The 57,671-nt window shown below is 36.2% G+C and carries 54 protein-coding genes, 1 tRNA gene and 5 pseudogenes (1 of these 60 running past the window's edge); 22 read left to right on the forward strand and 38 right to left on the reverse strand.

Going from position 1 to position 57,671, the window contains the following annotated elements; translation table 11 throughout:
- Positions 1-334: 334 nt before the first annotated feature.
- The 4 genes from I5776_RS15315 to I5776_RS15330 form a co-directional block, all read right to left on the reverse strand.
- Positions 335-1,957 carry an OPT/YSL family transporter gene (locus I5776_RS15315; protein WP_202777243.1) on the reverse strand — a complete coding sequence of 541 codons (1,623 nt, stop codon included), beginning with the start codon at positions 1,955-1,957 and terminating at the stop codon, positions 335-337.
- 39 nt (positions 1,958-1,996) lie between these two features.
- Complete coding sequence (locus I5776_RS15320; protein ID WP_202777244.1) at positions 1,997-2,761, reverse strand: IclR family transcriptional regulator; 765 nt, start codon at positions 2,759-2,761, stop codon at positions 1,997-1,999.
- A gap of 181 nt (positions 2,762-2,942) precedes the next feature.
- The gene (locus I5776_RS15325; RefSeq protein WP_107920323.1) at positions 2,943-4,676 is read right to left on the reverse strand and encodes a hydantoinase B/oxoprolinase family protein; all 1,734 of its coding nucleotides are present in this window, start codon (positions 4,674-4,676) and stop codon (positions 2,943-2,945) included.
- Between the two features lies 1 nt (position 4,677).
- A complete protein-coding gene (locus I5776_RS15330; protein WP_202777245.1) occupies positions 4,678-6,723 on the reverse strand; it encodes a hydantoinase/oxoprolinase family protein in 2,046 nt (681 codons plus the stop codon).
- Positions 6,724-7,542: 819 nt separating this feature from the next.
- On the opposite strand from I5776_RS15330, the pseudogene I5776_RS15335 reads away from it, so the two are divergent.
- Positions 7,543-8,703: pseudogene (locus tag I5776_RS15335) on the forward strand (IS256 family transposase).
- A gap of 632 nt (positions 8,704-9,335) precedes the next feature.
- Here the strand turns inward: I5776_RS15335 and yhbH are convergent.
- The 4 genes from yhbH to I5776_RS15355 form a co-directional block, all read right to left on the reverse strand.
- Positions 9,336-10,502, reverse strand: coding sequence for a sporulation protein YhbH (gene yhbH / locus I5776_RS15340; protein ID WP_107958376.1), 1,167 nt, complete (start codon positions 10,500-10,502; stop codon positions 9,336-9,338).
- Between the two features lie 749 nt (positions 10,503-11,251).
- Positions 11,252-13,147, reverse strand: coding sequence for a PrkA family serine protein kinase (locus I5776_RS15345; protein WP_202777246.1), 1,896 nt, complete (start codon positions 13,145-13,147; stop codon positions 11,252-11,254).
- Positions 13,148-13,504: 357 nt separating this feature from the next.
- On the reverse strand, positions 13,505-13,978 hold the full coding sequence (gene trmL, locus I5776_RS15350) for a tRNA (uridine(34)/cytosine(34)/5-carboxymethylaminomethyluridine(34)-2'-O)-methyltransferase TrmL (RefSeq protein WP_246483809.1): 474 nt from the start codon (positions 13,976-13,978) through the stop codon (positions 13,505-13,507).
- A 57-nt stretch (positions 13,979-14,035) separates the two neighbouring features.
- The gene (locus tag I5776_RS15355; protein ID WP_202777248.1) at positions 14,036-14,911 is read right to left on the reverse strand and encodes an amidase domain-containing protein; all 876 of its coding nucleotides are present in this window, start codon (positions 14,909-14,911) and stop codon (positions 14,036-14,038) included.
- A gap of 184 nt (positions 14,912-15,095) precedes the next feature.
- On the opposite strand from I5776_RS15355, the gene I5776_RS15360 reads away from it, so the two are divergent.
- The 7 genes and pseudogenes from I5776_RS15360 to I5776_RS15385 all read left to right on the forward strand — a co-directional run bounded on the left by I5776_RS15360 (position 15,096) and on the right by I5776_RS15385 (position 20,300).
- Positions 15,096-15,563 (forward strand): MarR family transcriptional regulator, encoded by a 468-nt coding sequence (locus I5776_RS15360; protein WP_202777249.1) that lies wholly within the window; start codon positions 15,096-15,098, stop codon positions 15,561-15,563.
- Positions 15,564-15,719: 156 nt separating this feature from the next.
- On the forward strand, positions 15,720-17,141 hold the full coding sequence (locus I5776_RS15365) for an MDR family MFS transporter (protein WP_202777250.1): 1,422 nt from the start codon (positions 15,720-15,722) through the stop codon (positions 17,139-17,141).
- A gap of 186 nt (positions 17,142-17,327) precedes the next feature.
- On the forward strand, positions 17,328-17,615 hold the full coding sequence (locus tag I5776_RS15370) for a hypothetical protein (RefSeq protein ID WP_202777251.1): 288 nt from the start codon (positions 17,328-17,330) through the stop codon (positions 17,613-17,615).
- Between the two features lie 44 nt (positions 17,616-17,659).
- Positions 17,660-17,842 (forward strand): annotated as a pseudogene (locus tag I5776_RS21815) (DUF86 domain-containing protein); the annotation flags it as partial.
- A gap of 566 nt (positions 17,843-18,408) precedes the next feature.
- Positions 18,409-18,759 carry an ArsR/SmtB family transcription factor gene (locus I5776_RS15375; RefSeq protein ID WP_202777252.1) on the forward strand — a complete coding sequence of 117 codons (351 nt, stop codon included), beginning with the start codon at positions 18,409-18,411 and terminating at the stop codon, positions 18,757-18,759.
- Positions 18,760-18,776: 17 nt separating this feature from the next.
- On the forward strand, positions 18,777-19,775 hold the full coding sequence (locus I5776_RS15380; protein WP_202777253.1) for an NADP-dependent oxidoreductase: 999 nt from the start codon (positions 18,777-18,779) through the stop codon (positions 19,773-19,775).
- A 291-nt stretch (positions 19,776-20,066) separates the two neighbouring features.
- Positions 20,067-20,300, forward strand: a complete 234-nt coding sequence (locus I5776_RS15385) for a DUF2651 family protein (RefSeq protein ID WP_202777254.1) — start codon at positions 20,067-20,069, stop codon at positions 20,298-20,300.
- An 89-nt stretch (positions 20,301-20,389) separates the two neighbouring features.
- On the opposite strand, the gene queG is transcribed toward I5776_RS15385, so the two are convergent.
- The 7 genes from queG to I5776_RS15420 form a co-directional block, all read right to left on the reverse strand.
- Entirely contained in the window at positions 20,390-21,532 is a 1,143-nt protein-coding gene (gene queG / locus I5776_RS15390) for a tRNA epoxyqueuosine(34) reductase QueG (protein ID WP_202777255.1), read from the reverse strand.
- 793 nt (positions 21,533-22,325) lie between these two features.
- Positions 22,326-22,399 (reverse strand) — tRNA-Gly (locus tag I5776_RS15395).
- 142 nt (positions 22,400-22,541) lie between these two features.
- Positions 22,542-23,285 carry a GTP cyclohydrolase II gene (locus I5776_RS15400; RefSeq protein ID WP_202777256.1) on the reverse strand — a complete coding sequence of 248 codons (744 nt, stop codon included), beginning with the start codon at positions 23,283-23,285 and terminating at the stop codon, positions 22,542-22,544.
- A gap of 355 nt (positions 23,286-23,640) precedes the next feature.
- Positions 23,641-24,834, reverse strand: a complete 1,194-nt coding sequence (locus I5776_RS15405) for a class I SAM-dependent rRNA methyltransferase (protein WP_202777257.1) — start codon at positions 24,832-24,834, stop codon at positions 23,641-23,643.
- 34 nt (positions 24,835-24,868) lie between these two features.
- Positions 24,869-25,849, reverse strand: coding sequence for a DUF2705 family protein (locus tag I5776_RS15410; RefSeq protein ID WP_202777258.1), 981 nt, complete (start codon positions 25,847-25,849; stop codon positions 24,869-24,871).
- Complete coding sequence (locus tag I5776_RS15415; protein WP_202777259.1) at positions 25,842-26,756, reverse strand: ABC transporter ATP-binding protein; 915 nt, start codon at positions 26,754-26,756, stop codon at positions 25,842-25,844. The genes I5776_RS15410 and I5776_RS15415 overlap by 8 nt, the downstream gene beginning before the upstream one ends.
- A complete protein-coding gene (locus I5776_RS15420; protein ID WP_202777260.1) occupies positions 26,753-27,550 on the reverse strand; it encodes an SGNH/GDSL hydrolase family protein in 798 nt (265 codons plus the stop codon). The genes I5776_RS15415 and I5776_RS15420 overlap by 4 nt, the downstream gene beginning before the upstream one ends.
- Before the next feature lie 197 nt (positions 27,551-27,747).
- Between I5776_RS15420 and I5776_RS15425 the strand changes: the two genes are divergently transcribed.
- Positions 27,748-28,656, forward strand: coding sequence for a DUF4349 domain-containing protein (locus tag I5776_RS15425; RefSeq protein ID WP_202777261.1), 909 nt, complete (start codon positions 27,748-27,750; stop codon positions 28,654-28,656).
- Positions 28,657-29,404: 748 nt separating this feature from the next.
- On the opposite strand, the gene I5776_RS15430 is transcribed toward I5776_RS15425, so the two are convergent.
- From I5776_RS15430 to I5776_RS15440, 3 genes are all read right to left on the reverse strand, one after another.
- Entirely contained in the window at positions 29,405-29,701 is a 297-nt protein-coding gene (locus tag I5776_RS15430; protein WP_202777262.1) for a hypothetical protein, read from the reverse strand.
- Between the two features lie 159 nt (positions 29,702-29,860).
- Complete coding sequence (locus I5776_RS15435; protein WP_202777263.1) at positions 29,861-30,838, reverse strand: ring-cleaving dioxygenase; 978 nt, start codon at positions 30,836-30,838, stop codon at positions 29,861-29,863.
- A gap of 144 nt (positions 30,839-30,982) precedes the next feature.
- The gene (locus I5776_RS15440) at positions 30,983-31,810 is read right to left on the reverse strand and encodes a DUF2935 domain-containing protein (protein WP_246483811.1); all 828 of its coding nucleotides are present in this window, start codon (positions 31,808-31,810) and stop codon (positions 30,983-30,985) included.
- Between the two features lie 178 nt (positions 31,811-31,988).
- On the opposite strand from I5776_RS15440, the gene I5776_RS15445 reads away from it, so the two are divergent.
- The 10 genes from I5776_RS15445 (at position 31,989) to I5776_RS15490 (ending at position 36,429) form a co-directional block, all read left to right on the forward strand.
- Complete coding sequence (locus I5776_RS15445) at positions 31,989-32,456, forward strand: hypothetical protein (RefSeq protein WP_202777264.1); 468 nt, start codon at positions 31,989-31,991, stop codon at positions 32,454-32,456.
- 33 nt (positions 32,457-32,489) lie between these two features.
- On the forward strand, positions 32,490-32,957 hold the full coding sequence (locus I5776_RS15450; RefSeq protein WP_202777265.1) for a hypothetical protein: 468 nt from the start codon (positions 32,490-32,492) through the stop codon (positions 32,955-32,957).
- Positions 32,958-33,068: 111 nt separating this feature from the next.
- Positions 33,069-33,557, forward strand: a complete 489-nt coding sequence (locus I5776_RS15455; RefSeq protein ID WP_202777266.1) for a spore germination protein — start codon at positions 33,069-33,071, stop codon at positions 33,555-33,557.
- 43 nt (positions 33,558-33,600) lie between these two features.
- Positions 33,601-33,846 carry a hypothetical protein gene (locus I5776_RS15460; RefSeq protein WP_202777267.1) on the forward strand — a complete coding sequence of 82 codons (246 nt, stop codon included), beginning with the start codon at positions 33,601-33,603 and terminating at the stop codon, positions 33,844-33,846.
- A 135-nt stretch (positions 33,847-33,981) separates the two neighbouring features.
- Positions 33,982-34,284, forward strand: coding sequence for an Hsp20/alpha crystallin family protein (locus I5776_RS15465; protein WP_202777268.1), 303 nt, complete (start codon positions 33,982-33,984; stop codon positions 34,282-34,284).
- A 120-nt stretch (positions 34,285-34,404) separates the two neighbouring features.
- Positions 34,405-34,599, forward strand: a complete 195-nt coding sequence (locus tag I5776_RS15470) for a hypothetical protein (RefSeq protein ID WP_202777269.1) — start codon at positions 34,405-34,407, stop codon at positions 34,597-34,599.
- Positions 34,600-34,628: 29 nt separating this feature from the next.
- On the forward strand, positions 34,629-34,988 hold the full coding sequence (locus I5776_RS15475) for a hypothetical protein (RefSeq protein WP_202777270.1): 360 nt from the start codon (positions 34,629-34,631) through the stop codon (positions 34,986-34,988).
- On the forward strand, positions 34,981-35,316 hold the full coding sequence (locus I5776_RS15480; protein WP_246483812.1) for a hypothetical protein: 336 nt from the start codon (positions 34,981-34,983) through the stop codon (positions 35,314-35,316). The genes I5776_RS15475 and I5776_RS15480 overlap by 8 nt, the downstream gene beginning before the upstream one ends.
- Positions 35,317-35,439: 123 nt before the next feature.
- Positions 35,440-35,883 carry a DUF3888 domain-containing protein gene (locus tag I5776_RS15485; protein ID WP_202777271.1) on the forward strand — a complete coding sequence of 148 codons (444 nt, stop codon included), beginning with the start codon at positions 35,440-35,442 and terminating at the stop codon, positions 35,881-35,883.
- Between the two features lie 141 nt (positions 35,884-36,024).
- The gene (locus tag I5776_RS15490; RefSeq protein ID WP_202777272.1) at positions 36,025-36,429 is read left to right on the forward strand and encodes a GNAT family N-acetyltransferase; all 405 of its coding nucleotides are present in this window, start codon (positions 36,025-36,027) and stop codon (positions 36,427-36,429) included.
- 132 nt (positions 36,430-36,561) lie between these two features.
- Here the strand turns inward: I5776_RS15490 and I5776_RS15495 are convergent, their stop codons facing one another.
- Both I5776_RS15495 and I5776_RS15500 read right to left on the reverse strand, forming a co-directional pair.
- A complete protein-coding gene (locus I5776_RS15495; protein WP_202777273.1) occupies positions 36,562-37,359 on the reverse strand; it encodes a class I SAM-dependent methyltransferase in 798 nt (265 codons plus the stop codon).
- A gap of 336 nt (positions 37,360-37,695) precedes the next feature.
- Positions 37,696-38,277 (reverse strand): DUF4405 domain-containing protein, encoded by a 582-nt coding sequence (locus tag I5776_RS15500; RefSeq protein ID WP_246483813.1) that lies wholly within the window; start codon positions 38,275-38,277, stop codon positions 37,696-37,698.
- Positions 38,278-38,573: 296 nt separating this feature from the next.
- Between I5776_RS15500 and I5776_RS15505 the strand changes: the two genes are divergently transcribed.
- Entirely contained in the window at positions 38,574-39,119 is a 546-nt protein-coding gene (locus I5776_RS15505; RefSeq protein ID WP_202777274.1) for a hypothetical protein, read from the forward strand.
- A gap of 382 nt (positions 39,120-39,501) precedes the next feature.
- On the opposite strand, the gene I5776_RS15510 is transcribed toward I5776_RS15505, so the two are convergent.
- The 5 genes from I5776_RS15510 to I5776_RS15535 all read right to left on the reverse strand — a co-directional run bounded on the left by I5776_RS15510 (position 39,502) and on the right by I5776_RS15535 (position 43,078).
- Positions 39,502-40,518 (reverse strand): oxidoreductase, encoded by a 1,017-nt coding sequence (locus I5776_RS15510; protein WP_202777275.1) that lies wholly within the window; start codon positions 40,516-40,518, stop codon positions 39,502-39,504.
- A 488-nt stretch (positions 40,519-41,006) separates the two neighbouring features.
- Complete coding sequence (locus I5776_RS15515; RefSeq protein ID WP_202777276.1) at positions 41,007-41,552, reverse strand: NADPH-dependent FMN reductase; 546 nt, start codon at positions 41,550-41,552, stop codon at positions 41,007-41,009.
- Positions 41,549-41,983 carry a MarR family winged helix-turn-helix transcriptional regulator gene (locus I5776_RS15520; protein WP_202777277.1) on the reverse strand — a complete coding sequence of 145 codons (435 nt, stop codon included), beginning with the start codon at positions 41,981-41,983 and terminating at the stop codon, positions 41,549-41,551. Before I5776_RS15520 ends, I5776_RS15515 begins: the two co-directional genes overlap by 4 nt.
- A 437-nt stretch (positions 41,984-42,420) precedes the next feature.
- Positions 42,421-42,492 (reverse strand): hypothetical protein, encoded by a 72-nt coding sequence (locus I5776_RS15530; protein ID WP_202780823.1) that lies wholly within the window; start codon positions 42,490-42,492, stop codon positions 42,421-42,423.
- A gap of 37 nt (positions 42,493-42,529) precedes the next feature.
- Positions 42,530-43,078 (reverse strand): TetR/AcrR family transcriptional regulator, encoded by a 549-nt coding sequence (locus I5776_RS15535; protein WP_202777279.1) that lies wholly within the window; start codon positions 43,076-43,078, stop codon positions 42,530-42,532.
- A gap of 170 nt (positions 43,079-43,248) precedes the next feature.
- Here I5776_RS15535 and I5776_RS15540 point away from each other — a divergent pair, with 170 nt between their 5' ends.
- The gene (locus tag I5776_RS15540; RefSeq protein ID WP_202777280.1) at positions 43,249-44,718 is read left to right on the forward strand and encodes a DHA2 family efflux MFS transporter permease subunit; all 1,470 of its coding nucleotides are present in this window, start codon (positions 43,249-43,251) and stop codon (positions 44,716-44,718) included.
- Between the two features lie 252 nt (positions 44,719-44,970).
- Here I5776_RS15540 and murI read toward each other — a convergent pair whose 3' ends face one another.
- From murI to I5776_RS15580, 9 genes and pseudogenes are all read right to left on the reverse strand, one after another.
- Positions 44,971-45,765 (reverse strand): glutamate racemase, encoded by a 795-nt coding sequence (gene murI / locus I5776_RS15545; protein WP_202777281.1) that lies wholly within the window; start codon positions 45,763-45,765, stop codon positions 44,971-44,973.
- 236 nt (positions 45,766-46,001) lie between these two features.
- The gene (locus I5776_RS15550; protein ID WP_202777282.1) at positions 46,002-46,718 is read right to left on the reverse strand and encodes a dihydropteridine reductase; all 717 of its coding nucleotides are present in this window, start codon (positions 46,716-46,718) and stop codon (positions 46,002-46,004) included.
- Positions 46,719-46,926: 208 nt separating this feature from the next.
- Entirely contained in the window at positions 46,927-47,301 is a 375-nt protein-coding gene (locus I5776_RS15555; RefSeq protein ID WP_202777283.1) for a YczI family protein, read from the reverse strand.
- Between the two features lie 61 nt (positions 47,302-47,362).
- Positions 47,363-47,520, reverse strand: a pseudogene (locus tag I5776_RS21820) (SdpI family protein); the annotation flags it as partial.
- Positions 47,521-47,641: 121 nt separating this feature from the next.
- The gene (locus I5776_RS15560; protein WP_202777284.1) at positions 47,642-47,917 is read right to left on the reverse strand and encodes a hypothetical protein; all 276 of its coding nucleotides are present in this window, start codon (positions 47,915-47,917) and stop codon (positions 47,642-47,644) included.
- Between the two features lie 263 nt (positions 47,918-48,180).
- Positions 48,181-48,561: pseudogene (locus I5776_RS15565) on the reverse strand (VOC family protein).
- A 315-nt stretch (positions 48,562-48,876) separates the two neighbouring features.
- On the reverse strand, positions 48,877-49,344 hold the full coding sequence (locus I5776_RS15570; RefSeq protein ID WP_202777285.1) for a DinB family protein: 468 nt from the start codon (positions 49,342-49,344) through the stop codon (positions 48,877-48,879).
- Positions 49,345-49,600: 256 nt separating this feature from the next.
- Positions 49,601-49,750, reverse strand: a complete 150-nt coding sequence (locus I5776_RS15575) for an anthrone oxygenase family protein (protein WP_202777286.1) — start codon at positions 49,748-49,750, stop codon at positions 49,601-49,603.
- Between the two features lie 310 nt (positions 49,751-50,060).
- Positions 50,061-50,318 (reverse strand): hypothetical protein, encoded by a 258-nt coding sequence (locus tag I5776_RS15580; RefSeq protein ID WP_202777287.1) that lies wholly within the window; start codon positions 50,316-50,318, stop codon positions 50,061-50,063.
- Between the two features lie 226 nt (positions 50,319-50,544).
- On the opposite strand from I5776_RS15580, the gene I5776_RS15585 reads away from it, so the two are divergent.
- Positions 50,545-51,429: a GNAT family N-acetyltransferase gene (locus tag I5776_RS15585; protein WP_202777288.1), complete on the forward strand. Its 885-nt coding sequence runs from the start codon at positions 50,545-50,547 to the stop codon at positions 51,427-51,429.
- Between the two features lie 64 nt (positions 51,430-51,493).
- On the opposite strand, the gene I5776_RS15590 is transcribed toward I5776_RS15585, so the two are convergent.
- The 4 genes and pseudogenes from I5776_RS15590 to I5776_RS15605 all read right to left on the reverse strand — a co-directional run.
- A complete protein-coding gene (locus I5776_RS15590; RefSeq protein ID WP_202777289.1) occupies positions 51,494-52,849 on the reverse strand; it encodes an MFS transporter in 1,356 nt (451 codons plus the stop codon).
- 835 nt (positions 52,850-53,684) lie between these two features.
- Positions 53,685-54,725, reverse strand: coding sequence for a DUF3231 family protein (locus I5776_RS15595; RefSeq protein WP_202777290.1), 1,041 nt, complete (start codon positions 54,723-54,725; stop codon positions 53,685-53,687).
- Positions 54,726-54,879: 154 nt separating this feature from the next.
- Positions 54,880-56,552, reverse strand: a pseudogene (locus I5776_RS15600) (ribonuclease J).
- 793 nt (positions 56,553-57,345) lie between these two features.
- Positions 57,346-57,671, reverse strand: the 3' end of a protein-coding gene (locus tag I5776_RS15605; RefSeq protein ID WP_202777291.1) for a DUF4317 domain-containing protein. Its footprint extends 835 nt past the window's final position; the window shows 326 of its 1,161 coding nt (coding positions 836-1,161); its start codon lies off the right edge, out of view; the stop codon is at positions 57,346-57,348.

The following is a 57,671-nucleotide window of genomic DNA, read 5'->3' on the forward strand; positions in this document are numbered from 1 at the left end:
CAATCATATGCCTCATAAACACTTTATGATGCACTTCTTCTTTTAATTCAGACGATCATATGCCTCATAAACACTTTATGAAGCACTTCTTCTTTTAATTCTGCCGATCATATGCCTCATAAACACTTTATGAAGCACTTCTTCCTTTAACTCTACCGATCATGTGCCTCATGCACGTTAATCAAAACTCTCTGAAAAACAAAACAGCCTTAGAACCAGTAATCATGAAGGTTCAAGGCTGTTTTTCCGTCATTTTAAGCTGGAAAGCCAAGCTTATTCTATTTAATTGTTAAACTTGTATACTACATAAAATTCTCCTAACAGTACTAACTCTTTACTTTCCAATTTTAAAAATTGAAGTAAAGAAGCTATATAATGCATCTCCGGCAATGAAGCCCGCAGCTAAAATGGTCATAGGTGTCTCCGCTTCTTTTCCCTTCCATTTTAAAACTGAAAATCTGATTATGATTCCTGCTAAAACGGCCCATCCGGCAATGGGATTAGTCAATAATAAACCCGTTGCGAACAAAACACCCAATTGTCTCTTTGATCCGCCAATTAATTGAAGCAAGGCACCTGGGATTGCCCAAATCAATAATTGTTTTGCGATATCAGGAGAAACACCTGATTGGATTGTTGCGGCATATACATGATTAACCGGAGGTATCATCCCACGCGAGAAGAAGTTTTCATAGGTTAGCAGAACAACAATAGCTGCCACAGAAAATCCAATCATCCCCGCGAAAAGCTGCTGACGTCGTCCTTTCTTTTCAAACTCTGGATCTTGTCCATTCCCTCGAAGAATATAGCCAGTCTTTAAATCATAACCCATATCTGCAAACGCTACTCCTGTGGAAGCACTGAATCCAACTAGAAGCGCAAGCGCAGGGGCAGGAAAGCCAATTAATATGCCAATTATAAGGGTAATTAAAGCAACTGCAAATGCAGGAAACCACCCGGCATGCATTGCCGCAATTCCAACGATTAACTCGTGGGCAAATGCCGCAATAGCTGCAAATAATAAGAATCCTGCAATCATTCCAGGAGACATGTCCGTCAAAACTCCGCCCATAAATGCCAATGCCAACGCTATCAATAAATAGGCAATGAAACCATAGCCAAAGGCTTGTCCAATATCCTTTTCAGATCTGGTAAGAGGCACTGCCTCCAAAGATGCAGCAGTCTCATTCTTTGTTTTATCCAAAACAGTATTTACCTTATTCTTTTTAAAGATAAGGAAAACGACTTGTATTAATGCAACCACTCCGGCACCGATCATAAATCCATGTGGAATGTAATGCTCACTTATATCGAAGCCAAACAACGGAACAGAATATCCTTTTAAAAGCAGCCCTATCCCAAACATTGTTAGAGCCCAAATATTACCGATGAAAGCGACCCCGAAGGCTGACATAGGAATTTTAAAAATCGATCCTAATATCCCAATTCCTATACCAACACTCAATAATTTTGCTCGTTTTCCGCCTTCATCGCCAGCCTTAATTGATTCAGCTGTCGCAATTCCCGGCGGCCATGCTTCCTTAGCAGGAAAAACCTTCGTGTCAAAAAATTTATAAAGCAAGATGGCATCAGCGAACATAGCAAGCGTAACACCAATAAACAGTGGAATAACCAGTTCTTTTAAGCCTAAAACATATGGAATGCCAATAGGAAGAATCAAGCTGCTTGCCGCCCCAAATGTAGCCGCAGAAATTGAGGATTGCACTAAATTTTGCCTATGGACGGATTTAAACTTAAGGAATGCTTGAAGCGGAATCCTTGCAATCAGCATTGCAAAGATGGCACCTATAATTGAAGTATTTGCTGAAATCCCCAATGATGTAATTAATTGAACCCCAATTATTGCCCCAAAAATAGCCGTTGCAACGGTGATTAAAATGACCATTGGTTCAAATGCTGACGGATGCTTCTTTTCTATCATCCTCTTGTCTTTCATACACATCCTCCTGATTCTATCGTTTGTTGGTTTCAAGCTTTATTTATAATGGCTGCTGAAATGATTAAGATAGCCCTGTATTTCTTTTGCTTCCTGTAGTAGATGTGTTAGTGCCACTTCAAAATCCATTTCCTCTACACGATATTCCGGGCCGCTAATTGTAAGTGAAGCAATAATCTCATTTTGGCTATTGAAAAGAGGCACCCCCAAGCCAAAAACCGCATCGGAAAACTCCCCAACTGAGTAGCACCAGCCCTTTTTCTTTATTTCGTCTAAATCGGACAATAAGATTTCTTCATCCAATATCGTGTTTTTTGTAAAGGCTTTCATACCTTCCCTAGTTATTTCTAACTGCTTTTCTTTAGAGAGGTAGGCCATAATGACCTTACATGAAGCACCGACATAAAGGGGGGTTCTAGTTCCTAAAGAAACCTCATACTTAATTCGATGAGTGCTTTCCGCTATTTCAACAGTAACTCCATCCGACTTATCCAGCCAGGTTAAGAAGATGGACTCCTCAACCTTACCCGCAAGTCTTTTCATAATAGGATAGACATGCTCAGAGAGTCGCATCTTTTCCTTGACCATTTGACCAAATTCTAAAAATCGTAAACCGAGTTCATACCTTTTGGTTTTTGGATCTTGTTCCAAAAAACCGTATTTCTCAAACGAAGCAAGGGTTCTATAGACAATGGAATGGCTAATTCCCATTTCCTTTGCTAACTCCCTAACCCCCCATGAGGGTGTCTCTTTTGAAAAATAATTAAGTAGTTCTAAAGAATTATCCAACGTCTTTAACGACAAAAGCCCGCCCCCTCGAATGTGTCTCTTTATTAGAGACAGCGTTTCATTTAATAAAATAATTATATAATAATACCACTAGTTCAACAATAGGGAATTTTCTAAATAATAGATTAAACTAATCTGGGGACCTTCCCATCGTATGAATGCCTTTAATTTACCGTGGGACTGTCCCCTATTATTCTTATCTCTTTATTTCTAAAACCGTGTATGTTAATGGATCAATATCAACGCCATATTTTTCTTTAGCTTGGGCAACCGATATATAGCCATTTTTCACATCGCTTACGACTTTTTCGATTGGTCGTTTTAATGGGTTGCCGTATCCGCCGCCAGTAGCAGTAACTAATTGGGCTATATCTCCTTTATTTAGAGGATATCTTGCGGTAACGCCTATTGGCCCAATGATTTCACCATTCTTTTTCAAAATTCGAATATAGCTGGAAGACCCGTTTTCTCCGCCTTTCATACCCCATGGGGAAAATTGATGCCGCCCAAAGGTTGCAGAAAGCTTCTGGTTATCACTTAATGCCTGATAGGAACGAATGACGCCAGAACCGCCGTTAAACTCACCTGCTCCTGCTCCATCACAACGAAGGTTATACTCATCAACGAGAACACCATATCTTGTCTCAGCTACTTCAATTGGAATATTATAGGTCTCGCCATCTCCCATACAGAACTGTCCGCGCTGACCATCCATGCCTTCACCTGCACCCCATCCCCCAACAGATGGCTCAACAATTAGGAAAGGGGCATTTGTATCTTGATGCTGTCCAGATAATACTACCGAACATACGGACAATAAATGACCGGCGGTTAAACGTTCTGGTAAAAGAGGCGCCAATGCTTTCCATATCAATTCCGCACCGCCAATCCGCCCTTCGAAATTCATAGATACCGGTGCAGGACGTTCAGCTGAAATAATCGAGCCTTTATCAGCTAATATCTTTAATGGAAAAAATACCCCTTCATTTATACTGTTCTGATCTGGATTCATAATGGCTAAATACATAACACGTACACTTGCAAGCAATCCAAAATAGGAACAGTTTACCGGATTTGTCACCTGTGGATGGCTTCCGCGAAAATCACAAATGAATTTGTCTTCTGTGATTGTAATCTTGACCTTGATTGGGTATGGTCCCCCTTTTTCAGGATCTCCCTCGATAAAATCCTCCGCAGTAAAGGTTCCTTTTGGAAGGAGCTCAAGCTCTTTTTTTGCAAGCTGCTCCCCCTGTTTTAATAGATTATCAATAGCGGCCATAAGTAAATCTTTTGAATGTTTATTGCATAATTCTATAATTCTTTTTGCTCCTGTTTTTAGAGCAGCCACTTGAGCCCACATATCTCCTAAGGACAAATCCGGAAGGCGAACGTTGGCTGAAATAATATCAACAACGGCTTGGTTTACTTTTCCTCCATCAAAAAGCTTTACCCCAGTTAATTGCAGCCCTTCTTGATAAATTTCCGTTGAATCACTTGTAAATGAACCTGGATCCTTTCCACCCACCTCCGTCCAGTGGCCCTTGTTGGCAGAAAACGCCACCAATTCCCCGTTATTGAAAATTGGCATTACAAGACCTACATCAGATAAGTGAGACCCACCACCGACATACGGGTCATTAATAATGATAATATCTCCGTCATTTAATCCTTTGCCGTTATCAAATTTTTCGATGACATGCTGAACCATCGGACTTAGCATGCCTATGAAACTAGTAACACCATTTCCTTGGCTGATTAACTGACCTTTGGAATCAGTTAAACCACAAGCATAATCAAGCACTTCATATATAATCGGACTCATTGATGTTCTAGCAAGAGCGAGAAACATTTCATCACCAATCGACATGAGCGAATCCTTAATCACTTCAATTGTAAATGGATTTACTTTTACATTATTAGCAGTTATCATCTTATTCCACCCCCGTATCAATCACTAAGTTTCCATATTGATCCATTTCTAAAGATTGATTAGCATAAATAACAGTAGTCGCTGAACGCTCTTCAATGATTGCTGGACCTGCAATTTTCATGCCCGGCTCCATTTGTCCGCGGTCATATACAGGTGTTTCTGTCCATCCCTCATTCTTAAAGAACACCGGTCTATTTTCCTTTAAAGCCTCATGAACTGGTTTTCCTGTCTGCTGTAATTTTTGTAGAACTGGTTTTTCAACCTTACCGAAGCCTGTTAAATGCAGATTGACAATTTCGGTTTGTGCATCAGGCAATTTAAACGTGTAATTTTGTTCGTGAAGCTGATGGAATCTAGCAATAATTTCTTCTATGATTTCTTCTGTCCATTCAGTATTTGGGACAGGAACCTTCACTGTATGCTCTTGGCCGATATATCTCATATCGGCAAAACGATTAAATACAATCTGACCCTTATCCATACCTTCTTCGATAAACTGATGATAGGCTTGGTCAATCATTATCTCCCATTCTTTATTGATTGCCGTTAAATCAATATCGTTTAATTGCTTAATATGTGTTTGAATATAATCGTGGCGAAGATCAGTCATTAACATTCCCCAGGCTGAAAAAACAGATGAGGCGACAGGGATAATGACCCTCTTCACTCCTAATTCCTGCGCAAGTGCTGATGCATGCATGGAGCCTCCGCCCCCAAAGGCAATCATTGTGAAATCCTTAGGATCATACCCTTTGCGAATAGAAATTAATTTAAGTGCGTTGAGCATATTAGAATTAGCAATGTCAATAATACCCATTGCTCCTTCTTCCATTGTCAGGTCATAGTGAGAAGAAACCTTGTTCTCTATTGCCTGTTCTACTTTTGCTAAGTCAACTTCATAATCAAAGTTTTTCTTTGAAAGACGCCCGGTCACTAGATTAGCGTCTGTTGTTGTTGGCTCTTCACCACCTTGCCCGTATGCAACAGGACCAGGAATAGCTCCTGAAGATTGCGGTCCGACCTTTAAAGATCCCGTAGGATCAATCCACGCAATTGAACCGCCGCCATTTCCAATTTCGACAATATCAACAACCGGGACCTTAATAGGATAGCCCGCAGACTTTTCAGTTTTTTCGATGTAATAGTCTGTTGAAACCTTAACCTCACTATTAGTAATTAGTGAACACTTTGCTGTTGTCCCGCCAATATCAAATGCAATAATATTTTTCTCACCTAAAATTTGACCAAGTATCGCTGCTCCATATATCCCTGCAACAGGTCCCGATTCAACCATATTTATAGGTGAATGCTTTGCACCTTCAAAGGTAGTTGCGCCACCATTTGATTGCATGATATAGGTACTGCCGTTAACCCCATGGTTTTCCAGTTTTTTATTTAGCTTATCAATATAAGTGCCTGCAATTGGTTTCACATAGGAATTGAGAACCGTTGTGTTCGTTCTTTCGTATTCACGCCATTCCTTGGTAATCTCATAGGAAGCGGTTACAGCAATCTCGGGCCATAATTGCTTAATTAGTTCAACCGTTCTTATCTCATGAACAGGATTTATATAGGAGTGCAAGTAACAAACTGCAATTGCATCTACTTTTTCTTTTTTAAACAATGATAGAATGTCGGGAATTTGATCCTCATTTAAAGGACTTAGAACCTCCCCTTTATAATTTAAACGTTCATCTACTTCCAATCTTAAATACCTTTCGACAAATGGCTTAGGCTTTTGATAGCGAAAATTGTACAAATCTGGCCTGTTTCCCCTAGCAATTTCCAGAACATCTCTAGTTCCTTTTGTTGTGATCAGTCCAACCTTTACACCCTTCCGCTCCGTTAATGCGTTAATAACTACTGTTGAGCCATGAATAAACATATCAATGGATTTTGGTGTGATTCCGCTTTTTTCAATTACATCTATTACCCCTTTTTCAAATTGAGAGGGTGTTGTATGAGCCTTCGCTACTCCAAACGTTCCATTATCATCAACATACACAAGATCAGTAAATGTTCCCCCAATATCTGTAGCAACTCTCATGTAAAAACCACCTTTGTTAAATTTTTTGTGGGATAAAACTTATGTCTCTATATTAGAACCATTGGTTCATATATTATATATTCCTATTATATTTAATTTATAGAAAGTTATCAATATTTTAAGTAAGTTGATTATTTGAATGCATATTCGAATTTTCTAAAAAAGATATTATGGAGGTTCTTGAAATGATACAGTCTGATGTTCCACTTCCGTTATGCATTTTTAGGAATTCTGTGGGGGGATGAAAGAAATGCTTTCTATAATGTGTTAATGATGAGTATTTGATCACAAAAACGTATTTACCCGTCCATAAAAGGAACGGGTAGAAATAATGATATTTAATTTTTGGATTAATTAACAATAAGAGTACGATTGAGGATCACGAAAGGTAAGTTGTCTCACTATCTCGTTTTAATATTGGGGTTTCCATCTTTTTTGCAGTTGTTTTCGGATGTAAAAGCTAGGATCATTCTCATTTGCTAACAAGATCAATCAAAATATCTCTTGAATGCATTATGAAGTACTTTTTCCTCTAATTACGTTAACCATGTTCCTTTTGGATGCCTTATGAAGCACATCTTCTTTTTATTTTGTTTATCATGTACCTCCTTAACGCTTTATGAGGCACTTCTTTCTTTTATTTTGTTTATCATGTACCTCCTAAGTGCCTTATGAAGCACTTCTTTCTTTTATTTTGTTAATCATGTATCTCCTTAACGGATTAAGTCCATATAATTGTGTAAAAAGAAAAGAGTCATTTTAATCCCTCTTGGAAACAATGTTTTCAACGACGATAAACAATGAAAAGAGGAATATAGAATGACCCAATTACAGTTTAACCTAGATATGGATCTTTTAAAAGAATCTGTTTTGAATTCCAATATTGACGCAGTTATTAAATCAGCGATTGTTTTAGTTTTAAATGAGTACATGGAAAAGGAAAGAGATGATTATTTACATGCGGACGCTTATGAACGCTCTCCTGAACGTCTAGATTACCGCAATGGCTACTATGAAAGAGAACTAACCATGAGTATCGGTAAAATAAAACTAAGAGTGCCTAGAACTCGAAATGGGGAGTTTTCATCTTCCGTTTTTGAAAAATATTCTCGGTGCGACCAGGCTTTAGTTCTCTCTATGCTGGAGATGGTTATCAACGGGGTTTCTACCCGTAAGGTTACGCACATAGTAGAACAACTTTGTGGCGAAAATATCTCGAAGTCATTCGTTTCTTCCCTTACTCAGAAGCTTGATCCTATCGTCAATGATTTAAAACTACTTTTAAATATAACATACTATCCATTTTTTTTTGGATGCAATGTATATAAAAGTAAGAGAACATAACCGTGTAGTCTCTAAAGCTGTTTATATTGCCACAGCTATTACGGATCACAAAAAGCGTGAAATACTTGGTCTAAGTGTAGATCACGCTGAAAGTTTTGAGAGTTGGAGCCATTTTTTAAACAACTTAAATCACGAGGTCTTCAATCTCCAAAGTTAGTGATTTCAGATGCTCATCAAGGACTACAAAAAGCCATTCAACGAGAATTCATTGGAACTAGCTGGCAAAGGTGTAACGTACATTTTAAACGAAATATCATTGAAAGACTACCTAAAAAAGACTCCGCCGATATTCGAATGATGATAAAGCGTATTTTTGAAGCGGTCACTATCGAAGACACCCGGAAATGTAAAGAGGAGCTGATGGATCAGTTTGGTGAAAATTCTAAGTATAAACAGGCACTCTCTATTTTAGATGAAGGGTTCGAAGATACCATTCAATACATGGAGTACCCGGAAGATATACGATGTCACATTCGTAGTACAAATTCTCTTGAACGTTTAAACCAAGAAGTACGTCGAAGAGAAAGAGTTATCCGTATCTTTCCAAATACACAGTCTGCTTTTCGTTTAGTTGGAGCTGTTTTAATGCATTATCAAGAGACCGTATATTCAAAACAAAAATCTATTAAGAGATAGCTATGTTTCATTTTTAAGGTAACTTCCATTCTTGGATTATTCCATATCCAGTCAAGGCTATCAAAGGAAAACCACCTTTGACACCCTTGACTGGATATGGAGTAAAAGACGCATGGAAGTTTCGCTCAAAAAATGTAAAGGGGAAGGATTAACCCCAAATATCATAACAGGTTGAAAACATTGTATAAGGATTTTACACAATATTAAGGACTTGACTCCTTAACGCTTTATGAGGCACTTCTTTCTTTTATTTTGTTCATCATGTACCTCCTTAACGCTTTATGAGGCACTTCTTTCTTTTATTTTGTTAATCATGTACCTCCTTAACGCTTTATGAGGCACTTCTTTCTTTTATTTTGTTTATCATGTACCTCATAAGTGCTTTATGATGCACATCTTCTTTTTATATTGTTAATCATGTACCTCCTTAACGCTTTATGAAGCACTTCTTTCTTTTATTTTGCTAATCATGTACCTCATAAGTGCTTTATGAAGCACTTCTTTCTTTAATTTTTATTATCATATATCTTATGAACATTCCATGAGGTACATTTTCATAAAATATTGTTTATGATATGATTCCAGCAGCAAAAATAAGCCCTCTCACCGAGAAGGGCTTTTCATTTTACTTTTCAATTAAATACTTTTTCCTCTTCCTGCTTAAAAAAGCTTTTCATCGCATGGAAGACGTCTGCTTTTTGCTTTAATATGAAGTATCGGAATTTATCATTTTTAATATTTTTATAGGCAGACATAAGAGTCGAATGGCGATTATATTGATTTACCTCACCGTAACCAAACATATTTGATACTTTCATTAATTCCTCAACTAGTTTGACACAGCGCGGATTGTCGGAGGTAAGATTATCCCCGTCTGAGAAGTGGAATGGATAAATATTGTATCGGGATGGTTCGTATTTTTCGTCGATTAAACTGATTGCTTTCCGATAGGCCGAGGAACATATCGTTCCACCACTTTCACCTTTGGAAAAAAAGTCTTCTTCTGAAACAACTTTTGCTTCCGTATGGTGGGCGATGAATTCGATATCGACCGTTTCATATTTTGTCCGTAAGAAGCGGGTCATCCAGAAGAAGAAGCTCCGGGTCATATATTTTTCCCAGACGCCCATGGAACCACTTGTGTCCATCATGGCGAGGACGACGGCCTTAGATTCAGGTTTTTGAATTTCATTCCATGTTCTAAACTTCAAATCTTCTTGGACGATTGGATGAAAACTTGGTTTACCGCTTATCGCATTTCGTTTGAATGCCGTCATCATCGTTCTTTTTTTATCAATATTGCCCATTAATCCGGTTTTGCGGATATCATTGAATTCGATGTCTTCAATTGTATTTAAATCTTGCTCTTTTCGTTGTAAATTCGGTAATTCCAATTGTTTAAATAATTCCTCTTCAAGCTCCATTAACGATACTTCTGCTTCATAATAATCTTCACCCGGCTGGTCGCCTGCCCCATCGCCTTTACCTGGCCCTTTTTGTGGCGCACCATCTCGTGCGACAACATCACCTACCTGACTCTCGCCGTCCCCCTGACCGACATGCTTATTCTTATCATAATTATAGCGTATTTTGTATTCATCCAATGATCGAATCGGAATTTTGACCACATCACGGCCATCTGACATGATGATGCTTTCTTCTGTTATAAGGTCAGGCAAATTATTACGAATCGCTTCCTGTACCTTTTCTTGATGTCGTTTTTGATCATCATGTCCTTTACGGTGGAGGGACCAATCTTCACTTGAAATAACAAACTGCTTGTGCTCTGATTCAGTCATAATATTCCCCTCCTACATTTTTTTTAAAAACTTTCACCATATCTCCCTTATATGCATACAATATTTTGGCTGTGTATTTAAGGAATGTATAAAAAAATTATGGATTACTTTATCCTATGCAAGAAGTTAAGATTATTTACAAAAAATTATTATAATAAGGTAATTGTCTAATATGATTGGACGAGCTATCATTAATAATTTCTATTAAAAAAATCAGCCCTGTTTAATACGCAGACAATTGTTCAGGAAATCAAATAAACGTAGAAAAAACCAGGCAACGATGCCCGGTCCTTTTTTTACTCTGTTTGCATAAAAGCATGGGGGGTAAATGATTGCCAATTAGCCAAGTTTTTGCGATCAGGTGCATGGGGCGGTTCTTCCATCCATTCCCGTTCGACTATCATTTCCATGATCATCAATATAAGCGGAAATTTTCCGGTTATATAGCAGAATAGAGCCCGGTTCGGAGTATATAAGCGGATGTTTTCCGGTTAAGCAAAGCAAAATTACTTATTTTCACGTTTTTAGCGTTAATAGTCGGAATCCTTCCGCCTATTTAAAGTATTTTCAGTGCTATTTACTATTTAAGAGAAATTTCTCCGCTTATTATCAAACTCAATTTTGCTTCTAATGAACTTATACAACTTCTCCTTTAATTAAGCAAAAAAGACAAAATGCTAGACATCCTATGTTATTTGTACTGCGATTTTAGATTTACCGGACCTACTTCCCTATAGACTGATTATAAATTATCGATTTAACAAACTTCCTACGTATCTTAACAATTCATTTGCAGATGTTGAATTATAGCCATGCTCATCAACTAGTCGTGCAACCACTTCATTAATCTTTTTCAGCTGTTGTTCATCAGGAGTTTTCGAAGAGGTCGTGATTTTTACAACATCCTTTAAGTCGGCGAAAAGTTTCTTCTGAATCGCTTCACGGAGACGATCATGGGAATTATAATCAAATCGTTTTCCTTTTCTTGCATAGGCGGAAATACGGATAAGAATTTCTTCTCTAAATGCTTTTTTGGCATTTTCGGATATGCCTATTTGTTCTTCAATTGATCTCATTAGCTTTTCATCCGGATTGATTTCTTCACCAGTTAATGGATCATACAGCTTTGCCTTGTTACAATACGCTTCGACATTATCAAGATAGTTATCCATTAATGTTTTCGCGGATTCCTCATAGGAATAAACAAATGCTTTTTGGACTTCTTTTTTCGCAATTTCATCGTATTCTTTTCGAGCTAAAGAAATAAAGTTTAAATATTTTTCTTTTAATTCGGTCGTGATTGATGGATGCTGATCCAACCCTTCCTTTAAAGAACGAAGAACATCTAACGCATTAATCGTAGAAACTTCTTTGCGGATAATAGTGGATGAGATTCGATTAATGACATATCTTGGATCGATTCCACTCATTCCTTCTTCCTGATATTCCTTTTTTAATTCATCAATGTCGGCAGAGTTAAATCCTTCCACATTTTCCCCATCATACAATCGCATTTTTTTAATGAGGTCGATATCTCCGCGCTTTGGTTCCTTAAGCCTTGTAAGAATAGAAAACATCGCTGCAATTTTTAGCGTATGCGGGGCAATATGAACATTGGCGACATCACTTTCATTAATCATTTTTTCATAAATCTTTTCTTCTTGTGTAACCTTTAAATTGTATGGTACAGGCATAACAATGATCCGTGAATGAAGGGCTTCATTTTTCTTGTTTGAAATAAATGAACGATATTCTGTTTCATTTGTATGTGCAACGATCAGTTCATCAGCGGAAATTAAGGCAAATCTGCCTGCTTTAAAATTTCCTTCCTGTGTTAATGAAAGTAAATGCCAAAGAAACTTTTCATCACATTTAAGCATCTCTTGAAACTCCATTAACCCACGGTTTGCTTTATTTAATTCCCCGTCAAACCGATAAGCCCTTGGATCAGATTCGGATCCGTATTCGGCGATGGTGGAAAAATCAATGCTTCCCGTTAAATCGGCAATGTCCTGAGACTTTGGATCCGACGGGCTAAATGTACCAATCCCGACCCTACGATCTTCAGAAAATAAAATACGTTGAATCAGAACATCTTCAATCCGACCGCCATACTCCTCTTCCAAACGCAGCATGTTTAGTGGCGAAAGATTTCCTTCAATTCGTATTCCATATTCCTCATGGAATTCCTTACGTAAGTGATTGGGAATGAGATGGAGTGGATCTTCATGCATCGGACAACCTTTAATTGCATAGATCGCACCATTTTCTGTCCGGGTGTATGCTTCCAGCCCTCTTTTTAGCATCGTCACTAATGTTGATTTCCCCCCGCTTACAGGACCCATTAATAATAAAACACGCTTACGGACATCTAAGCGTTTTGCTGAAGGGTGGAAATATTCCTCGACTAATTTTTCTAAAGCTTCTTCCAATCCAAATAATTGATTGCTGAAAAATTGATACTTCTTCTTCCCATTTTCTTCTTCAACACCAGCATCTTTTATCATATTGTAAACACGAGAATGTGCAGACTGTGCCACCCATGGCTTTTCTTTCAGTAATTCTAAATATTCACCAAATGTACCTTCCCACTGCAGTTTTTCCTCTTCTTCTCGATAATGTTCTAGTCTTTTTAAAATATCCATAAGTACCTCCCCTTGTCACTTGTTGAGAGACGATTAATATACTTTATGCTCGTTATCAAAAGAACATGAGTAGAAAAGACAAGAAGATAACTCCATATTATGGAACAACCTACAATTGTCATCGGATTGTCTAGAAAAACTTAGAGGAAACATTCACTTTATAAATGAAATAGGCTATAATAACAAAAGAATTGTATTAATTTTGAAGGAGGCTTACATAACTATGGGAACATGGGTGATTATAGCTGTTGCTATTGCATTTTTGGCCGCTATCTTTACAGCTGGATATGATGATAAGCCAGGTACAAGCAAGTAATAAAAAAATCTTCCATTAGGAAGATTTTTTTATTTGCATGATTATTTTAAGTTTGGAAATCCCTGCTGTCTCAATGCTTCATATACTAAAATCGCTGCGGTATTAGAAAGATTTAATGATCGGACATTATCATTCATCGGAATCCGTAAGAAGTGGTCCTTATTATTAACTAATAAATCTTTCGGCAGCCCCGTTGTTTCTTTTCCGAACATAAAGTAATAATCTTTATTTACATCACTATAATCAAACGCAGAGTGAGGTTTTTCACCGAATGTTTCAATATAGTAAAACTCACCATTTTCATTTTTCGCAAAAAACTCTTCAATGGAATCGTAATAGGTGATATTAACATGATGCCAGTAATCGAGTCCTGCTCTTTTCAACATTTTATCATCTGTAGAAAAACCAAGAGGTTTTATTAAATGTAATTTCGTATCTGTTGCTGCACAAGTTCGTGCAATATTTCCAGTGTTGGCCGGAATTTCTGGTTGATATAAAACAACATGTATTGCCACTTTTGTCACCTCATTATTAAACTTTAGCCTTACCATTATATCATAAGGTGAAAATGTTTAAGCATTGTCAATAATCGTAAAAAATTTATATTTAATATTTGGTGTGTACGCAGAAGAATCTTCATACGCCCAATAACGCATCCGACTGTTATACGTATGGGCGTTAACGAGAGGCATTCCATACGCATCTTTCCCAGTCACAATCGTGTTATGATCAAATCGTCCATCCCCTTGGAAATCATAACAAATAACATCACCTAATTGAAGTTCTTCCGGAGAGCTCACTTCACGGGCCTGCAAGCCGGACTTTGATGTGGACAAATATAATCGCAATGAATTGGCGACACTCCAGCTATAGCTCCAACTATTTCCCCTCAACCACCAGCCTTGGCTCTTATTTGGATATCCACGCATCGGCGCTTCTCCCACATGCAGGCATTGAGATATAAAATTTGTACAGTCTACATCGAATTTTTTATACGCCGGATTGTAGCTATTCCACCAACGTTCAGCATATTGTACTGCTTTCAAGCGATTATATCGATAAGATATACGTATATCTTCACGAACACTCGAAAAATCAGCATCCATTTTTTCCGGTGTTAAAATAACATCCTCATGCTCAATTTCCCTAGTGTCATACAGTTTATTTTTATAAAACGATGCAATATGGTGTTCAAGTTGTTCCTCAACATACATTTTCTCTTTTTGCTTAATTAAATATTGCATATGGACGTCAAATTTCACATAGGTATGGTCATCATCCTGCTGTTTATCTGTTATGTTTGTGATCGCCTTCACCTTAACAATTTCGGCATTTCTCTTCGCAGCCGAATCAATTTTTTTCGTCACTTTTTCATTTCCGCGCTCCTCGTTTTTCTTTACATATGCCTCTACAAGTGATTCAATATATGCTTTTATCTGATCTTTCACCGTAATCCCTCCTCGTATTCATACATATGTAGAAAGATATTTTTCAATACAATTCTAATAATTGAAAAGCAAAATTTCTCTTTGATTAATTGGTTTTCACAATCCCAATCATGTTCATATTGTTGAAATAGAAACAAAAAGTGAATATACTATTGCTAGTGCACCAACGGCGGGAGGACGGGCTATGAACAAAGAAGAACAGCTCATGATGAATTTCAAGGACTTATACAACAAGATAGTTTTGCTTAATAAACCTAAGATGGAAGACAGTCTTAAGGGGTATAAACCTTCTGAAGTACATTGTATTGAAGCCATAGAAAAAAATGGAGATACTAATGTGACAAAACTTGCAGAATCGCTTTATATGACTAGAGGTGCCATAAGTAAATTAACTAAGAAGCTTATAAAAAAAGATCTAATCGAAAGCTACCAGAAGTCTGATAACAAGAAAGAAATCTATTTTAGGCTTACTGAGCAAGGGAAAGAAATTTATAAAATCCATGAGGCACTGCACAAAGAGTTTCAAGAACGTGACAAAGTCGTATTTGAACAAGTAACCGAGGAACAATTTGACAGTATGCTTTGCTTTGTGGAAAAGTATCGTACACATTTGGATGCTGAAATAAAGAAACAAGGCATAACTATTAATTAAATCTGACTAACATTAATATTTATAAACCAAAGGCAGCCCAACTCTATTGAGTATGGGCCGCCTTTTTTATCGTCACATTTTAGTTGACCAGGAAACAAAATGGTGGTATATTTTGTTGACCAGGAAACAAAATGCATCTTCTGAGAGGAGAATAATATGTCAAAAGATAAAGTAAAAGAACCAGGATTACCAAAAGAAATTCTCACAGCTGCCTGGGCTATAGCGCTCGGAGCAATTGCTCCAATGCTTGACTCAACGATGGTAAACATCGCAATCGATAAACTAACTAAAGATTTCAACACAACATTAGAGACCATTCAATGGTCCATAACAGGTTATGTTTTAGCCCTTGCAATTGCAGTTCCAGTATCAGGCTGGCTAATGAACAAATATAACGGAAAGAAAATCTTCATCGGCTCAAGTCTTGCCTTTGGTGTGATTTCTGTTCTTGCTGGAATTAGTTGGGACATATCCAGTTTCATCTTCTTCCGCATGCTTCAAGGATTTAGCGCTGGGATTATTACCACGCTTATGTCAACACTCTTGGTTAAAACAGCCGGCCCCGAAAATCTAGGGAAAGTTATGGCAATCGTCAGTACACCGATGATCTTCGGCCCAATTTTAGGACCTGTCATTGGAGGCTTTATCGTTCACGGTGCATCATGGCATTGGATTTTCTACATCAACGTGTTCATCGTCTTAATTTCTGCACCACTTATGATGAAAGCTATTCCAGACTTCGAACCATTCAACAAAGATAGTAAACTGGATGCTTTTGGAATTATTGACGTCTCCTTAATGAGTGCGGCATTGATTTACGGGATATCGAAAGCAGCGGACCATGCCTCGTTCAACAATAGAGAAACGGTCCTATGGATAAGCATTGGCCTTGTATTAGCAGTCATTTACCTCGTATACAATCACATCAAAAAGAATCAAACTGTGCTTCCGATAAATTTGTTTACACACAAAAGCTTCCTGGCATCCAGCATCGGTTTGTTTTTAGCGAATATAGCCGTCATGGGACCTATGTTAATACTTCCATTGTTCTTTCAAAACTTCCGTCATTTCACTCCAATCGAAGCAGCGTTTGCATTAATCCCTCAAGGAATTGGGATGCTCGTTACACGGCCAATAATCGGGAGAATGATTGATAAGATTGGTGCGAAATACGTGGTAATGGTCAGTCTTGCTTTTTCACTTATCGGATCGTTTCCTCTTATCTTTATCACCGATCAAACAAGTATGATATGGATTTCCATCATATTGTTCATCCGTGGTACAAGTTTTGGAGGCATTATGCTTCCGTTGACGAGTGATGCTTATACAGGAATTGAAAGCAAACAACTTCCGGAAGCCGGTGTCGGTATTACTATCATTGAAAACCTTGGTTCCAGCTTTGGCACGGCTGTAATCGCAACCGTTGTCGCAACTGTTATAAAAGGGTCTCAACCAACTATTGCCAATGGCTTAAAGGGGTACCATGCCGGGTTTCTAGTTTCAGCAATCGTCCTTGCCTTCATCTTCATTCCAAGTCTTTTTCTCACACATAAAAAAGACGAGAAACAGAAAGGTTAATAGAAAATAATTCTATCATCCTACTTTTTTATATTGTTTCGTTCCCACTAGTTGATGAACATGTAAAACCAAGTTTTTAGAGCAATGGTAAAATAGAAAGAAATTGCATATGTATGGGAAAGTTTGTTGAACAACCATTACATTAGTGATAGGGGAATATGAACAAAGTATGAAGGAGAGAATGAAGTGATTGTAAAAGTAGAACTTTGCTCTAAGACTCAATATTTTCGTTGCCCTACTAAAATAGGCAGGAAGGTTTGTAAATTACAAAAGGATTTTGACAGGTGGTTATATAACAAAAATAACGATCATTCTTATTGGAAAGATGAGGATGGAAATAAATTTTATGGTGTTTGTTTTGATGCAGAAGCTTTTATTTTTTGGCTGAACAATGTAAGATTTAAAAATGGCAAAAAAGTTGCAAGGTTGATAGCTACTCCAAACAAACAACCCAAGAAGATGATTCATTTTTAGAAATAGACTTTGTTATTTTTAATTAACACGGAAATTCCTGAGCATTTACAAAACAAGATTCCACCATTTTTAACTTTCATAGAGCGTGCAAAGCCAGCCTCGATTTAGCCATGCATATCTGGCCAAGAAAATGTTTGGATTGCCACAAGACAGTCGAGATGCTTTTAGTGAAGTGTCCCCCCTCGTCTTTATTTTTGAAAATGAAAGGAATGATTGGATTTAGAAATGCGCAGCCAAAGATAATCAAAATAAGCGGATATTTCCGGTTAGACAGCAGAAAAGTGATTAGCTTGGGGTAAATAAGCGAAGGTTTTCCGATTATGCAAAGCAAAATTATTTATTTTCACGTTTTTTGAGTAAATAGCCGGAATCCTTCCGTCTATTAAAAGTATTTTCAGTTCTATTTCCTAATTAAGAGAAATTTCTCCCCTTATTTTTCAAACACGATTTAGCATCTAATGAACTTGTACAACTTCTCCATTAATTAAATAAAATACATATTAAAGAAGCTTAGAAATCCCAAGATTTTGTGTGCTAACTATATCGTTATTCAGTGCTACGAAATCTTATGTTATTTGTTCTGCGATTTTAGATTTCCTCTTCGTTATAGGAACTACTTATTTAAACATAGTAACTCCAACTTTAAAAGATAATAATCCCTCCCACTAAGATGGTTTCGTCTCGATTTTCTTTCCCAATATTGCGCCTCACCTAACAATAGTATATTGTTGTTTGCAGAAATATGGTTTATCAACTTAAACCATTGAACTAATTAGCGGAGGTATTTTACTGAATGAATAAACAGGACCAACTAAATATGATCAAAAAGGATTTTATTAATTGTCAAAAAGTACTGTTGGCAATTGGTGATGAGACACGTCAATCGATCTTGTTAGTTCTAATGGGGACGGATTGTCAAACAGGATTACGAGTGGGTGAAATCACTGAACGAACACATCTTTCACGACCTGCAGTGTCCCATCATCTTAAGGTTTTACGAGATGCTGGGGTTATTTTAATGCGTAAAGAAGGGACAAAAAACTTTTATTATATTAATGTACGTACAGAATTAGGATTGTTAAGAACGCTTGTATCGGATATTGATACGTTCATGGAGAACTTTTATAGAAATGATGAAATTTAAATTTGGAGGCATAGGCTATGAGAGCAATGGTTATTGATAGGTATGGGAAAGTTCCAATGCGTTTGGCAGAAATGCCTACACCTGAAATCGGTGAATATGAGGTGCTTGCAGAAATACATGCAGCTAGTATAAATCCAATTGATTTTAAGATACGAGATGGGAAAGTGAAATTGTTAGTTAAATATAAAATGCCTCTTATCTTAGGGAATGACTTTTCTGGTGTCGTTGCAAAGGTTGGCGCAAAAGTGACTCGTTTTAAAGTTGGTGACGAAATCTATGCACGTCCACGTAAAAGTAAAATCGGTACCTTTGCAGAATACATCGCTATTCATGAAGATGACATCGCCTTAAAACCTAAAAATTTGAGCTTTGAAGAAGCAGCAGCAATCCCGCTGGTTGGGTTAACTTCCTATCAAGCTTTACATGACGTATTGAAAATACAGAAAGGGCAAAAGATTTTAATTCAAGCGGGGGCTGGTGGTGTCGGTACCTTTGCTATTCAACTGGCCAAATTAATGGGTGCCACTGTCGCAACGACTGCAAGTGTTGCTGGCGAGAATTTAGTAAAATCTCTTGGTGCAGATGAAATTATCAATTACAAGACGGAAAAATTTGAAGAGATACTGAAAAACTATGATGCCGTATTTGATACACTTGGGGGCGAGACACTCGAAAAATCATTCGAAGTGATAAAAAGCGGAGGAAAAATTGTTTCCGTTTCGGGGTTACCGAATGCTCGTTTTGGTAAAGAATATGGTTCCGGATTTTTTAAAACCATGCTGTTTTCAGCAGCAAGCCATAAACTTACTGCGCTTGAAAAAAAACATAATGTTCAATATACATTTTTGTTTATGAAACCAAGCGGAGAGCAATTAAGTATAATCGCAAACTTTATTGAGTCCGGTAAAATTAAACCTATAATTGATAAAGTTTATCCTTTTGAAGATGCTCAAAAAGCGATGGAATATGCGGAGACTGGAAGGGCGAAAGGGAAAATAATATTAAAAATCAAATAGTTATTATGCGAAAATATATCTCAATTTCCGCTTTTTTCTTTTAATGATTCTATAAAAGTTACTCATTCTTAATCAATTTTTATCAAAATCGATTCTATTGTAGCCAATTTTGAGAATACTACTGGAAGATTTATGTAGGCATCGTCAAAGTACGACAATTTTATTTTTAATTTTAGAAAAAGATATTAAGATAAATAACCTGTATAATTTATGTTAAAATGGTCTATTTATTATTAAAGATATCCAAGGTCTTTAAGGAATCAAAGGTATTGCTAATTATGTAAAGTGGGGATGAAAAAAGTGGAGTTTCTTTTGGTGTTATTCATTTGTCCGATTATTGTCATTGTGGCTTCAATTCTCGGAATCTTTTTATTTAGGAAGTGGTTTGTTACCCCATTATTAACATTTGTTGTGTTTATCATTTTAACTTTTACTATTTTCAATGAATCTTTCTTTATTTGGGTGGTAGTCTATACAATATTATCCATTATCATCAGTTTGATTATGAAATTGATTAAAAAGTAAATTTACTCTTGGCCAGTGAATGGTTAGCGAATTTTTAAACATTTACTGGCGTATTTCCAATCACATTATCAAAAAAAGACAAAGCTCACTCACTTTGTCTCAGTACTGCAATGGGATATTCCCATTTCTATTTCCTTTAATACTTCTGGATCTGTTTCTTTCTTTTCAGCTTGCAGAAGTGATTCTTTAGCATCCATTCCTCCAATTTTACCTAGTGCCCATGCTGCGGTACCACGTAATACAGGTCTTGGATCATCTGTCAGCACTTTAATTAAGTCCGGAACTGCTGATTCTTCTTTAAAATGTGCCAGAGCAATAATTGCATTTCGTTGAATAGGCTTTTTCCCTCTCCATGAACCTGATACCGGACCGAAATCTTCTTTAAATTCACGGTTACTAATAGTCAGTAATGGAGTAAGCTTCGGCTTTGCAATTTCGGGATTAGGCTCCATTTCCTCATGGAAATGAAAATTCATTCCTTTATTTTTCGGGCAGCTTGTTTGGCAAGTATCACAGCCATAAAGGCGATTTCCTAATTCTACACGAAATTCCTCTTCTAGGAACCCTTTCGTTTGCGTTAAAAAGGCAATGCAACGCTGGGCATTTAATTGCCCGCCCTGCACTAAAGCTCCCGTCGGGCATGCATCAAGACATTTCGTACATGAACCGCATTGGTCCTCAATTGGTTCATCAGGTTCAAAAGGAAGATTTGTAATCATTTCTCCTAAATAAACATATGAACCAAACTCTGGAGTGATAATTGAACAATTTTTTCCGCTCCACCCAATTCCTGCTCGTTCAGCAACAGCCCGATCGACTAATTCCCCTGTATCAACCATTGATTTGAATTTAGCTTCTGGCGCTTTTTCCATAATAAATTGTTCTAGCAGTCTTAATTTTTCCCGAAGAATTGTATGATAATCAATCCCCCAAGAGGCACGGCAGAATATCCCCCGCCGTTCACCTTTCTTCCCTTTAGGTGCATCAATCATTCTTGAAGGATAAGCAAGTGCAATCGCAATAATTGATTTTGGCTCTTCGAAAATAAGTGAGGGATCTACTCGTTTTTCAATATCTTTTTCTTCAAAACCTGATTGATACCCAAGTTCTTGTTGGCGAATTAAGCGATTTTTCATTTCGGTAAATGGGTCTGCCGTTGTAAAACCAATTTTGTCTATTCCAATTTCTTTACTATAAGTTATAATTTCGTCTTTTAATTGTTTTACATTCATCTTGATCCCTCCTTTCTTTTTACGCATAAATAAAAATCTATAGCCATTCTTAGGATATTTATTATCGAGAACCGACTATGTCGAAGGAGTGATTGACATTGATAATTGCCCTCTCACACGATTTATGTATGTCATAGAGTGGATTTGGTATTGATATTTGTCTTTCTACTCGATTTATCTATGTCATACGACGCCTTTGGTATTGATATTTGAATTTTTATTCGATTTATCTATGTCATACGACGCCTCTGGTATTGATATTTGACTTTTTATTCGATTATCTATATCATACGACGCCTTTGGTATTGATATTTGACTTTTTATTCGATTATCTATGTCATACGACGCCTTTGGTATTGATTTTTGACTTTTTATTCGATTTATCTATGTCATACGACGCTTTTGGTATTGATATTTGACTTTTTATTCGATTATCTATGTCATACGACGCCTTTGGTATTGATATTTGACTTTTTATTCGATTTATCTATGTCATACGACGCCTTTGGTATTGATTTTTGATTATTCACTTGCTTTAACAATATCATACGGTGGGTTTAATATAGATATATGATCTTTTTCTCGATTTATCTATGTCATACGTTGGATTTGGTATTGATATTTGATTGTAAAACCAATGTTTATTACACTTCTTATGTTCTCCATACCTAACTTCTCAATGTTTATACGACCATTCAATCGAACAGTAATAGAGAAATTCCAAGACAATAAAAAAACGCAATACCCCGTTCTTCATGGAAACGAAACACTGCGTTATTGATAAAGTTATGTATGGAGCGGGTGATGGGAATCGAACCCACGACAACAGCTTGGAAGGCTGTAGTTTTACCACTAAACTACACCCGCATAATTACTATTTCAAAATAATTCTTGTCCTTAACTCGACTTTTTTATTATACAAAGTTCTACAACATTTTGCAAGTATTTTTTTATTTTTTTTGAGAAGATAGTGGCATTCTAGAAAGAATACCACTTTCCTATCCTCTTGCTAGTTGTTCACTGATACAATGGATTCAGCAATATGGCCCGACTTATTCACTTTTGTTTCTAAATAAAATTGATTATAGTCAGATTTGCCTCCCCATAATGGGATATGACGATCAGCTAGTAATCCCCATTCCTTTAATGCAGCCAGTTTTTTCGGATTATTTGTAATGAGTGTGACAGGCTTTGAACGTAATGTTTGTAGCACACGAATGGCTTCTTCATAAGATCGGCTGTCATCACTAAATCCTAGGGCAAGATTGGCTTCGACTGTATCAAATCCTTCTTGTTGAAGAAGATAGGCTAATGATTTTGAAAATAACCCAATTCCTCTTCCTTCATGATTCGCAAGGTAAAAAAGAGCACCGCTTTTATTTTCAACAATCATTTTCATCGATTGTTTAAGTTGATAGCCGCAATCGCAACGCTGACTGCCAAAGATGTCACCGGTATGGCAAATGCTATGCATTCTTACTAAAGGATTGTCCGCTTCTTTCATATCTCCATATACAAGTACGGATGATTGCTGTAATGAAGCAAAATCATATGTGGTTAATGAATCTAGAATTTCTTCTTTCGTTTCATTATTGTTTAATGTTATCCATGTGTACCAATGAAAATGGACAATTTGATCCTCAAGTTTAACCGGCAAATTTATAGGGCCAACTAGGCAAATATCCTTTTTGTCTGGCTCTGAAATCATCGTCATTTTATCTATAAGAAGATGTTTAACATCTGTTGAAATCATTATGTTCTCCTCTTTTACATTAGAATCTTTATAATGTAAAGCAAGTTTATTATAAGATGAAGGGCGGGTCAAGGAAATAAGATTACCAATGAGTGTAGCGGATATCATTTCCATTATTTTGTAAAAATGCGACAGAGATAAACAATGGACCGTTCCTTTCCGCTGCAGGAGCTTGCTTTCCGCGGGGAGGAAGTCGAGCCTCCTCAGCGCTCTGCGCTTGCGGAGTCTCGACTTTTCCTCTGAATCCCGCAGGAGTCAAACTCCTTCCGCTCCAATCCACTCTGTGCTTCCAATATTGTTAAAAGCAACAATCTTTCAGAGAATAGAAAAAAGAAATAACAAACTCACTATCCACCTAACATTTTTTTATAAAAACTACCTTCAAATAATTCCCTTCTGGAAATTCTTTAACCGTGCGAAAATCGTCTGGTAGTGAGAATTCTTCTAAAATTTTATAGTTTTCTCCTGTTTCCTTAAAGGCGGATTCAATAAAACCTTTGAATTTTCCCATTCCAAAGGAGCTGCAGTTCGTTGAAGCGATGATGATTCCATCGTTTTCGGTTATGGCGATTGCTTCTTTTAATAAGTTTTTATAATCTTTTTCTGCACTGAATACGTATTTTTTCGAACGTGCAAAGCTTGGTGGGTCAAGGATGACCATGTCGAACTTCAGCTGTTTTCTCACGGCATATTTAAAGTAATTGAAAACATCCTCCACAATAATTTGTTGGGATTCATAATCAATTTCATTAATACTAAATTGTTCAATTGTCTTACTCCTGCTACGATTTGCTAAGTCCACACTAGTCGTTTTGGTTGCCCCGCCAAGTGCGGCAGCCACGGAAAAGGCACCCGTATAGGAAAATGTGTTTAATACCGTTTGGCCTTTTGCATATTTATCCCTGATTGTTCTTCTTACGTCCCGTTGATCTAAAAAGACGCCGACCATTGCACTTTCATTTAAGTAAACGGCGAAATTCACACCATTTTCTTTGACGATGATCGGGAATTGTCCCCTTTCTCCTGTCACAAAATCATCTTCTTCGATATACATTCCTTTTGTATCAAATCGCTTTTTTTGATAAATCGCTTTATACTTTGTGATATTTTTTAATGAGGAAATGATTTGTTCGCGAAAATGGTAAATTCCTTTACTATACCAGTGTATTAAATAATAACCATCAAAATATTCAATCGTTATCCCGCCAATTCCATCTCCTTCGCCATTAAACACGCGAAAAGCAGTTGTTTCGGAACTATTAAAGTAATGCTCCCTTTTAGTGAAAGCTTTTTTTAGTTTGTTTTCGAAAAATGGTTGATCTAGCTGTTCATGTTCATTTCGGCTAAGGACCCATCCTAACCCTTTATTTTGCTTTCCGTAATAACCTTTGGCGATAAAGCGATTCTGTTCATCGATGAGACGAATGAGCGTCCCTTCATCAGTTAAAACATTCGGATTCATAATCATATCTTTAGAAATAAGCGGATATCCACTTTTGAATTTATTTACAAATTTCGTTTTTACTTTTACACGTACTTCGTTTTTCATTTTTTCATCCAATCTATTTTAAGACTTCTATCTATTAATATACATCCCTTTTTGTAAAAACAACAAATGAGATGAATAAAGAGACGAGTAACCAAACGAAAAGAACGAGCAAGGAAAAGGTTAGTGTCATTCCTTCAATTGGAGGACTTGATCCATTAATATAATTTGTCAATTGTAAATTCACCATAAATAAATATTTCGCACTTTCCCATGAAGAAACCATATTCACTAAAATAGCCCCTGCAATTAATGCCGAAAGCATAATTCCCATCACAGCAGCCGTACTTCGTAACAGCACAGAAAGCATAAACGTCAAGCTGCCGACAACGACACACACAAACCAAGCAAGTCCAAATTCCATTAATATGTACGTCCATTGCGGGATGAGGTGAACATTGGCAGTCAGCAATTCCTCATTATTCGTTTGAAAACCCGTTAGCATCGGCATGTCCCAACCATTATAACCGAATACAATACCTGATATGAGATAAGCTAGAATCGCCACACATAGCACAATAAACGAAATAGAGTACAGTAAAGCGATATATTTACTTAATAATATTTTCCACCTTTTCACAGGCCTTGTTAATAATAGCTTAATCGTTCCACCGCTTGCCTCGGAAGAAACGAGGTCTGCTGCGATAACCATCACTAGCAGTGGCATGAGGAGGCCGATGGCATTTTCAATAAATACACGCATAAATGTCGGCGCACCAGGTGCATTCGGATTTATATTGTGATCAAGATAGTATTGTTGTTGTCCTAATCTAATTTTGAAATATTTTTCATAGTCCTCTGGAAGCCGACTGGATGATAACCGATTTTGAATATCAACAATCTCTTGTTGGAGCTGAATGCGCCAATCCGTCGTTCCCATCTTTTCCTGTGTCGTTTTTACTTGCTTGTACTGGGCATATGTAAAAATAGGGACGAGAAAAGCTACGATTAAAATAATGACAAATAGGCGTTTCTTCCGAAAAAGCTTTAGCTGCTCATTATAAATTAAATTAATCAATGGCGTTCCCCCCTGTTATTTCTAAAAATAACTCTTCGAGCGTTGGGAAAACGGTTTTCATTTCCTTTACTTCTACATCCGCTTCAACTAATCTTTTATTCCAACCGGCGATTTCATTTGAATTGAAAGGTGTTATTAAGCTTTCGTCTTCCCCTTCTTTAACAGTCGTTACTTGCGCTAAAAGCTGTTTTGCCTTTTCTATTGGAGTAACCTTCCAAATTACTCTTTCCTTGTCGGTAAAAAGGGAGGATACCGTATCCGTTCGGATAATTTCACCATTTGTAATGATGGACACCCGGTCACATAATAATTGTATTTCACTAAGTAAATGGGAGGATACAAGAACGCTTAATCCTTCTTCCGTTGCTAGGTAGCGGATGAATTCCCTCATTTCTCTGATTCCTGCCGGGTCAAGACCATTCGTCGGCTCATCTAGAATGAGAAGATGAGGATTACCGAGTAATGCTTGGGCGATTCCAAGACGTTGCCGCATGCCGAGAGAATACGTTTTGACACGGTCATGGATCCGATTCGTTAATCCGACTAATTCAGTTACATGGTGTAGACGCTCATTCGATATTGACGGATCCATTCTGGCAAAATACTCAAGGTTTTCCCACCCTGATAGATAAGGATATAATTCGGGATTTTCAACAATACAGCCGAGATTTTTCATCGCTTCTTTAAACTCTGTTTCAACGTTTTTCCCGGCAATATAAATTGAACCTGAGGTGGGTTTTATTAAGCCTACCAGCATGCGGATTGTCGTCGTTTTTCCCGCTCCATTTGGTCCAAGAAAACCAAATACTTCCCCTTGAAACACGTCGAAATTCAATCCTTTTATAATCTCTTTCTTTCCAATTGTTTTTCTTAACTCTTTTACTTGTAGTGCAGGAACTTGGCTCATTTTGACTTCTCCTCGCTAAACGTAATAAGGGAAGCGACCCTTTCAGCTATTAATTGATATCCGGCTGCATTTGGATGGAATTTGTCGTTAAATAAATAATCATTCGTATTTAATTCGAACAGATCGAATGTTGGTACATAAACAATTTCTTTGTAATTTGCGGCAAGTTCAGCAGTATCGAAATTCCATTGCCTTACAATCTTAGAAGTGAGCTTTGATTGTTCCATTTTCATAAATGGGTTGTATAAACCGACATGGAAGATTGTCGCTTTTTTATTGATTGAGCGTAAAGTCGAGTAAATGCTATTTATGTTTTTTAAATATGATTGTTCCGCTTTTTTCTGATTATTTAAGTCAAGGTTCATCAATGCTTCTCCGCCTTGGAAAAGGTCATTGCCGCCAATCGTCAAAAGGATTAAATCTGCCTGTTTAATTTGACGCTGTATTTCAGTTTGTTTTATTTGTGAGAGGAGCTGCTTGGATGTTTGTCCTTTTATCGCGCTATTGGTGAGAAGAAATTTCTTGTGTGCCTTCTTTTCCAGTCCATCGATTAAATAACCTACATAGCCTTTTCCTTCTGGATCGCCTGTTCCACGGGTAAGTGAATCTCCTAGTGCGGCGATTTGTAATTGATGATTTGTTGTTATTTTGGTAGTTTTTGCAGTCTGTTTTTGTGGGCTGATTGTTTTTGCTTCTGTCCATTGATCCTTCAGTACCCAACCAAGTCCGAAAAGACAAATGAGGGCTGAAATAACTGAAACAAATGAAATGATTTTAATGAACGCTTTATTCATTAGGACAATCCTTTCTATTTATAAATAGCCGTTATTTTTTGTAATTACAGAATAGCAAATTATGGGGTTGATTCATAATAATTCATTTAATAACTTCAAATTGGATATAAATAAAGGAAGCGATTATACATTTATTACGTAACTATTTTGCTATTTTTTCGTCCTATAGTATAAGAGGAAAATAAGGATGTGATGATTTGAGTAAGTGGTTGAAATTATTTTTTGTACTTTGTATGACGATTACTTTCCTAATGGCGTGCAGCAGCGGAAATAGCAGCAGTAAATCTGCGGAGAACGGGAAGATGGTGCAGAAAGCGGATTATGCCAATGATGCTTCTTCAGAAGAGAACCAAGTTGAAGCGAGCCAGGATAAAAAAGCGGAGCAAAGCAAACAGCCTCAATCCCGCATGGTTATTTATAATGCGAGTCTCTACATGGAAGTAAAGAAAATTGCACAAGTGCAGGACCAAATTAATAAAACAGTCGTTGAAATGGGAGGCTATACGATTCAACAAACGATGAATCAAAATAGTGAAGAACGTCAAGAGAGCTCATTAACGGTGAGGATTCCTCAAGATCACTTCCAACCTTTTTTAGATAAGGTGAAAAAACTTGGGGTACGCACGGAAAATCAATCCATTTCGGGTCAAGATGTTACGGAAGAATATGTCGATTTAAAATCGAGGGTAAAGTCAAAGCAGGTCGCAGAAAAGCGGCTTACTCAATTTATGAATGAGGCAAAGGATACAAAGACGTTATTAGAAATTTCAAATGAACTTTCGAAGGTTCAAGAAGAAATCGAAACCATCCAAGGTCAAATGAAATATTTAGAGAATCAAACAAGTTTATCTACAGTAACGATTACACTTATTGAAAATAAAGTGGTCGTTCCCGGTCTGGAAAAAGATCAATTAAATACATGGGATAAAACAAAGAAACAATTTATGAACAGCATTAATTTCATCGTTTCCTTCATTTCCGGATTATTTGTATTTATTATTGGCTATTTACCTGTCATTGTCATCCTTGGTTTAATTGCGGTCGCTATTTCACTGATTTGGAGAAAGATGAAAAAGAAATCGGATAATAGTTCGATTGATAAATAAAGAATTTAAAATTTTGGTTTGCAGGTTTTTCGGTGGCTTGATGCGGTGGGTAGATGAGAAAAATTGCAAGTATGTGCATGAAAACGTTTGTTTCGGGAAGATAATGCTGGCTTTCTTTGGCTTTCTTTGGCTCTCCTGCACGCATCCGCCTGATTCGAGTAGATAATGCTATCATTCTTCTGCTTTCCTGCATGATTCCGCTTGATTCAGGTAGATAATGCTATCATTCTTCTGCTCTCCTGCATGAATCCGCTTGATTCAGGTAGATAATGCTATCATTCTTCTGCTTTCCTGCATGAATCCGCTTGATTCAGGTAGATAATGCTATCATTCTTCTGCTCTCCTGCATGATTCCGCTTGATTCAGGTAGATAATGCTATCATTCTTCTGCTTTCCTGCATGAATCCGCTTGATTCAGGTAGATAATGCTATCATTCTTCTGCTCTCCTGCATGAATCCGCTTGATTCAGGTAGATAATGCTATCATTCTTCTGCTTTCCTGCATGAATCTGCTTGATTCAGGTAGATAATGCTATCATTCTTCTGCTCTCCTGCATGAATCCGCTTGATTCAGGTAGATAATGCTATCATTCTTCTGCTTTCCTGCATGAATCTGCTTGATTCAGGTAGATAATGCTATCATTCTTCTGCTCTCCTGCACGAATGCGCTCGTTTCGTGAAGTTACTATTAAAAAAACTCGTCATTCAATTTGACGAGTTTTTTTCACTAATGAAATCTCAAAAAGTATTAAGCTATTTCAAGTTTTTCTAAGATCCAGTCTTGAACATCATTAATAATATCAATTCCAATTTGAATTTCTGCTAGTACAATTCCTTTACCAATAATCTTAAGTGCAGGGGATAATGTCGGTTTTGCCGGATTAATCGCCCATACTACTGTTTCTATTGCTCTAAGAGGAACGCGGATATTATTGATTACGCCACTGCTCATTAAATAGCCGTTATCAATTGTAATTTTATTTTTCTTCCATAAATATTCCATATTTGATTCAGTTAATACGTTACTGCCATCAAGATATGCCATAATAAATTCCACCTTTATTTCATTTATTAATGAAATTCATTCAACATGCATACCATAACACCTTTGAATTCAACTTGTAAATACCTAATTTTTGGATTAAGAAAAACGGTTCATTGTCAACACATTTTGTCCGACAAAAACCGCTTCTCTTTTCCATTATTATTCCTTTTTAAAATCTTTTGTACTTCTTACCGTATCAATTGGTCGAACTAGTTTTTCTATTTCTTCGCGTTTCGGTTCTAAGAATGGTGGCAGCGATAGTTTTTCACCAAGCGTTTCGTACGGCTCATCCCCCATAAATCCAGGTCCATCTGTCGCAAATTCAAACAATATTTGTGGGGCTACATTCGCATATAATGATTCGAAAAAGTGACGATTCACATATCCTGAAATTGGGAATCTAAAGGATTCCATGCGCTTAATCCATTCTTCTAATACGGATCGATCCTCTACGCGGAACGCAGCATGGTGAACTGTCCCATACCCTTGTTGACCTCTAGGCAATATCACATTATGCTCAACAATTACTTGGGCGCCGTTTCCTCCCTCTCCTACTTCAAAAAGATGGAACGAACCTTCTTTAGCAATTTCTTTGAAAAGAAGAACTTTTTCCAGCACTTCTTTAAAATAATCAAATTCTGCAATCCGAACGAAAATCGGACCTAGACCGGTAATTGCATATTCTAATGGAATCGGTCCTTTTTGCCAAGGCGTTCCAGATTTGACACCTTCATTATTTTCATCAGAAATCAGTTGATACTGTTGATCATCAAAATCGACAAATGATAATGTCTTTTTGCCAAATTGTTCTTCAATTCCGGTATGCTTTACTTCTAAACGCTCAAAACGTTCAACCCAATAATCCAATGCCGCATCACTTGGAACACGGAAAGAGGTTTTTGCAATCTCATTTGTACCGTGAATTCCTTTTGGAATGCCTGGAAAATCAAAGAATGTCATATCAGTCCCAGCACTGCCTTTGTCATCAGCAAAAAATAAATGATACGTTTGAATATCATCTTGATTGACCGTTTTCTTCACTAAACGCATTCCTAATACATAGGTGAAAAATTCATAATTCTTTTCTGCACTGCTCGTTATTGCTGTAACATGGTGAATACCTTTTAATTGGTTCATTTTTCTTCCTCCATTAGTACGTATTTTATTTGAAATGTTATTTTTTATTAATTATCTCGAATTCGAGATAAATATATCACAGACTGTTTTCATCTGTCAAAGGATTTATTTCCACCATTTTTCCCCAATAATTCTATATTCCTGTTAATTCCTATACGACGGTTTTTTTAATGAACATTTCCTTGCTTCTTCTTGGAATTCAGGCGCGTAATAGCTTAATTTTTTAATAAAATAGCATGTTTCTGGAAAGTGATGTTCTAAAAAACGCAATGTCGTTTTGTTTAACAATTTATTCTCTTTATATTTCATTACCATGTGATAAATATAATTATTCATTTCTAATGTTGTTTTTCCTACTTCGTAAGCAAATTCACGTTGCCGAGCAAACCCAGGCTCTTTAAAACGCATGTAATTTTTTAAATGATGATTTTGCACGATATATAATTGGAATAGGCTGATATAGGTCTCTGTTTGTCTTGTAGCCACCATTTCAATCGGATCAATAATACCTTGAAATAAAACGGCATGGCCTAATTGGTCCTCTAGCCATAAATCCATTAGATCGACAATGGAAAGAGGATGTGGCTCTTTACCTTGAACCCACTGTGTTAAAAGACGTAAGTATTCCTGATTTTCTGATAATGTGCCATTTAAATAAGTAGGAGATAAATTCAAATTCACTTTATTATCGATTCTTAACGCCTGTAGTTTCCCTTCAAATTCGAAATATCCTTTTGCAACAGGAAAGGCTAGCTTTGAAAAAGAAATCATTTCCTCATCGGAATGGTTTAGTGACTTCGGAAGATTCCGTAAACGATTCAATAAGTCATCAAATAAATGGATATACTGTTGGGCTGTATGAACATACTCCCCTTCACTCACCGATAGATGGTCTCTTACAAAATATGCATGGTCCTGCAATATTTCCAACCAGAAAAAATGTTCTTCCCACTCTGTAATGATATTATCCACTTCATTCTCCCCTTTCCACTATTCATTCATCCTATTACCAATACATACGATTGTTTTTTAAAAGAAATGTGTCCATTCAAAAGTTTTATAACTTCTATTTCGCAAGTGTACAAGCTACACATAAATTAGATGTGAATAGGAAGAATATACTTACCAAGAACAAAAAGGATGTTTTTTTATGAGAAGAAAAAATATATATATTCTCTTAATGACAATACTTCCATGGCTCACTTTGCCCTTAATAGGCAGAAAAGTAGTCAAACGTTTTCTTCCTGGAACATTATTCATGTCTGTTTACCTTATTATTGAAGGACTTATTGCAGAAAAGAAGAAATGGTGGCGATTCCATTACCCTGTTAAGCCAAATGTAATTGGGGAATTCCCATTAATTATAGGTCCATTTTTCATTGGATCCCTTTGGATTTTCAAATTCACCTTTGGGAAATTTAAGATTTATCAAGTAATCAATCTCCTTATAGACTACATTTTTATTTATGGGCTTTTAAACATTCTTGAAAAAATTGGCTATGTGTCACTTATGAAAATGTCTAAATTCCGTCTTTCATTGTTATTTTTAGTGAAAACTTTTTTTATGTATGGTTTCCAAGTGATTTATGAAAAATATTTTAGATACAAAAGTATATAAAGGAGCATTCATATATAGAAAGAAGGGAAATCCATGTCACTTAAAAGCCAGTGGATACTTAATGGAGCGATGATCATCTTTTCATGGCTAACCGTTCCTTTTCTAGGTAAACGCAATATAAAAAGATTTTTTCTTGCCTCTATTTTAATCGTTATATTTGAATCGATAAGTGCTTACAGAGGAAAAAAGCGAAAATGGTGGATTTTCTATAATAAACCCCATTCGTTTCTTACAGGAGAATTTCCATTTAATATTGGTCCTTTTTTAGTCGGCTCCATGTGGATCTTAAAGTTTACATTCGGTAAATTTAAACGGTTTATTTTAGTTAATGCCATTATTGACGGTTTTTTTACCTTCCCACTCATGATCGTATTTAAAAAGTTAAAAATTGTTAAATTACATCGGATTAATCATTTGCAATTTTTTCTTTATATCTTTTACAAATCATTTATATTGTATGGGATTCAGTATATTATTGATTTAAAAAGGAAGTTAACTTAAAAATGTTCTTGAATGCACATTTTTCGTACAACTAGTGATAATGTTAGGAACTCTTTATCGAAGATATTCATATCCTTTAGTGATGAGCGAATTCCTAAGGGATTGATAGATATGGTACGTAAACGAATGAAAACGCGAGTAATGGTCAATCAAATAAGTGTCAATTCAATCGATACGGCTTCCGGAATTTTTGTCGGGACAAATTATGCGAATAATTGGTCTTCCCACCGGAAAAGCAACTACGGTTTTGGCTCTTTAAGTCATTCTCAAGCATCCAATAACTACAGCCAAGTCATTGATAATGATTTAGTGGATACCCCTATTAATAGCCAATCCTATCTCTTAATGGATCAACAGATGAGTGGGAACAATAATAATCAGCTCGATATCGGAGAGATTAATATTAATGTATTAGATTCTAATGCAGCATTAACCATTGGCGATAATTCCTTAAATGGTTGGAGTTCGCATAGCAAGCGAAATGCAGGGCAAGGAAAATTAATTGGCGCAATAAATAATACTGATAATAAAAACTCCGTTACTGACAGTGATCTCGTCGACACGACAATTTCTAATTCCAATATCGGGATTCCAACCTAAGAAAACCTTTTACTGTATCGGAATTTTAAAGGAGGGGAGCTATTTGGCGATACCCTTTGCAATAGGTGCAATCAATGTAAATTCCCAAAACACAAATTCAACCATTTCTGTTGGTCAGAACCAATTACCCGGATGGGCCGCCCATAGAAAGATAAATAATGGGTTAGGCTTTCAGGCAGGTATCTTTTTCAATATGGCGAACGGCACAGTTGTTATTGATACCGATGTTTTGGATGGTCAAATGAATAATGCGAATATATCTCCAAGTGCACAAGGTCAAACAATATAATACTTATTGGCATCCTTTACGAAATTGGCAAACGTAAAGGATGCCTTTTTTATTCGCTTCATTACAAGCTTTTTCGCATGGCTATCACTTTGTTTACATATACATAGAAAGATAACATCTTTAAAGGAGTTCAAAATGGGGCGCAAAAAACGGTATCATTCCGATGTAAAGCAAAAGTTAGGATCGAATTTTTCTGAACTTTTATCAGAAATAGCTCCTTTTATCGGCCCTCGTCTAGACATATATGAAACGAATGATACATTTTTTATTACTGCGGATGTTGCTGGTATCAAGAAAGAAAACCTCTCCGTAAAATTGCAGGATAAAACGTTAATCATAGCGGGAGCCATTCCGGATCAGTTTCATAGCGAGACGGTACGGGTTTTTTCGCAGGAACGGTATTACGGACATTTCCAAAAAAAAAATACCTCTTCCTAAAGACTGTCTTCTACATCAATTACAAGCAACCCTAGAAAATGGGATTTTGGTCATCCAAATTCCTTTAGTTGATTATAATGGTCCAGAAGAAGAGATTGTTTTTTAACGAGGAGGGAGACCATGACCTTACTTAAATACAGTTCTTTAAAAATTAATAAAATAGCAGCTTCTTCAGGATTTTTTATCGGGACAAATATACAAAAGGGCAGAGTGAATAGCACGATTCAAAATGAAGGTTTTGGCCATATAAACGGAAAGAAAGCGAAAGTGAGAGGGAATGTTGGAATCGTTGAAAGTGAAAAAACCAACGATTAAAATGCTTTTTCTTAAAAGGATTTGAACATATGGATAAAATGAATATTATTAAACAAATTGAGGAATTGTCCAAAAAAATATATGCATTCGAAAAAATATTACAAGAAAAAAGCACGGCATCCATCCATGTTCAAATAGATATTCAAGACTTACACTTAAAAGAATTGAACCTTGAGGAACTTGCCTTTCATCTTGACAAACTTGATATTCAAGACCTAAGTGGCATGTTAAACCTCGGAAACACGTTTTCACCTACTGTTCATGCGAAAATGAAAACAAAAAAATCCACTTCAAAGCAACAAAAGAAAGAAAAAGACATTGAAATTAAAATAAATGGAAAACCCACTCCCTATTCGATTAAAAACGGAAAGGAAGATGATAGTGAATAGATTTTCTCCTTCTTTTTTTGTCGGTACTATTTCCATAGGAACGGTCGAAGGTGCATCATGCGTAAACCTCGGAAATAATCTTCCGAGCGGATTTGTTAATTATAAGAAGCAAAACCAAGGGTTTGGATCGATTTCCGGTGACCATACAGACATTCATGACATCTTAGCTACTTTGGAGGAGAAAGACATTAAAGATGTTTTTCACTATGACCCGGAAGAAGATCAAGCTGTTCCACAACATATTGCACAACTGGCGGAGGCCATGGCAGACAGTGATTTAGAGATTGAGGAAGAGATGGAGTCTGATGAAATTCATGTAGATGATTAATTCTCATTTTTAATGATCAACCTTTATAAAAATAGTTGCCATTTAAAATCACTCCGAATACATGAAATCGTTTCTTTCAGAAAAAATACTTACTAAACAAACTACTAGTAGGTGCATACATTCATGAAAAAAATCCTTCTTATAACTACTTGTTCATTACTCCTTTTCATATACTCCATCCCCAGTTATGCGGATGAACGTTACTATCACCCTTCTGAATATTCCAAAGAAGAAGTACTTATGGACCTATTTCTATCATTACTTTCTCCGCATATTGACCATGCTGTTAGTGATTTTTATTCAAATTTATTAACTGAAAGTCCCATGGTTTATCCTTATCAAATTTCGATTTTAAATATGAAAAGAATCGGACAGTACCGTTCTTTTGAATTTTCAATGACGATTGAGGTTACTCCAGTCGTCGGTCCTCATATTGCAGTTGGTAAAGACCATTTAACGTTTTATATTGCTCCTGGCGTAGTGACGCTGACAAAATTCAAACATTTAGAGTCTTATGAACTCCCTCCTAATTGGCGAGACATTATTAAGAAAAAGAATAACTCTTGATAAGTGGCAGTAGAAAAAAGGAATTTTAATTTTTATGTAGAATTTAATTCAGTAGTACTTAAATACTTGGAAGTCATCTCTTGTTACTTTACTTTTGATCTGTATCAACTCTTAGAAAAATAAATTAGGAGCTGATATAGAATGATTTACACAAACTCACTAGACGGTATAACTACTGATATGTTAAACGGCTTTTTCGTCGATTGGCCAGATCCACCAAATACACAAACCCACTTAAAATTATTAAAAAATAGCAGCAACGTAATTATTGCGATTGATGATATGGCAAATCATGTCGTCGGATTTATAACCGCGATAAGTGATGGGGTTTTATCAGCCTACATTCCATTTCTTGAGGTTTTACCGGAATACAAAAATCAAGGTATTGGAAAAGAATTGGTGAATCGAATGATGAAAGAACTATCTGACATCTACATGATTGATTTATGCTGTGATGATGACTTAGTCCCTTATTATGAAAGTTTTAGCATGATGAAAACGAATGGAATGATTGTCAGAAATTATCATAGGCAAGCTGGGAGTTAAGTTAATATTACGAATGACGCTTGGATGGTAGGTCCAAGCGTCTTTGTTTGTCCGGATTTATTACACGGATGCTGAAACTTCTAAACTAGGAGGACACCAGTTCCGTTATCTATGAAAAAATAGATCAATTCCTCATGTTTGAGGACATTTTCGAAAACGAAAAATAATTACTGGTGGAATCTCATACCAATCAAATTGATTTTTTTCGTATTCATAATTGAAACTAGGCTCTTCCATTGCATCGAGGACAAACCCTATTTTGCAAAATAAATTAATATAATAAGATAAGCTCCTATGAAACATAAGATGAGGAACAGGCTGACCTTGAATTCCTAAAGCTTTATACGGTTCCGGATTTAAGTACTTTGAAATTTGAATACTATTTCTGGCCACTATCTCACCATCTACGTCCTCTGTTTCATGTACTTTTTTCATTCCAGGCATTTGAAAACAAGGGTGTGTAATTGAAAAGACAAACGTACCATTTTCCTTTAATAGTCCATGAAGGGCTCTTATTAATGGAGTTATATCTGCTATATCCATTAAAGCCATATTAGCCACAGCAGCATCAAATCTTGCTAAACCTAGATTTATAAGGGAATTATAGTTTGTCGCATCGATGACTCTATAATCAACTTGATGTACATACCCTTTAGTCCTCTGCTTTGCCCTTTCAATCATTTTAGAACTGTAATCAAATCCAATAACTTGTGCACCTAGCTCGGCTAATCTTCTAGAGAAGTTCCCATTCCCACAAGCTATATCTAATATTAATTGATTTTCCTTAACATTCAATAATTGTTCTGTACTTGGTCTAATTAACTCCCGGTGAAATCGATTGCTTTCTTCACCCATATAGTCATCCCAATACTCGGCATTTTCTTCCCATTTCGATTGTGAATCTTGTATTAGCTCCTGCCATTCACCCAAATTAATTTCTCCTCTCAGCAAAAAAAACTAAATAGAACATAGTTTATTTTCTATTCAAGACGAGAAAATCCTTCATATTCATCATCAATTCTGGGTAGTTCACGCCATTCATTTTTTCCTAAAAATACGTTTCCACAAGTAATAGGTTGGAATGATGATTGCTGACCAAATCGCAAAATAGGTAAGCATATCTAGAAATGGATTGCTCGCGCCCCCACCATGTCCATCTTTCCCATGAAATTTCCCATCACGAAACTCCTTGTTAGGAGGACCTTGTGGTACGTCCGAGGACTGATCTGTTTGTCCGATAGAAGCGAATAATTTTCCATCTCCACTTTACTGTACTTGCATTTGTTTCTGTTTAAAATCACTTGGATTCGAGGCGGCTGTTGTGGAAAACCATTGAATCCCTCCCGCTAAAATGGCAATTGATAAGATCACTGATGCAATGACTCCCTTTCTCAGCTTTCCTCCTCTTGCTTTAAACGCTTTTTTACAAATACTCATTACCCATTGCCAATGTACCCCTATATGAAGGCCAACTAAACCAAGTGTTGCATCTGCAAAAAAACTGTGAATCCCACGAACCGAGTGCCCATTTTCAATCGCAATACTAGGAAAAACTACCTTCGAAATTAATATCCCTGTAATAATCACAGTAGGCATCGAAACTAATAAAAGTATATTTAATAGATAACTAAATCGAGTTTTTTTAGGAAGGCTGCGATCAAAAATTTTCTTCGTAACATTGATTACCCAACGAAAGTTCAAACCAATATGTGTTAAAATAGCCACTCCGAATAGTAGACCTGCAATTTCATGAAACGGTAAACCATCTAATACTCTAGGATTCATCAGCAACACAAATGTAACTGCCATCAATAAATCTAGTACAATTTTTATATAGTTCTTTTTCATTTCTTTATTCCCCACATTCACTATCAAATCCTTAAGGCATTATCATAGTAATAGGGAAGGCTTAATTTTGTCTTTAAAAATAAATACCAAATGTCAAACGCCGGTTCATTTCAATAATCTATCGTTATCAAGTACCTAAATGTAAATGGCGAATTCAAATTTACGCAATCTAAAAAAAGAAATCTCCTTACCGTCTATTTGTAAGTTAGACGATCTTCAGTTCATAGTATTGAAAATAGGAGGTTTTTATCTTAAAATTTTCATATTGGCATAATTTTTTAAAAAGGAGGAATATTATGAACCTAATTGAATTTAATGAGTTTGCAAAAGACAGGATTTTACAGGCAGTAATAACAGTAGAAGGTAAAAAATTCCCACTTTCTCCAATAAAATATCCGCCTCTATGCTACCTTTATCTAGACGATCTTTCAATAAAAATCAAAGAAAATTCATCTTTTTTGCTGATTACAAAGAAAAAATTAGTAGGAGAAATAAAATATAAAGACATTCAAAGCGTAAAAGTTTCTGCAGTTCATAAATTAAGCAATTTTGTTAGCTTTGCTGTAGGTAAAGTACTTTTCCCAGAATTTGTGTTTATTTTAAAGGACGGTAATGTATTTCACTTTGATTGTGAAAGTATAAATGTAATCCCAGGTGTAATTAGACAATTAACAAAGAAGAAAGTCAAAATTTACGACCCTCTAGAAATAGTCGACAAGTTCAATAAAGGATTCACGGATGAAGAATTTCTCCAAGATCTAGGTATATATATTGAAGAAGTAATCAAAAAGAAGGGAATTGATTTACTTCGTAAAAGTAGTAAACCAAATATGCAAAAATGAATTTCCCCTAAAAAAAAACACTTATAAACTTCATTTATTTTAGCGGATGCTGTTTTAAAGTACAAAATATGAAATTGTTAGTTAAATCACAGTCAAATTAGCAATTGAATTAACAAGCTAATTGGCATAATAATTGACAAATAAAATGCTCAGGGCGTAAACTTTGAGCATTTTTCAATATATTTGGTTATTCAACTTAATGCCTTCTTTAGTTACTCATAATCTCCTTAATTATCCCATTAAGACAATAAAAAGAAGCAGTCAAATTCATATGCGAATTCGACTGCTAATTAATGTGTTATTTAACTTTTTGTACTCGAGAACAGAACCCGTTAATTTTATTTGAATAGTTGTTTTTTTGATAACTAGCTTTTTTTCACATTTACTTCAAGTTCTTAACGCCAGTTTCTAACATTTCCATTTGCAGCATTGTCTGTTCGTCTGTAATGGTTTTATCTTTTCCATTTATGATGGCTTCATATAAATCATCATAAACTCTTCCATAATCACCATTTACGGATTTCACTGTTTCTTCGTGGATTGTACCTTCTTCATCAATATAGGTTAGTACACCATAATGATTTATTGTATCTATTCCAAAATCTTTGTTATCGGGCATGTAAAATAATTTTAAATGTTCTTCCTGACGATCTTTGGTTTCTTTTACAAAGCATCCCTTTTTGCCATGGACGACGAAGCTAGATCTTTCTTTAAGTCTAAAATAACTGGATTTTACGGAAACCTTTAACTTGCCATAATATAAATCTAAATCAAAATAATCATTCATTCTTCCTTGTCCTAATAATTGCCTTACATCATAATGTATATGATCTGGCTTGCCAAAATAGCTGATTACCTGATCTAGTGTATGACAGCCATGTCCATATAAAAATGACGAAACAGGATCAAAAGAATGAACGGATTCTGGTACTTCAGGACGATAATAGTCATAGTGCAATTCCACTTCTAGCAAATCTCCTATTTTCCCTTCTTCAATTACCTTTTGAAATGTTAAAAAATCACTATCGAAACGTCTGTTTTGATACGCCTGAACTATTAATCCTTTCTCTCTTGCCATTGCAAATATTTCTTTTGCCTGAGCTGAAGTTTCCATAAAAGGCTTTTCAACCAAACAGTTTTTATTATGGTCTAATACTAATTTTGCATATTCATAATGACTGTCCGTTCTGGTGCAAATCACAATGAGCTGAATTTCTTTGTCATTTAATAGTTCATCTAAATCAGAAGTATATTTTACTCCTGCAATCCTATCCCAACTTTCATGCTTAGGATTTCTTTGATAAATTGTTTTCACCTTTATATTCTCTCGTTGCAATACGAACGGAAGATGATATCTGTTTGTGCTTTTCCCATTTCCAATATAACCAATAGTAAGCATAGCGGCCTCCTAAAATATATATTTATATTTCAACCTGTGTTTCTTGGCTCCAATGTATGAAAGGCATCTCCTTGAATGGATAGGTTTCTCATACTAGGAGGTGCCACTCTATCGCCGAGTCAATATAGGCACCTTTGCTAAGTAAAACACGCAAGAATGTTTAACTTTGACTGGATTGAATTACTTGAAAGATAGGTTTGATAATTTTGTACGTAGTTACATTTCTTATAATCTACTTAACTCCTAATGAAAAACCTGAATACTGGATTATTCCTTTAATATTCTTTTGGATAATTTGTTATTTTAGAAGAAAAGGTAAGATAAAAGGGATTACTCAAGGAAAGAACAAGAATAGAAGCATACCCCAGTAAAGCATAGGTTTTGTTCCATATATTGCAGATTTATAGAAATCTACTTTATCAAATTTTAACAAAAACAAAGACGGCTAGGTGTGTCATTCCTCAACCGTCTTCAACAAAAATACATTCTTAATTAGATGATTTTATATGATCAACAAACTTATCCACGACACCATCTAAAAATCCAAGTGTCATGTCGTCAACAAGCTGACCTGACTGTTCATCGAATTTTTGAGAGGCGAAGTTAATTAGTACTTCGTTGCCGCTTGGTGGAAGTAATTTAGCTTGGATCCCTGTTAGGATTTCGCGCAAGTGTAATTGGGCGCGAAGTGTTCCGGCCATACCAATACTAACACCAGCAGCCATAACTGGTTTGCCGATGAATACTTTCTCTACCCTAGAAGCCCAATCGATTGCATTCTTTAATACACCTGGAATTGACCAATTGTATTCTGGAGTGATGATGATAACCCCATCTGCATTTGCAATTGACTCTTTGAATTCTTTTACAGACTTTGGTGGGTTGTTTTCTTCGTCTTGGTCATAATGAGGCAGTGAACGGATATCAGCAATTTCTATGTTCAATTTTTCTTTGTAACGTACTTGCATCGTTTTTGCAAGTTGCATGTTATAAGATTCTTTTCGGATACTTCCCACGATTGTAACAATATTCATGATTGATAATCTCCTTTTATATTATTAATAATTTTTGTAATAAGTTTTTGCAGTTCGTTGACCTCTTCTTCAGTCATCCCTTTAATTAAAGTGTCGCGCATTTTTTGTTGAACGGGTTCAACTAAATGAGCAAGCCGCTTGCCTTCTTCCGTTAGATGAACTTTAAAGGTCCGTTTATCTGAAGGATCATCGACCTTTTTGATAAAGCCCTTCCCCTCCAAGCTTGCGATCATTCGTGCGATGTTGGCCTTATCCTTATTTAGGTGTGACACAAGCTCCGTCGACGAAATTCCGTCTTGATTCCAAAGCATCCTCATAATTAGATTTTGCTCCGGAGCAAGATTGTAAGGCTCCAAATGTTTTCTAACGTAACTAGTAATGGTCAAATCCGCATTACGTATTAAAACCCCAACATTATCATCTAAGTTCAAAAGGACAGGAACCTCCTTTAGTTTGTTGACTAAACAACATTGACATATCAACTATATCTTTGATGAAGTTCTTTGTCAAATTCAAAAAGTTTAACATTTTATTCCTTATTGTGTTAATGCACCATTTAGTTTAAGTGAAAACCCTCACAATTAATGTCTGTTTGGATCAGAAGTACTCAAAACCCTTCCGCCTATCCTATCTCTATTTTTTCATTTGATTTCGAACCATCATCATAATAATAAAGGTCCAGTAAAATTCATATAAGAAATAGTAACGGGAATGCTCATTTATTAGCTTTTCCCGATCTTTTTATACCAGTCCAACGCTTTTTTTCTGTTTCTTTGACAAGACGTTCCTTACCATTTATGTATGATTCAATATCATAGGAAAATTGTTGTGCCAACCTTTCTTTTAACTCAAAATATTTCGTCTTTGCCTATGGATATATTTTCAAGTAATCTCTAAAAGCCAAGTGTCGGTTTGTTTCATAACTACATACTTCATAAATATGAACGTGATGGGAACGATTATCTCCTCCTTTAGATTCATTGCATTCTGTACATTAAATAAATTTGGTTTGCAATGTAATCTGAACTAAAATGAAGCCCCTTCTTTATCCACCACATGATGATTCCTACTAGAGAGGATGTTCTAATATCAATTGCAACATAATCAGCAGGTAATTCCTCTAAACTGTTCTTCCTTCTTGCTCCTACTAATTGCTTTAATAGTAAAAACAATTGCTCCTCAAACTGATTCATACTAAATAAACTAAGTAAATAGTTTCGATGAACATATAAATAATCAAGTAATTGAGTTAGCTGTTGTTTTTCTGATAAATCTTTAGCATCGATTAAAGCTAGAATTTTATCAGATAACTCTTTTAAAATCTCATCAGTTATTTGTGTTAGCAAATCTTGAATATCCTGATAATGTAAGTAAAAAGTTGTTCTGTTTAATCCAGCTTTGTCTGAAATTTTCTGGACCGTTAAATTTGATATTGCATTGTCCTCACTTATAAGAGTAAAGACAGCATTTTTAAACATCTCTCTTGAACGAATGGTACGAGGGTCTTCTTTTTTAGAAATAGACATTTTTTAACTCCTTTATCGATTTTACCTTGAAATTATCGACACATAATTTATCTATGTAGATTAGTAAACATTTTGAATAAAACTGTTCATGGTCAGGAACTAATTTTCCTGTTACCATGTATTTTATCGACACTATGTAGATGATTCAAGTCTAGGAAAGGAAGAAATGAATGAATAAGGAAATCACGGAAAAAAATAAAAAAATCTTATTAATTGTTCTAATTGCGGGATGTTTTTTATCAACCTTAAATCAAACTTTATTAAATGTTGCTTTGAGTAGTTTCATGGACGTATTTCATGTAACAGCAGCTACCGTACAATGGTTATCAACTGGTTTTATGCTAGTTAACGGTGTTTTAGTACCCATTACGGCGTTTTTAATGAAACGATTTACAACAAGGCAGCTCTTTATTAGCTCGATGTTCTTTTTATTAATCGGGGCCGTACTTGGTGCCAGTGCGATGAATTTTGGTATGCTGTTAACAGGCAGAATGATTCAAGCCATTGGTGCAGGCATTATTATACCTCTATTGATGACAGTTATTTTATATTTGTATCCTAGCGAAAAGCGTGGAAGTATTATGGGTACAATTGGCTTTGCAATGATTTTTGCACCAGCAATTGCACCTACATTATCTGGTTTTATCATTGAATATGTATCATGGAGATGGCTATTTATTGTGTTAGCCCCATTTATATTAATCGTCATTGTTCTTGCCTTTAAATATTTAATGAATGTTGCAGAAACATCAAAATCGAAATTAGACATAGCAAGTGTCATTTTATCATCTATAGGTTTTGGATGTATTTTATTTGGATTTAGTAGTGCAGGAAGCAAAGGTTGGGATGATCCCATTGTTATCACAACAATTATCGTCGGAATAATCGTTACGACTCTATTCTGTTTACGTCAAATAAAATCCAACGATCCATTATTAAATTTATCCGTATTTAAGTATAAAATTTTCACTTTAACGTCGTTCATCAATATCTTAATTACGATGATTATGTATGCGGATTTAATCCTTTTACCCATTTACTTACAGAACGGAAGAGGTTTCTCAGCTTTTGAAGCAGGATTACTATTATTACCAGGGGCTGTGTTAAATGCCTTATTATCACCTATTACAGGTAAAATGTATGATAAATACGGAGCTCGACCACTCTTTATTACAGGTTTATTATTTATCATTATTTCCATGTGTGGAGTTATTAATTTAAGTGCTTCCACAACATTTATGTATTTAATGGTTCGAACATGTATTTTAAGAATAGGATTAAGCTTTATTACGATGCCTTTAAATACAGCAGGGTTGAACGCTTTACCAAGAGAACTGGGTTCACATGGTTCAGCGGTAAATAATACTGTTCGTCAATTAGCAGGAGCGATTGGAACAGCAGTTGTCATCACTGTTTATACAATTCAAGCAACCTCACATGCTTCAAAGCTATCTATGGAAAATGAAAACATTTCAGCTAGGCAACTTGCGGAATTAACTTCTATCTTTGGTTCAAGTGATGCCTATGTATTCATGTTAGTTTTATCTATAGTGGCGTTGATTGTTGCATTCTTTATGCCGAAAAAATCAGCTTTAGAAAAAAGTGTTACAAAAACTGTACTTCAAAAAAGCAAAAGTTAAATAGCAGAACATATCTCTTTGAAATAGTGGATGATGCTGGGACATAACTAGCCACGATATGTTGAATAATATTGTTATTATTTCAAATTATCAAAAGGAAACAATAAGGTCCTTTTTTGCTTTTCATGTTAAATTGTTCAATTGCTACTACTCACTCTAAAACTCGAGACATAACAGTATTAAATAATCCCTTCGACTGAAGGGATTTAAATTTATTTTCGATAGGATATAGAAACAGATTTTCATTAACATTCACACGCCAATTGGTAAACTTATCCTGTCTAGCATTTCCAATAACTTTTTGTAATTAGATAATGTTTCTTTATCCTCTACTTTAAAACCAGATTTAAAAAACATAATATCTCCTGTTCCATCGTTCATTTGATTCCTTGCTTCGAGAATGCGTTTTAGGTTTTTAGCCGTTCCGATACTTCCTGAAATTATATCTACCTCTTTAGGAAATATTCCCTTTATGATTTTTTCAAAGTATGGGAAATGGGTGCATCCAAGTACGACTGTCCCGTACTGCTTTAAGTCAAACGAAGATAGTTTTTCAATTAAATATGGCACAACTTTCTCTTCTCTAAATTCGAAATCCTCAGCAAATTGAACAAGACCAGGAAGAGGTAAACAATCAACAATATCGTGATGGTCTATACTTTTCACAAGGGTATGGAACTTTTCTTCCCTGAGAGTCAAATTAGTAGCAAATACTAATACTTTTTTTCTTTTTTCCTCACAACTTTGAACAGCAGGTTTCACTGCTGGTTCAATTCCCAATATAGGGAAATCATACTTTTGGCGAAGGTCATCTACAGCGATGCTTGTTGCAGTATTACAAGCAATGACTAATGCTTTGATTCCTTGATTAGCCATAAAGTCAACTGCATCAAAAATATATTCCCTTACCTCTTCTTTTGTTTTTTCACCATATGGAACGTGTAAGGTATCTGCATAAAATATATAATCTTCATTCGGTAAAAGTCGCAATGCTTGATGAAGAACAGTCATGCCACCTATTCCCGAATCAAAAAAACCAATTCTCACTATTTTCACTCTTTTCCTTATAAATGCTTTTAAACACTCTATAAGAATATCATTTTTTTATATGTTTTGTTTATTAATTCTTATTGAATTGCCTCCTTAATCGAACAAGAAAAAGGAGCCACAACTCCCTATCTCACTCGAGCTGCTCTATCCAATGAGCTCTAAGAATTTTATAGAGGTTATTGCTCCTTTATGGAAATCTATTTAGTAATTATCAAGAAAAACTTTTATCTCGCTTACATTGACAAATCAAATGAGAAAAACTTAGGCAGTTCATTTTCACGCTTATCGAGCATTATCTGTTCCGGTTGGATGCCCTGCTCACGCAGTACTTCAATGTTCTGCATAAGGAAGTCGTCGCTGCCAACAACATAAAAGAGTCCATCCTTGTCGGCAGCAAGATTTTTTACTGCTTCATAGTAGTCTTTACGAGTATCGACGAACTGTGACGTGAATTTCTTATCGGTTGCTGATTTAAAAATATTAGTAAATAAGAAATCGTTTGATGAATCGATGTTCAGGGAGTGAATTCGATTGACGTTGTCAGCGCGTTCAAAATATTCAAGTACAAGCGGTCTGAAAGTTGCTAGGCCGACACCTGATGACAGCAAGTAAACATTTTTGCCTTCTCTTTTTAGCGGTACATTCGAATGAGTTTTAAATATTGCCACTTCATCGCCGACTTTAAGATTTCTTAAAATCGTTTTAAACTCAGAGCACTGCTCTCTGATGCGTGTTGTAATACCGATTGCATTTTCGTGCGGTAAAGTAGAGATTGACATATGGCGAATCAGGCTACGGTTTGGTTTATCTCCAGCATTGAAACCTTCCAGTGCGAAGTGGGTATGGGAACCTTCTTCCCATGTAAAACCTTCCGGACAGTCGAGCAAGTACGTTTTAACCTCAGGCGTTTCCTCAATAATCTTATTTATTTTAGTCCAGTATATTTGCATTATATAATCTCCTTAATCAATTATTTATATCGTTACTATCTAATATACAGCAAGTGATAACTATTCTCAATTAAAAGGATTGATAATTTCAGATAATTTATAAAGTGGTTTCTAGGTAATGGCACGATGGTTGAATAACAGAACGTACATTTTTAAATAACTGTTATTAAAAATTAATAGAAGGGTGGTTGGATGCTACCTCTTTCGCTTACATTGTAATCACCTTCATTATTTTTGCCCACTGCTGCCACTCTGCCACCTGATTTAAGACCAACAGTATGTATCCCCCTCTTGCATCCTTAGTAAATAATTCCAACAAAAAAAGCGCTAATCTTTTTTCGATTAACGCCATCTCAACTTGAAAAGTATAAATGGAAACAAAAAGCCCAAAAGCAGATGCAAGGAAACACATGATTGCACTTGATTTTCGATTTAATTTAATTTCGGAAATTCCCGAAACTAATAGCATTGCACTTAGAAAAAATAACGTATAAGGGAGTAATTCGTTGTTACCAGTTATCAGTACATACAATGCTAAACTAAATGCAATCGACGCAAAAATAACCCTCATTATTATTAACAAATAACTTCTCTCCTCTAATTCATAAATACACTATAACATCAAATCTTGTTTTAAATTATTTTGCATGCCATAAATCTATATTTTTCATCGATCGACGTGTTCGATAGCCAAATACTGCATTAATATCTGTTGGGGAAATTTATTTAATATTAGTGCACACAATATGAATATGATACCAATCAATAGACTTATTCCTACATTTACAAGAGTTGATGCTATTTCAATTCCCTCCCATCTATCTTTAAAATTTAAATAAAACCCTAGTAATCCTTTTATACCATATTGTTGTAATTAAACTTACTGATCTGCCAGCATTAAAACAATTCTGTAATAAAATTATTTAGCCCCACCACATCGCACAAACAAATACTGACCATAAGGATACGCATATACCGATTATTCCAAAGCCAAAGATGTAAATAGGAGTAAAACTTTTATCAATTTTTTTTACCTTCATCAGCAAATATGCTAATAAAGGGGTAATTAAGTATATGAGGAGACTAATAACCGTAAAGATGGTTAAGTAGTATATCGGAGGATTAGTATTAGCGATATGTTCATCCACAAAATAGGCTAAAGATTGTCCAAATACGCCTAATATAGTTGCAATTATCATTAACATCCATATAAAAAAATGCACCTTTTTCAATTCCCATTTCCCCTTAGCAAGGTAACACATCTACCTTTAGTGTAATTTTACACTAATCATAACAAATAACCCCTTAATTGGAAATACCATATTAACCTGTTTTTTCCGCACAAAAAGAAAAGGCAGATTAACAATCGTTGATTTGCCTTTTCTCGCTTAGGTTAAGTGTAATTAATTCACAACCTCTTTTTTTGTGAAAATTTCATTATATGTATGGTTATGGTTTTGTTTTATACAGTCAACTCAATTAGATTTCCTTCAGGATCCTCAATAACACTTTCATAATATCCATCTCCAGTGACTCGAGGACCATTAGTAAGGCGATACCAATCATTCTTTAATCTGTCTGTCATTTGATTAACTGACTCCCTGCTTCCTAAAGAAATGGCAATATCAGCCTAGCCTATCATATCATCCTGTTTTTTCTTATCAATACCTAATTTACGCATAATCTCTAATCGTGTTCCAGAATTAAAAGTGAGAAAATATGTTTCAAATTTCTTTTCTGCATTATGTTACTTATTGTTTGACATACCATTAAAATACGTTTCATAAAACGTTCTTATGACTTCCAAATCATTGACCCAAATAGCGACATGTTCTATTTTCATCTCTGTTTCACTCCATTATTAGTAGTAAATCACCTACGAATTTACCTCTAGATTACTACAACTTTAATGAAAGCAAAAAGGAGTTACAAAAATGGAAAACCTTTATATGTGAAGTGCACCCCAAAAGTTAGACCAACCAATTCTAACTTGTGGAGTGCACTTCATTTAGGAGTCTTTATTATGTGTGATCATTTAACACCTGTTCAATCAAGCGAAAATAAAATGTATCTTAATAGGCCTAATGACAGCTGCGCTATTACATCCCGATAAAAAAACCGGAACAAAATCCGGATTAAATGGATATGTTGTATCTTTTTATTGTCGCTCCCAAAACGCTGGCGGTTCAATCCCAAGTAACCGTAAGTAAATAAAACCTTGACCCCGATGATGGATTTCATTTTCCAACGCATAATGTAAACGTTCGAAATGACTCATTTCGCCACCGAAAAAGGGATCTTTTTCTACGGTGTGCAACCGTTCCTCGGTGATTTTTAGCCACCATTGTTGCACATCCTCCTTTGTTTCATGACAACAGTCTAAAAGTTTCGCTTTGGTCGAAACACCAGCAAAAGATTGTCTATATTCCCATTCACTGAGAGCGATACCGCGTATATATGCGCGTTCAATATCTAGTATCTCTAAAATCATTTTTGAAAATGGACGCAGCGGTTCGACCGGTGCAAAGGTGAATAACTTGTCTTCTGGGAAAGCCTCAATTGTTCGAATGGTTAAACGACGATTCCCATCCAAAATTTCTCGAAATTGCTCTAATGTCATGACCATTGTTGGTCACCTCCTTAATAATTGATACTAATGATAAATAGCCCGACTACAAATTCTAGATGTAAATATAATTATTCTGTTTATATTACAAAAAATCCTTCTACAGTTAGCTGCAGTTAGCTCATAAGCCTTATTTCATTAAATAGCTTGATAGTACAATTAGCTTCAACAAAAATAAGCATTAATCATTATTGTATTAATGCTACTCATTAGTCTATTTCAGCGCTAATAAATAATACCATCGCTGCAAAACTTGCTAATGTTCGAATGTTGTTCCATAACGTCCATTTAGCAAGCTAGCAAGTGCTTTCATAACAAATGAAGAAAATGCGAAGAACACCCCAGCAACCAAGCCTGTGCCAATAGATCCAAATAAGATTACATATGGAATTAAATGGTCAATCAAATCTCATCATTCCCCACAATATATTCATCTCCCTTATTTTGAGTATTATTGTTATTCATTAGAAAAAGGAATAGTTCCTTCATAAACTGTTTCATTAGCTTAACAAGAAACTTCCGCTTCTGTTTGAATCATCATTTTCTAAGTTTAACGAACTCGCCCACCAAACATCGGTTTTTCCGTTAGGGAATTTGTTCACTTTTTCACCTAACTGTCTGTTGGTATAGTATATAATTTCAACAAAAGAAGTCTCAATGCTTCCTCTATTATGCTACTTTTTACTATTATCCCTCTTTGTTTCATTGAACTGTGCTTAGCTTTTAATCTTCTTCAACAGGTCATCTAGTGTTCCATAACATTTTTCTACTTCAGGTAAATGATAAAATGTACTTGTAGTTTCGATGTTATCTGTTGCTCCGTCTCGTGAGAAAAGAAATGTTCTCTTTCCTTGACCAATTGCTATCCCCAATACAATATGGGCTCCTTTTCCACCTGGTAATAAAACTACAACAAAATCCGATTCCATTACAGCATTTTTCTCATTTTGTCCTATCTCTCTTAAATCTTCCAATGTTAAAGTATTACCTTCTTTTGCTTTAGTATTTTTTGTCCATTCATAAACTTAGTTTTAGAATGTTATATGTATATTCTAGTATTAACTAACAAATGCCTCTTCCACTAAGCTGCACGTTCGTGAAGTTTATAGAATCATTTTCTTTTCATTAAAGGAAAATTCTGATATCTGGCGAATATAAGAAAGGGTAATAAACTCAGAATGAGAAAGGAAAACACCATCCATGAGTTCATACAAATTAGTAAAGAATTATAAAGATAACAGCGAATTAAGAAAGAGCTTTAATGAGCTTGCCTATAACACATTTGGAATTAGCTTTGAGTCATGGTATTTAAACAATTTTTGGCAAGAGAGATATCAACCTTTTTCATTCGTAGACGGTAACAGAGTGATTGCCAATGTTTCTGTGAATGAACTTGATTTAATCATTTTTGGAGAATCGAAAAGAGCGGTCCAAATAGGTACGGTTATGACAAATCCTATTTATCGGAATCGAGGACTTTCTAGAAAACTTATGAACGAGGTCTTAGAAACTTATGAAAATAAATATGATGTCATGTATCTCTTTGCTAACCAATCTGTATTGGATTTTTATCCAAAGTTCGGATTCCACCCCGTTGAAGAGTACCAATATACAATTGGTCGCACTAATGTTAAGTCAAATGGAAAAAGTAGAATTCAAAAATTGGATGGGAATCGAAAAGAAGATTTACATTTCATTTATAAATTTGCTTCGAATCGCATCCCCGTCTCATCAAACTTTGCAACGAGGCATACGCAAGAACTTCTCATGTATTATTGCATAAACATTTTTCCGAATAACATATACTATCTTGAAGATGAAGATGTCATCATTATCTACGAGATTCAAAACGATGACATCCATCTATATGATTTGATAAGTAAAGAAAAAATTCGCTTTGAAAAAATTATAGATTATCTTGCAACCAATAATGCACAAAAAGTTGTTTTTCATTATACACCCGATTACGAAGGATTCGAATTTGAAATAAAACTTTTTCACGATGAGACTGTATTATTTGTTAAGAAAAAGAATGATGTGGTCTTGCCTACTCAATTTAAACACCCGATTACTGCTCAAGCATAAAAAACTAAGATATTTATAAGGTTTGGATTTATATAGTTAATTACCCATTCAGACATCCCATATTTTATTGATTTTTTAATCGCAGTTTTCCGGGGAGTCGAAGTGCCAAGACAAGGACTAAAGCACAGAAAATAAGGCAGACAATGGCAACCTTATGAAGATGTTGGACATCCAAATGGGCAGTGAATACAATTCCTAATAAACTGGAAGAAAGAATCGACCCAATATATCTACTCGTTTGAAAAAGTCCTGATGCCGTGCCTGTTTCATTTGGTTTAATATGTTCAAACAGTGCCGTTTGCATGGATATATTGTTAAAGCCGTTGCTAATTCCAAGAACGGCCATGATAACAAGCAGCCATAATAAAGATGAAGTTTCATGCAAGCTTAACAATAAGGCTGTTCCTACTAATAGAAATATTGCACCGATGACAAGTGGAAGCTTTGATTTATATTTATCAATTAAACGTCCAGTAATTGGTGCAATAATGACTCCAAATCCTGCCAAAGCAAGCATAATTAATCCAGATTGCTTCTCGCTATAATGATGTACTTGCTGTAAAAAGATTGGAAAACCAAAGAAGTAACAATAGAAAACAAGATTAATGCTAATAAATTGTAAGTAAATATACGATACTATTCTATTGCTTTTCAATGAATCAAAATCAATAAATGGCTCACTCCGTTTATTCTCGTATTTATAAAATAGGAATGACGCTATAATAAAGATGAGCAAAGCCCACCAATGAATCGATTTTTCCAAAGACAACAGGAATAAGATTAATCCAACCATTGTAATGATAAAAAGAATGATTCCACCGAAGTCAATACGTCCTAGTTCAACCTTCCCTTGACTCGTATTAGGCAAAATAAAAATTGCCATAATAAATGAAAGAACAATAAATGGAAAGTTTACAAAAAAGATCGATGGCCAGTCCCACGCTTCAATTAAAAATCCTCCAATAGAAGGTCCAAATGCTGCGGAAGTGGAAGAAAAAATGGACAATGTCGCCAATGCCTTTGCTTGTCCCTTTGTAATACTTGTACGGACGATACTCATTCCACTCGGAAATAAGGTTGAAGTACCAATCGCTTGAAGCGCCCGACAGCCTAATAAAAAAGGATAGTTTGGTGAAAATGGAGCAAGTATTGAAACAATAGCGACAACAATCAAACCAGATAAAAATAACCTTTTCGGCCCGAACATATCACTTAGTTTCCCCATAACTGGCTGTGCAGCTGCACTTGCTAAATAGAACACAGAAATAAGCCATGAGGCATCTGCAAAGGTTAATCCAAAATCATGCTGCATTCGTGTTAATGCGATCGAAATCATCGAAGAATTTAACGGATTTAATAATATACCTAAACCTATCGTAAGAACGAGCAACCATGAATTTTTGCGTAATGTTTGTGTCATGAATAATCACCTAAACTTAATATTACCAAAAGGTTCGTCCATTTCCACTATATTTACAAACCACCTCAGCATAAATTCTTTTTTTTCAATTTCGATAATGATAGGAACTACCCTTGTCTTTTTCTTCATTTTGTTAAACACATGTTACTGAATGGTGGAATTGTAACTTTAATAGCTTCCTCTAGCCCATGGACTCACACCTTGCTTCCTCATCGGACTGCTTTCTTCTTTCCGGTCCCATGGACTCTCGCTTCCCTTCCTCATCGGACCGCTTCCTTTCTTTCCGGACCCATGGACTCTCGCTTCCCTTTCTCATCGGACCGCTTCCTTTCTTTTCAGACCCATGGACTCTCGCTTCCCTTCCTCATCGGACCGCTTTTCTTCTTTCCGGACCCATGGACTCTCGCTTCCCTTCCTTATCGGACCGCTTTTCTTCTTTCCGGACCCATGGACTCTCGCTTCCCTTCCTTATCGGACCGCTTTTCTTCTTTCCGGACCCATGGACTCACGCCCCGCTTCTTCATCGGACCGCTTTTCTTCTTTTCGGACCCATGGACTCACGTTTCCCTTTCTCATCGGACCGCTTCCTTTCTTTCCGGACCCATAGGCTCACGCTTCCCTTCCTCATCGGACCGCTTTTCTTCTTTCCGGACCCATAGGCTCACGCTTCCCTTCCTCATCGGACCGCTTTTCTTCTTTCCGGACCCATAGGCTCACGCTTCCCTTCCTCATGGGACCGCTTTTCTTCTTTCCGGACCCATGGACTCACGTTTCCCTTTCTCATCGGACCGCTTCCTTTCTTTACAGACCCAAAACAACACATGTTCATGCTTTGTTACTTATTCTTGTTGACAAGCGCTTGGTGATCAGCCGCTTTTGGTGGTTCTTCTAATAAAGCATGTTTAATCATAAGGTTTGCACCATCTTCCGCGTATAATGCAATTTCCGCTGAAAGACGCGTATACAAGGCGTTGAGATCCATTCGTTCACATGTTCCCGCGGCGGTTCCGTAATTTCCTATCCCTGCAGCGATCAAAGTGGTTGTATGAAACATCATCAATTTATCGGAGAATGGTGCAACCGTACTGTCTAAAATGTGGGCATCCCAAGACATAGGGGCGGGAAGATCACCTGCCGTTAATGTCGAACTAAACTTATTAATATGCTTGTTGGAAATTTTCTTTCCTTCCATAAAAAATTGTTTGATGTCCTCAGCTTTACACACTTGGGCAAACCCTGTCATCAATGCTTTTCCCATTGCATTGGTTTGAATGTTGATATAAAGATGGGTAATTTCAATAGCAGTTAATGCCCGTTTATGCGAACCTAAGAAATCAAACAGAAAACCCTGTTTGTCCACATAATCAACCTTATTGGGAATTGGTATTTGCGGCGGTCGGACATAAACACCTTTTGATAACATCACTTTTCTTGCCTTATCATGCAGTTTGGAAACAGAAATAAGTAAATTCCTAAAAAATTCACTGACATCTGAACGTGCCGATACACCTATGGCTATACCAATACTCGCCATTGCAATAATCTCTAATTTTTGTATGTACATAAGAATAAATACGTCGGAAAACAATCTTGGAGCATTTACATTTACATCCTTATCTGTAAAACCTACGGGTATTGCGCAATCTTCTTTTGAAAAAATCTCCGTAATAATGGTGATGTCATTTTCTGCTATACTTAGGGAGTTCTCGATGAGAGGAAGGATTTCTTTGTCCTCACAAATATTTTTAAAATATTTCATTACACAAATAGCTAAACTATCATTCATATATTGAGTCCAAAGAAAACCCATTTCCGAAGCAGTAAGCGGAATATTATGTTCGGTCATTTCTTTTTCATCATTATTTGGATTCGCCATTTTAACACACTTCCTTTTAAATATCGCTATTGCTATATTTAGGATGGTATTAAAACCAAAACATTATTCATTTCTCCAATGGCCGCTTCGCAAAATAAAAACACTCATAAACATTATAATTTCAACGTTTGTGAGTGTTATATTTTTATTTAATTTATATTTCAATAATTATAGGAACAACCATTGGCTTTTTCTTCATTTGGTTAAACACATGTTGCTGAATGAATTTTTTTATTTCCGTTTCATTACTTTCCGTTCGTTTCGATTTTCCTCTTGCAGTTCATTAATCGTTTGGGTAGTAAGTTGATTCACATTTTTTCGGAGTTTCGAGAAATCACTATCCGTAAATCCGCGGGACATCGTTTCAGGCTCCAAAAGCAGTTTTCCTTCAGCTTTGCTTATCGTTACAACAATGATGAGCATCCCATCCTCTGAAAATTGTTTACGGTCCCGTAACACAAATTCCCCTACATTCCCTACATCTCCACCATCCACATAAGTGTTCCCAACAGGGATATGGCGGGTCTGGCGCGCAATTCTATTTTCAATATCAACCACATCGCCATTATTGATTATGAACGTGTTTCCTTGTTCAACTCCAACCGACTCAGCTAATAAACGATGATGGTGCAGCATTCTAAGTTCACCGTGAATGGGGACAAAATATTTTGGTTTCATTAAGGTAAGCATTAGTTTTAAATCTTCTTGGTACCCGTGTCCGGAAACATGCATGCCGGATGAACTTCCTGATCCATAAATGACCTTTGCCCCTATAGCATAAAAATTGTCTACTATGCTTGTGACACTTTTTTCATTCCCAGGTATTGGACCCGCTGCAAGTATAACCGTATCTTTCGGTAAAACTTCGACTCCGCGAAAGTTTCCAGTTGACAGCCGAGCAAGGGCAGCCAATGGTTCTCCTTGGCTTCCCGTACATAAAATGGCGACCTTTTCAGGAGGCAGTTCATTGATTTCATTTTGATCGATGAACATTCCATCCGGAACTGTTAAGTAACCCCGTTCGATTGCAACATCTACCACATTGATCATACTTCTTCCAAGCAAGGCGAGTTTTCGATTTGTTTTATATGCAGCATTCACAACCTGCTGAACCCGACTAACATTCGAAGCAAAGGTAGAAATAATAATCTTACGTTCCGCTTTCATAAAAGCTGCTTCTACATGATCCGCTACCATTTGTTCCGATGGAGTCAAGCCTGGACGTTCGGCATTCGTACTCTCGGACAACAGAAGCAGGACCCCTTCATTGCCGATTTCAGCCATTTTATGAATATCCGAACGCTCATCATTTTTCTCAGGAGTTAAGTCGAATTTGAAGTCTCCCGTATGTACAATATTCCCCTCCGATGTGCGAAAAACAATTCCCAAGCAATCAGGAATACTATGTGTTACTTTGAAAAAGCCTACACCTATGTTTCCAAATTCCAATTTTGAGCTTGCATTGATTTCAACGAGTTCACTTTCTCTTAAAAGTTTATGTTCTTTTAATTTGATTTCAATTAATCCAAGTGTGAAACGGGTCGCATAAACGGGGACGTTTAATTTTTTCAAAAGGAATGGAATCCCTCCGATATGATCTTCATGACCATGTGTGACAAGTAAAGCTTTTACCCTGTCTTTATTCTCTATTAAGTAAGTAATATCCGGAATAATCAAATCAATTCCTAATAAACTTTCGTCTGGGAATTTGTTGCCACAATCAACAATCACGATATCGTCTGCATATTCAATGGCATACATATTTTTCCCAATTTCATTCAAGCCACCTAACGCGAAGATTGATAAGATATTTTCGTTTGTACTCACCTTAAAATCCTCCCACTATTAATATAGTGTTAGTATGTCCTTTGTTTTTCGGGTTTATCAGTGACGCAATGTTGGAATTGTAACTTTAATAGCTTTCTCCCTTATTTCAGAGGGCCCATTGACTCACACGTCGCTTTCTCATCGGACCGCTTCGCTTCTTTCCGGTCCCATACACCCACACGTCGCTTTCTCATCGGACCGCTTCGCTTCTTTCCGGTCCCATACACCCACGCGTCCTTTCCTCATCGGACCGCTTCGTTTCTTTCCGGTCCCATACACCCACGCGTCCTTTCCTCATCGAACCGCTTCGCTTCTTTCCGGTCCCATTGACTCACGCGTCCCTTCCTCATCGGACCGCTTCGCTTCTTTCCGGTCCCATACACCCACGCGTCCTTTCCTCATCGGACCGCTTCGCTTCTTTCCGGTCCCATACACCCACATGTCGCTTTCTCATCGGACCGCTTCGCTTCTTTCCGGTCCCATACACCCACGCGTCCTTTCCTCATCGGACCGCTTCGTTTCTTTCCGGTCCCATACACCCACCGTCCATTCCTTATCGGACCGCTTTGCCTCCTTCCGGACCCATACACCCACGCGTCCATTCCTTATCGGACCGCTTCGCTTCTTTCCGGTCCCATACACTCACGCGTCCATTCCTCGTCGGACGTATACACCTTTCGCTATTTCCGGTTATTACTTTTTATCATTATTTTGAGCCGTCATTTTTTACAGATTGGGAAAAACCAAAAAAATAATTCCCCCATTTGATGGAGGAATTATTTAAAAGAATCTGCTACAGCTCTCCCGTTTCCAATCGAAACCCTTCAACTACTACTTCTTCATCAACCTCTAATAAAAGGCACTTCTTTCCATTATAAGTAATATACTTAACATTTTTGAGGTCTTTTGGGTTAATGGTTACATTGGCGATCTTCGTTTCGATTTTTATCGATTTCGGAATGACACTGCTTGCTTTAATTTCGTGTTTTTCATCATATACAACACTTTTGAAGGCATGCTCCACTTTGTCTGAACTGACATCTTCAACTCCACTCGCCTCTAAAATTCGTTCGATGTCTTTTGAATCCAGCTTAGGAGGTTCACTTTCTTCATTTTCTT

Source organism: Heyndrickxia vini, assembly GCF_016772275.1.
GTDB classification, from domain to species: domain Bacteria; phylum Bacillota; class Bacilli; order Bacillales; family Bacillaceae_C; genus Heyndrickxia; species Heyndrickxia vini.

Excerpts from the sequence above, each read along its gene's own strand:
- I5776_RS15475 (WP_202777270.1), top strand. The coding sequence starts at position 34,629 with ATGGATAAAATGAATATTATTAAACAAATTGAGGAATTGTCCAAAAAA.
- I5776_RS15375 (WP_202777252.1), top strand. The coding sequence starts at position 18,409 with ATGAATAAACAGGACCAACTAAATATGATCAAAAAGGATTTTATTAAT.
- I5776_RS15540 (WP_202777280.1), top strand. The coding sequence starts at position 43,249 with ATGAATAAGGAAATCACGGAAAAAAATAAAAAAATCTTATTAATTGTT.
- I5776_RS15445 (WP_202777264.1), top strand. The coding sequence starts at position 31,989 with ATGAGAAGAAAAAATATATATATTCTCTTAATGACAATACTTCCATGG.
- I5776_RS15385 (WP_202777254.1), top strand. The coding sequence starts at position 20,067 with ATGAAAAAAGTGGAGTTTCTTTTGGTGTTATTCATTTGTCCGATTATT.
- I5776_RS15500 (WP_246483813.1), bottom strand. The coding sequence starts at position 38,277 with ATGAAAAAGAACTATATAAAAATTGTACTAGATTTATTGATGGCAGTT.
- I5776_RS15365 (WP_202777250.1), top strand. The coding sequence starts at position 15,720 with ATGTCAAAAGATAAAGTAAAAGAACCAGGATTACCAAAAGAAATTCTC.
- I5776_RS15485 (WP_202777271.1), top strand. The coding sequence starts at position 35,440 with ATGAAAAAAATCCTTCTTATAACTACTTGTTCATTACTCCTTTTCATA.
- I5776_RS15585 (WP_202777288.1), top strand. The coding sequence starts at position 50,545 with ATGAGTTCATACAAATTAGTAAAGAATTATAAAGATAACAGCGAATTA.
- I5776_RS15490 (WP_202777272.1), top strand. The coding sequence starts at position 36,025 with ATGATTTACACAAACTCACTAGACGGTATAACTACTGATATGTTAAAC.
- I5776_RS15450 (WP_202777265.1), top strand. The coding sequence starts at position 32,490 with ATGTCACTTAAAAGCCAGTGGATACTTAATGGAGCGATGATCATCTTT.
- I5776_RS15470 (WP_202777269.1), top strand. The coding sequence starts at position 34,405 with ATGACCTTACTTAAATACAGTTCTTTAAAAATTAATAAAATAGCAGCT.
- yhbH (WP_107958376.1), bottom strand. The coding sequence starts at position 10,502 with ATGACTGAATCAGAGCACAAGCAGTTTGTTATTTCAAGTGAAGATTGG.
- I5776_RS15550 (WP_202777282.1), bottom strand. The coding sequence starts at position 46,718 with ATGCAAATATACTGGACTAAAATAAATAAGATTATTGAGGAAACGCCT.
- I5776_RS15595 (WP_202777290.1), bottom strand. The coding sequence starts at position 54,725 with ATGGCGAATCCAAATAATGATGAAAAAGAAATGACCGAACATAATATT.
- I5776_RS15430 (WP_202777262.1), bottom strand. The coding sequence starts at position 29,701 with ATGGCATATCTTGATGGCAGTAACGTATTAACTGAATCAAATATGGAA.
- I5776_RS15455 (WP_202777266.1), top strand. The coding sequence starts at position 33,069 with ATGGTACGTAAACGAATGAAAACGCGAGTAATGGTCAATCAAATAAGT.
- I5776_RS15360 (WP_202777249.1), top strand. The coding sequence starts at position 15,096 with ATGAACAAAGAAGAACAGCTCATGATGAATTTCAAGGACTTATACAAC.
- I5776_RS15535 (WP_202777279.1), bottom strand. The coding sequence starts at position 43,078 with ATGTCTATTTCTAAAAAAGAAGACCCTCGTACCATTCGTTCAAGAGAG.
- I5776_RS15400 (WP_202777256.1), bottom strand. The coding sequence starts at position 23,285 with ATGATTTCAACAGATGTTAAACATCTTCTTATAGATAAAATGACGATG.
- I5776_RS15510 (WP_202777275.1), bottom strand. The coding sequence starts at position 40,518 with ATGCTTACTATTGGTTATATTGGAAATGGGAAAAGCACAAACAGATAT.
- I5776_RS15420 (WP_202777260.1), bottom strand. The coding sequence starts at position 27,550 with ATGAATAAAGCGTTCATTAAAATCATTTCATTTGTTTCAGTTATTTCA.
- I5776_RS15505 (WP_202777274.1), top strand. The coding sequence starts at position 38,574 with ATGAACCTAATTGAATTTAATGAGTTTGCAAAAGACAGGATTTTACAG.
- queG (WP_202777255.1), bottom strand. The coding sequence starts at position 21,532 with ATGAATGTAAAACAATTAAAAGACGAAATTATAACTTATAGTAAAGAA.
- I5776_RS15435 (WP_202777263.1), bottom strand. The coding sequence starts at position 30,838 with ATGAACCAATTAAAAGGTATTCACCATGTTACAGCAATAACGAGCAGT.
- I5776_RS15560 (WP_202777284.1), bottom strand. The coding sequence starts at position 47,917 with ATGATAATTGCAACTATATTAGGCGTATTTGGACAATCTTTAGCCTAT.
- I5776_RS15415 (WP_202777259.1), bottom strand. The coding sequence starts at position 26,756 with ATGAGCCAAGTTCCTGCACTACAAGTAAAAGAGTTAAGAAAAACAATT.
- I5776_RS15405 (WP_202777257.1), bottom strand. The coding sequence starts at position 24,834 with ATGAAAAACGAAGTACGTGTAAAAGTAAAAACGAAATTTGTAAATAAA.
- I5776_RS15590 (WP_202777289.1), bottom strand. The coding sequence starts at position 52,849 with ATGACACAAACATTACGCAAAAATTCATGGTTGCTCGTTCTTACGATA.
- I5776_RS15465 (WP_202777268.1), top strand. The coding sequence starts at position 33,982 with ATGGGGCGCAAAAAACGGTATCATTCCGATGTAAAGCAAAAGTTAGGA.
- I5776_RS15325 (WP_107920323.1), bottom strand. The coding sequence starts at position 4,676 with ATGATAACTGCTAATAATGTAAAAGTAAATCCATTTACAATTGAAGTG.
- I5776_RS15570 (WP_202777285.1), bottom strand. The coding sequence starts at position 49,344 with ATGGTCATGACATTAGAGCAATTTCGAGAAATTTTGGATGGGAATCGT.
- I5776_RS15315 (WP_202777243.1), bottom strand. The coding sequence starts at position 1,957 with ATGAAAGACAAGAGGATGATAGAAAAGAAGCATCCGTCAGCATTTGAA.
- I5776_RS15515 (WP_202777276.1), bottom strand. The coding sequence starts at position 41,552 with ATGAATATTGTTACAATCGTGGGAAGTATCCGAAAAGAATCTTATAAC.
- I5776_RS15345 (WP_202777246.1), bottom strand. The coding sequence starts at position 13,147 with ATGGATATTTTAAAAAGACTAGAACATTATCGAGAAGAAGAGGAAAAA.
- I5776_RS15330 (WP_202777245.1), bottom strand. The coding sequence starts at position 6,723 with ATGAGAGTTGCTACAGATATTGGGGGAACATTTACTGATCTTGTGTAT.
- I5776_RS15380 (WP_202777253.1), top strand. The coding sequence starts at position 18,777 with ATGAGAGCAATGGTTATTGATAGGTATGGGAAAGTTCCAATGCGTTTG.